This window comes from Nocardia mangyaensis (assembly GCF_001886715.1).
Lineage (GTDB): Bacteria > Actinomycetota > Actinomycetes > Mycobacteriales > Mycobacteriaceae > Nocardia > Nocardia mangyaensis.
Genome location: NZ_CP018082.1, coordinates 921,805 through 979,475, shown reverse-complemented (window position 1 = coordinate 979,475; position 57,671 = coordinate 921,805). Strand labels below are relative to the sequence as shown.

Below are 57,671 nucleotides of genomic sequence, written 5' to 3'. Positions count from 1 at the left end.
GAGGTCGAGCCGTCCGGGGAGGTCGGCGCGGTCGGATCGGAGGTCCGCGGGTCCGGTCCCGGTGCCGGCGCCTGTGAGGGTGCGGCCGGATCGGGCTCGGCGGGCTTGGGCTCGGTCGGCTTCACCGGAGGCGGCGCGGGCAACTCGGTAGCCAGTTCGGGCGCGACCTTGACCAGCTGGTCGCGGATCAGATTCCAGCGGGCGATCAGATCGTCGCGCTTGCCCGAATCGTTGACCTGGCTCGCTGTGGCCGAAGCCTTTTCCAGTCTGGCCCTTGCCTGTTCGTTGTCACCCGCGGCGATCAGGTTCTGCGCGGCGACCAGATCGTCGTCGGCATGCTGCACGACCGTCGACTGGGCCTGTTCGCTGAACACGACCTCCTTGACCCGCCACAGCGGATCGCCGGGTGCCGCGCTGTAGGAGAACGCCGTGACACCGCCGAACACCACGGCCAATGCCGCGGCGGCCCCGAGAATGGGGCGGACCAGCCGGAGACGTCCGCGCGAGGAGGCACCGACGCGCACTTGCCGGGCGCCGATCTCCTGATTGACCGCCGCGAACACGGTGTCCAGATCAGGACCCGCGGGCATCGGCTCGGCCAACAGGTCGGCTCGCCAATCCGCGAGCAGCGACGCCAGCTGGAACTCCTCGGGGCTGTCGGTACGCACCGGTCCGTTGCTCGCGATCGCGTCGATCAGCGCATCGTCACTGCGCACCGCCGCAATGTCGATCGGACCGGAGTCACCGGCATCCTCGGCGGCTGAGGGACCGCTGTCGTGCGACCCACGCCAAACCTTCCGGTCGCCTCGACCGCGCTCGCCATCCCTAGCCATACATTTCACCTGCCCTCGCCACTTGTGACTTCAGTTTTGCGAGCGCCCTGTGCTGGGCTACTCGTATCGCCCCCGCCGTGCTGCCCACGGCGACTGCGGTTTCCTCTGCTGACAGACCCATGACCAGACGCAGGATCAGGATTTCCCGATGTTTCTCGGGGAGCGTGGCCAACAGAGTGTTCATCTGCCTGCTCGTCTCCGAGTCGAGAGCTCGCTGCTCCGGTCCCTGGTCGGTGGATATGACATCTGGTACTTCGGCCATCGCCTCCGCCTTGTTACGGGCGGCGTTGCGATGGGCGTCGGCGACCTTGTGCGAAGCGATCCCGTATACGAAGGCCATGAAGGGCCGACCCTGATCCTGATATCGGGGCAGGGCGGTCATCACAGCCAGACAGACCTCTTGCGCTACGTCGTCCGCGGAGAGCTGCCCGCGCTCCGCGGCACCGATCCTGGCGCGGCAGTAGCGGACCACCAACGGCCGGATCAGTTCCAGTACCCGAGCTAAAGCAGTCCTGTCGCCCTGCGCAGCCGCAGCGACGGCGAGGTCCAACTCTTCGCCCATATGCGTCATCGTCAGAGATTTTCCTGGCGTTACGAGTGGCGCGGTCGAATGTGACCGAGCTTCCACCGAAGGGGCGGAACGCGACCAACAATAGCGACCCGCCGATCGACCGCCAGCGACCGTGCACCCTTCTGTGCGAGCTCTCAGGAAGATCACTCGCGACGAGTCATGCACGGGGGCCGACGAAATCCCCGCCCAAGGCCCGGATTCGCGCGGCATGATCAGCGGCTTCACCGCCGGCGGCCGCGGACTCGGCGGGCGTGGCGACTCCGGCGCGCAACATCGCGGTGGCCCAGCGCAGCGGAAGCAGCGCGTGCTCGCGACAGTCGGCGTCGACCTGACGGGCCAGTTCCGCCGACCTGACCGTGTCGCCGGAGGCCGCGGTGGCCGCCGCGACGAGCAGAGCCGACTTCACCTGATGACGCACCGACGGCAGGGCCGCGGCGAGGTCGACCGCGATCCGCGCGTCGCGCAGCGCCGCCGCGGCAGCGCCGCCGGCGAGCGCGGTCTCCGCGCGCACCCAGTGCCAGCGCACCTCGGCGCGGGCCGGTGCCTCGGGCAGCAATGGTTCGACCCGGCCGAGCAGACGTTGAGCCAGGGCGAGACGGCCGGTGCCGAGCGCGTCGGCGGCAAGGCCCGTTAACGCGTCGGCGAGCGCTTCGGCGCGCGCCGGGCTGGCGGCCGCGAGCGCGGTCACCGCGGCGCGACCGTCGAAGGCCGTGGCGGCGGCGTGCCCGCCGAGCTGTCGCAACAGTGATCCGCGAGTGCTCTCGACCAGCGAGCGCAGGCCGGGATCGAGCCGGGTGCGGGCGAGTATCCCCAGGTCTGCCCGTGCGGCGGCATAGCGGCCCGTTCCACCCAGGGCGACCGCGCGATGCCACCGCGACAACGGGTCGGTCGGCTCGGGCAACTCTGCAGCGGCCAGGCCGGGAGTGTCACCGAAGGCTGTCGAAGCGAGTATTTCGGAACCGATATCCGCTAGTGAGGCCGTTGTCTGCACGGCGAGACTCTAGCCGCCAGCGGCCCGCCGCGGTTCCCGTGATGTATGCCGACGACCCGGTATCAGCTATCGGCCAGCTTTTCTTTCGCGCGCCGATGTTGCCATCAGGTAAATCTCCGACCGGGGATGCGCCGACCGCAAACTCTCGAATTCACATGCGTTTCGCGCAATTAACCTTCGCGCCCCGATTCCGCCATCTCGACACAGTCCGTTCACGGGGGTCGTTGTGATCCAGCACACTGTGCGACGCGCGGGCCGAGCAGGCCGAACATGGCCGCCGATGGCGCGACCTGGGAAAATGTCGAATGCCCTGGACGGCGGAGCGAACCCGATCCATAGCCAACCAGATAGTATGAACGGATCGGGCATGGAATGTAAACAGTGCGCAGGTTAAATTTCAGCGTTGCCGATTTGCGGAACCCCTGCGTCAAACTATTGACGGAATTTCCCGCGTGCACCTAACGTATCTCATCGCCACGGTCGGCGCCGCGCGAAATTGCAGCGACCATCCGCACGGCACTGTCAGGCACCGTCGAGCCGGCCACCTCAACGAGGCGGCGCGAAGACCTGCCGCACCACGTCGCTCGACAACGCTGACGAGCTCGCACCACAAGGAGTTCACCATGCCCATGCCCACCCACCTCCCCGGTCCGAACGCCGACGTCTGGGATTGGCAGATGCGTGGCTCGTGCCGCGGCCAGGACTCCGCCGTCTTCTTCCATCCCGACGGCGAACGCGGCCGCGCCCGCACCGCGCGCGAAATGCGCGCCAAGGAGATCTGCCGGGCCTGCCCCGTGCTCATGCAGTGCCGCACCCACGCTCTCAAGGTCAGCGAGCCCTACGGCATCTGGGGCGGCATGTCCGAGACCGAACGCGAGATGCACGCCCGCCGCAACCGGCGGCGCATGGCAGTCTGACCTGCACGGCAAATCCGTTCCCATCCGCCCGGCGTGGCGCGCCGAATCTCTAGCAAACAGCTGGCACGCGAATTCAGGCACCCCCGGCGGAGGGAGGTCATAGCCGCGGGCTACATTCGTGACCGATGACACAGAATGGGTTCCGAAGCGAAGCCTTCCCACCGAGCGTGGATTCTGCGGTTACCGCACGCGCGGCCGAAGGAGCCGAACTCGCCGCACTACTCGAACGATGTGGCGAGTCCGATCAACACGCCTTTGCCGAACTGTACGACCGGACGTCGGCGCGCGTCTTCGGCCTGGTCCTGCGGGTGCTCCACGACCCCGGGTACGCGGAGGAGACCACGCAAGAGGTCTATCTCCAGATCTGGCGCACCGCAACGAGTTTCGACCCCGCCAAGGGGTCGGCGGTGACCTGGCTGATGACGTTGGCGCACCGTCGAGCGGTCGACCGGGTTCGTGCCGAACAGGCCCACACCCAGCGCGAAGTCGCCTACGGGATCCGGGTTCTCGGCAACGAGTTCGACGAGGTCACCGAGGAGGTGGAACGCAGACTCGAACAGCAGGCCGTCCAGCGCGGGCTCTCGACATTGACCGAGACCCAACGCGAGGCGATCTCGCTCGCCTACTACGGCGGGCGTACCTACGCGGAGGTAGCTCAGCACCTCGGCATCGGTTTACCGACCGTCAAGTCCCGGATTCGGGACGGACTGACACGACTGAAGAAAAGTTTGGGGGTGACGTGAGATGAACGAAGCCCAGATCGATCTCGCGCACACCGTCGCGCTCGGATTGATCGACGACGAAGACCATCACGCGATCCAGACCATCATCAATTCCGAAGACCCAACTCTGTGTACCGAGTTCCTGCGAGAACTTCGCGACACCCGCGAAGCTCTCGCAGCGCTCTCGGACGCCACCTCGACCCCACCACCCCCCTCCCTGCGCACCCGCCTGCTGGCCGCCGTGAACACCGAGGAGCCCCCGCTGGCCATCTAGAGCAGGCGCACACAGACGAAAGGCCCCCAGACCGCACCAGCGATCCGGGGGCCTTCGAGACTCACTCAGTGCGAGTGGCCGTGGTGGCCGTGGTCGTCTTCGACCTCGACCGGCTTCTCCACGATGGCGCTCTCGGTGGTGAGGATCATCCGCGCGACCGAAGCGGCGTTCACCACGGCGGAGCGGGTCACCTTGACCGGATCGACGACACCGTCGGTGAGCAGGTCACCGTAGGTGAGGGTGGCCGCGTTGAAGCCCTCCTTGCCCTCGGAGACCTTGCTGACCACGACGGCCCCGTCGAGGCCGGCGTTGGTGGCGATCCAGAACAGCGGTGCCTCGAGGCCCTTGCGAACCACCTCGACACCGACGGCCTTGTCACCGGTCAGCGAGTCACGCAGCTCGACGAGCTCGCGCGCGGCCTGCACCAGCGCCGAACCGCCACCGGGGACGATGCCCTCCTCGACCGCGGCCTTGGCCGCCGCCACCGCGTCGTCGACGCGGTACTTGCGCTCCTTGAGCGCGGTCTCGGTGGCCGCGCCGACCTTGATCACCGCGACGCCACCGGCCAGCTTCGCCAGGCGCTCCTCGAGCTTCTCGCGATCCCAGTCGGAGTCGGTGGCCTCGATCTCGCGACGCAGCTGCGCACCACGCGCGGCGATGTCGGCCTCGGTGCCCGCACCGTCGATCAGCACGGTCTCGTCCTTGGTGACGACGACGCGACGCGCCTGACCCAGCTGCTCGATGGTGGCCTCGCGCAGGGTGACGCCGAGATCGGGGTTGATCACGGTGCCACCGGTGACGACGGCGAGGTCGTCGAGGAACGCCTTGCGGCGGTCACCGAAGAACGGCGCCTTGACCGCGACGGCCTTGATCGTCTTGCGGATGGAGTTGACCACCAGGGTGGACAGCGCCTCGCCCTCGACGTCCTCGGCGATGATCAGCACGGCCTTGCCGGACTCGGCGATCTTCTCCAGCAGCGGCAGCAGATCGGGCAGCGAGCTGATCTTGTCGCGGTGCAGCAGGATGTAGGCATCCTCGAGCACCGCCTGCTGGGTCTCGGGATCGGTCACGAAATAGGGCGAGAGGTAGCCCTTGTCGAACTGCACGCCCTCGGTGATGACGAGTTCGGTCTGCGTGGTCGAGGACTCCTCGACGGTCACGACGCCGTCCTTGCCGACGGTGGTCAGCGCCTTGCCGACCATCTCGCCGATCTCGGGGTCGCGCGAGGAGACGGTGGCGACCTGGGCGATGGCCTTGTCGCCGGAGACGGGGGTGGCCGCGGCGAGCAGCACCTCCGAGACCTTCTCGGCGGCCAGCGCGATGCCCTGGCCGAGCGAGATCGGGTTGGCACCCGCCGCGACGTTCTTCAGGCCGCCGCGCACGAAGGCCTGGGCCAGCACGGTGGCGGTGGTGGTGCCGTCGCCCGCGACGTCGTTGGTCTTGGTGGCGACGCTCTTGACGAGCTGGGCGCCGAGGTTCTCGAAGGGGTCCTCGAGGTCGATGTCACGCGCGATGGTGACACCGTCGTTGGTCACGGTCGGGCCACCGAAGGCCTTGGCCAGCACCACGTGGCGGCCACGGGGGCCGAGGGTCACCTTGACGGCGTCGGCCAGCTTGTCGACACCGCGTTCCAGAGCCCGGCGAGCCTTCTCGTCGAACTCGATCTGCTTGGGCATAGAGGATTCAGCTCCTGTGTAGGGGAACGCATTCCGCCCCGGGTCGGTGAACGACGCCGGGGCGGAACGCTGGTGCGGCGTTTGGCCTTACTTGGTGACGACGGCCAGGATGTCGCGAGCCGAGAGGATGAGGTATTCCCCACCCTGGTACTTGATCTCGGTGCCGCCGTACTTGCTGTAGATGACGACGTCGCCTTCCTTGACGTCGACGGGGATGCGGTCACCCTTCTCGGTGATCCGACCCTCGCCGACGGCGATGACGGTGCCCTCCTGCGGCTTCTCCTTGGCCGTGTCCGGGATGACCAGGCCGGAGGCCGTCGTCGTCTCGGCCTCGTTGGCCTGGACGAGGATCTTGTCCTCGAGCGGCTTGATGTTCACGCTCGCCACGTTGAGCCCTCCACTTTCAGGGGAAATTCGGTCGTCCGGAACTGTTGTCCCGGACCGGGTTTCGGTCAGCTTGCGACTCTGCGCGCAGATCCCGTCGTCGCGGGTGCCGGACTCCGAGCCCAGTAGTCGACTTGGCACAAGCACAGCTTCACCGTGCCGACTAGCACTCTATACGCGAGAGTGCCAGCGCTCAAGGCCGGGCTCTGCCAATGTCGCGTTTTCGACACGCCCACACTGGCCAGTGATCTTCACATCCCTTGTCACAATCTGTAACGTTCGAATAACAGGCTGTGACACTATTTGCATATCGTTCCATTCGAGATGGTCGGCCGTCGTGGAACCATCCGCTCGAAGGGAGGTGAACATGCGAACATCCCTCGGCATCTCCGCCGGGAACGAGGTGGTGTGCTCGGCGCTGGTCACCACCGGCCCCTCCGGTGAACGGAACTTCGACTATCGGGTCGTGTCCGCCGATGCCGCCCATTCCGATCTGGGTGATCTCGTGTCGTCCTCCATCGAGTTGATGACCACCCAGCTGCCCGTCTCCCAGGCCGCGAACTTCGGCGGCGAACCCCTCGGGCGCTACTCCACCGCCCACCGCCGCGCCGAGTCGACCCGCACGCGGCCGCCGACCAGCGTCGCCGTCGCCTACCGCGACAAGGAACAGGCGCAGGCCATTCGCGCGGCCACCGCCCGTCATCGTGATCTGCAGCTGGTCTCCGAGGGAACCGCGGCCCTGGCCTACTTGCGCGAGACCGGGCTGCTCGACCGTTACGCCACCGTCGCCGTGATCGACCTCGGCGCGACCGGACTCAGCGTCACCGTGGCCGACCGCACCGACGGCACCGTGCTGCACAGCGAACGCACGCCCACCCTCAGCGGCAACGCCATCGACGAGCTGATCTACCACCATCTCGTCGACCTGCACTACGCCCGCCGCGGCACCAGGCCCAATCGCGGCACGCTGACCACTCGTGGACGCGCCGCCAAGGAGCACCTGTCCATCGCACCCGCGGTCACCATCGATCACGTGGCCGGACAGCCGCTCAAGCTCACCCGTGCCGATTTCGAGGAGCTCATCGGCGGGCTGCTGCGCAATATCGCGCTGTTCTCCTCGTCGGTGTTCACCCGGGCGCCGAAGTACCCGGAGGCGGTCGCGGTGATCGGCGGCTGCGCCAACATCCCGTGCGTCATCGACACTCTCGAGTCCCGCCTCGAGGTCGAGGTACTCACCGTGCCCGACCCGGAAGCAGTGATCGCCAAAGGCGCGGCGTTGGTCGCCGATGCCGCGGCACCGTCGGCGCTGCAGGCCGCCGCGCTGGCCGATTCGTCGAACGGCACGTTCACCAAGGTGGCGGGCACGCTGGCGGGTGCGGTCGTGGTGGTCGGCCTGGTGATCGGTTACGGCGTGCAGGCCATCTCGCCCGACACCCCGGGCGTGACTCCGGCGGGCACCAGCAGCACTGTGCGTCAGCCGTCGTTACCCGTGGTGCCGCCGCAGGCACCGTCTCCCGAGAACCGCGAGAGCAACAACCGTCCCGGCGTGACCAACGTGCCGCCGGTCACCGAGGCACCCGCCCCGAGCACGGACGACCCGACCACCACCCAGCAGCCGACCACGGCACCGCCGACGAGCCCGCCGGGCACGTCCGGTCCGACGGCCCCCTCGTTACGTCCCGACCCGAATCTGCCGGAGATCCCCTACCCGGAATCGCCCCTCGGCCCGCTCGACAGCGGCTCCTCCCGCGGCCAGCAGCAGCGCCCCTCCACCCCGAACACCACCACCCCCACCCAGCGGCCCGCACAGAGTGTCCTCCCGGTCCCGCCCGCGGCGAGTACCCCGGACCCGACGCCGCTCCCCCCGGCCGACTAGCACTTCCCACCGACCAGCGTCGGCTTTCTTGGACCGACCGCTCTCAGCGTGTTCCGGCCAAACCCGCCAGCACAATGTCCAACCCGGCCAGGAACTCCCGTTCCGGCGAGATCTCCGCCGCGCCCATCGCGGTCCGCGCGAGCAAGGGGAACGCGGCGGCGGCGAGGTCCGCGAGCGCGGCGTCGGCCAGATCGTCGGAGGTCAGCGAGCGTGGGCGCGGCACGGGTTGACAGCGTATCGGTGGCCCGCACTGGAGGTAAGCGTACGAAGTACGCCTACGCCGTCACCGAGGCCATCGCCGCGACCGAACCGCACTGCGTGGTGCAGATCGTCGGGTGTTCTTCGAGGACGCGAGTCCGCGCTAGCCGCGCAGCGCGCTCACCGACACCGGCAGCCCGGGGTCGGTGGCCACGGTCAGCTCCGCCGGTTGCGCGCCCGCCGCGATGACGTGCGCGCCGAGGGCGGCGATCATCACGCCGTTGTCGGTGCACAGTCGCGGCTTGGGCACGCGCAGGGTCAACCCCGCTGTCGCGCACCGTTCTTCGGCGAGCGAGCGGATGCGGGAGTTGGCCGTGGCGCCGCCGCCGAGGACGATCGTGTCGACGCCGATGTCGGTGGCCGCGCGGACGGCCTTCATAGTGAGCACATCGGCCACCGCCTCCTGGAAGGACGCGGCGATGTCGGGGATGGGCAGCTGGTCGGGGGTGACGCCCTGGCGCTGGGCGGCCTCGACGTGGCGGGCGACCGCGGTCTTGAGGCCGGAGAAGGAGAAGTCGTAGCGGGCGTCGCGGGGGCCGGTCATGCCGCGCGGGAACGCGATCGCGCGCGGATCGCCCTCGGTCGCCGCGGCGTCGAGGGCGGGCCCGCCGGGGTAGCCGAGGCCGAGCAGCCGGGCGACCTTGTCGAAGGCCTCGCCCGCGGCGTCGTCGACGGTGGAGCCGAGTTCGGTGATCGGTTCGCCCAGGTCGGTGACCTGCAGCAGGTGCGTGTGTCCGCCGGAGACGAGCAACGCCACCGCGGGCGGCATCGGACCGTGTTCGAGCGTGTCGACCGCGACGTGCCCGCCGAGATGGTTGAGCGCGTAGAACGGCACATCCCAGGCCGCCGCGTACGCCTTCGCCGCGGCCACACCGACCAGCAGCGCACCGGCCAGACCGGGGCCGATGGTGACGGCGAGCGCGTCGGGCTTGCTGATCCCGGCCGTGGCCAGCGCGCGGCGCATCGCGGGCACGATCGCCTCGAGATGCGCGCGCGAGGCGATCTCGGGGACCACGCCGCCGAAGCGGGCATGCTGGTCGACGCTCGAGGCCACCTCGTCGGCGAGCAACTCGACCGAACCGTCCTCGTGCCTGCGCACGATGCCGACTCCGGTTTCGTCGCAGGAGCTTTCGATGCCCATGACGATCACGACAGCACCTCGTCCTGCCTGCCGCGCGCGGCCCATTCGTCGGCCGCGACGGTGAGTTCGGGGCGACGCATGGTGTACGCGTCGGCGCCACTGGGGTGGTAGTAGTTCTTGCGCAGCCCGATGATGTGGAACCCGTGCTTGGCGTAGAGCGCGATGGCGGGCGCGTTGTCGGTGCGGACCTCGAGGAACACCGGGCCGCCGCGTTCGGCCGCGGTCGCGAGCAGTGCCTCGAGCAGCAGGGTGCCGATGCCGCCGCGATGGCAGTCCGGGTCGACGCCGATGGTGTGCACCTCGGCCTCGGGGTGGGCGGCGTCACCGAGCAGCGCGATGCCCGCGTAGCCGACCATGCCGCCGCGCTCGTCGCGCGCGGTGATGTAGCGGTTGTGCGTGCCCGCCAGCTCCGACCGGAACGACACCGCCTGCCAGGGATCGTCCTCGGGGAACAGCAGGTGCTCGAGTTCGACGCAGCGGTCGATGTCGAACGGCGTCATCGGTTCGATCCGGTAGTCGGCCACGGTGCTCACGCCCCGGTCCGGTCGAGGGTGCGGAAGCTGTTCTCGACGGCATCGGGTCGACGCAGATACAGCGGCACCAGTGCCTCGGGCACGATCCCGGCCAGCAGCGCGGGCGCGGCGACGGCCACCAGTCCAGCGGGCGACGGCGTCTCGTTGGGCAGGACCGGGAGGTCGTAGTAGTCCACGTGCGCGGCCGATCCGGCGATGGCGGCGGCATCGCCCACCGGGACATCGACCGGGGCGTTCACCTCGGGGCCGGCCACCCGCGCGCCGTTCAGGTACTTCGCCCAGTACACCTCGCGCCTGCGCGCGTCGGTGACGACCAGCAGTTCGCCGGGATCGCGCTGCTCGCTCGCGGCATCGGCGGCGATGGCGTCCAGACTGCACACCCCGTACACCGGCAGGCCGAGCGCGTCACCGAAAGCGGCGGCGGTGGCCATCCCAACGCGCAGCCCGGTGAACGGGCCTGGCCCGATCCCGACCACGACCGCGTCCAACTCACCCCGGCTCACCCCGGCTTCGGTCAGGCATTCCAGGATCTGCGGAGTGAGGACTTCGGCGTGGGCGCGGGCGTCGACCTTCACGCGGGCGGCCAGCGTCGCCACGGCGGGCCGGGTGTCCGCGTCGGCGGCAGGTGACAGGTGCACCAATCCCGCTGTAACGGCGGGTGTCGCGGTGTCGACTGCTAGTACGAGCATGATTGGCTCAACAATACCGGGTGGTATCGCCGCCCGGCGCGCAGCTGTGCACGGTCGAGGGCCGGTTATTCGATCCATTCCCAGATCGCCGTGCGCACATCGGATTCCGGTTCCCGGGCGAGTTGCACACGCAGGTGTCGCTCGGCGAGGTGTTCGACAACCCCCTTGCCCCACTCCACGACGACCACCGCGTGCTGCAGATCGGTGTCGAGGTCGAGGGAGTCGAGTTCGTCGAGATCCCCGGCGAGCCGGTAGGCGTCGACGTGCACCATCGCCACGCCCGGCGCGCCGTCCGGGCGCGTGCCCGCCCGGTGCGCCCGCGCGATGATGAACGTCGGCGAGCTGACCCGGCCGATGACTCCGAGTCCCGCCGCGATCCCCCTGGTCAGCGCGGTCTTCCCGGCACCGAGGGGTCCGTCGAGGACCACCAGGTCCCCCGGTCGGAGAGTGGCGGCCAGTTCGCGGCCGAAGGCCTCGGTGTCCTCGACGGTGTCGAGCGTGCGCTGCTGCGGGTCAGCCACCGACGGCCTCCTCGTCGCCGACGGCGGTGATGCCCGCACCGGCCAGCAGCCGGTCGAGCGCCGCGAGGGTCACCTCGGGGAACTGCAGGTGCGGCATGTGCGCGCCCGGACCCACCCGGACCAGCTCGGCGCCGGGCAGTTCCTCGGCCAGCGCGCGGGAGTTGCCGAACGGGATCACCACGTCGTGCGCACCGCCGAGCACCAGCACCGGCAGATCGGCCAGCACCGGCAGCGCGGCCGACTCGTCGTGCAGTTCAATCGCTTTGAGGAACTTCTCGATGGTCGCGACCGGAGTGCGGTCGATCATCATCGTGGTGAACCGTGACAGCGTCGGACTCACCTGGCCGTGAAACGAGGTGACATGCAGCACCGGCGTCACCAGCTGCTTGCTCGCGCTCCGGCTGAGCTGCACCAGGGCGGGCGCGGTCCGCACCGCCACCCGGAACCCGTCGATCGCCGGATGCCGAAGCAGCTGCAGTACCCCCGTCGCGGTCACCTCGGCCGCGGCGGTACACAGCAGCCCGACCGCGACCACCCTGGTGGCGAACAGTTCGGGGAACCGCGCGGCCGCCGCGAGCACCGCCATCCCGCCCAGCGAATGCCCGACCAGCACCACCGGACCGCTCGGCGCGCACTCGCGCAGCACGGCGGCCACATCGCGGCCGAGCTGGTCGACGGTGCAGCTGTCGGTACTCGGCGTACCGGAGCGGCCGTGCCCGCGCAGATCGAAGAACACCATCCGCACCCTGGTACCCCACTGCCGGGCCAGGTCGCGGCGCTGGAAGTGGAACGACTCCATGCTGTTGCAGAAGCCGTGCACGAAGAGGATGGTGACCTCGGCGGTGTCGTCGCCGAAGGTCCTGGTGGCCAGGGACACACCGTCGTCGGCGAGCACCACGCCCGGTTCGTCCTCATCGATCAAGGCGAAGTTCTCGTCACGGAACTCGTCGCGTTCGGCGGGCCACAGCACACGCGCGCCGATGCGGCGCAGCGTGTGCGCCACGGCCAGCGCGCCGAGGACCCCCGCGGTCGCCAACCCGCCGCGCCGGATCACCGTGCGCCGGGTCATCGGCCGGTGCCCACGTAGCGGCGCGAGGCCCGGCCCCGCGGCGAGCACACGATCTCGTAGTCGATCGTGTCCAGCAGCCTGGCCCAATCGAGTGCGTGCGGGTGCCCGGCGCCACCCCCGAACAGCACCGCCCGGTCACCCGCTCGCACGCCGCCCGGGTTGTCGCCGAGGTCAACCATGAACTGGTCCATGCACACCCGACCGACATTACGGTGCCGACCCCCGCCCAACCAGACATCGAAACGCCCACTCAGCGAGCGGAATACACCGTCGGCATAGCCCGCCGGGATCAACGCGACGGTGGTGTCGCGCGGGGCGATCCAGCGATGCCCATAGGACACGCCTTCCCCCGCGGCCACCCGCTTCACCAGGGTCACCTCGGCCTGCAGCGTCATCGCGGGCCGCAACCCGAAATCGCCGAGCTCGGGAATCGGCGAGAGCCCGTAGACCGCGATGCCGGGGCGGACGAGGTCGAAGTGCAGGTCGGGCCTGGTCAGCGTGGCCGCCGAGTTCGACAGATGCACCAGTTCGGGTTCGAGTCCGTGCTCCTTGGCCTGCGCGATCGCCTCGACGAAGCGCTCGCGCTGCCGGTCCAGCACCGGATGGCCCGGTTCGTCGGCATGCGCGAGATGGGAGAAGATCGCCCGGAACCGCACCACCCGCGCGTCGACCAGGGCCCGTAGAGCGGTGAGGACCTGTGGATACTCCGCGGTCGACACCCCGTTGCGATTGAGCCCGGTGTCGACCTTGAGCGTCACCGTCGCGGTACGCCCGGTGACCGCCGCCGCCCGCTCCACCGCCCGCAATTGCGCCAGCGAGGACACCCCGATCTCGACATCGGCGGCGATGGCGGCCGCGTAGTCGGCATCGAGGATGTTGAGCCAGCACAGAATCGGCGCGGTGATCCCCGCCGCCCGCAAGCTCAGCGCCTCGGCAACGGTGGTGACCCCCAACTCGGCCGCCCCCGCCCCCAGCGCGGCGCGCGCCACCTCGACCGCGCCGTGGTTGTAACCGTCGGCCTTCACCACCACCATCACGGCAGCACCCTGCGCGTACTCACGCAGCACCCGCACGTTGTGGGCGATGGCATCCAGATCGATGACAGTCTCCACTTGCGCATTCACGCTCCCGATCCTGCCAGGACTCGCACTGTTCACGGCACCGGGGGCCGTGGCCGCGACGCCCGGATCTCCCGGAGCGATCCCCCGGCCTGGCACCAGGGTCAGCCTTGGTCTCCCAGGGCACGGAGTACCCGCACGGCAGGGCGAACATGCGCCAGCAAGGGCGACGCCGAGATGGGCGCGGCGGCAGGCGCGTCCGCGTGGGCGGCCAGGTTCGCCGCCAACGCGTGCACTCTGGCAGCGGCCGCGGCCGACCACGCCGCGGGCCGACCGGCTGCGAGCAGTGCCCCGAGAATCCCGGCGAGCACATCCCCTGCCCCCGCGGTCGAGGCCCATGAGCCGCCCGCGTCGTTGACCAGGGTCGTCTGCCCCGGCGCGGCGATGATCGTCGCGCGTCCCTTGAGCAGCACCGTCACCCCCCACCGCTCGGCCAGCGCGCGCACCGAGGCCACCCGGTCGGCACCTGGTGCGGCGCCGGTGAGACGAGCGAACTCTCCAGCGTGGGGAGTCAGCACCGTCACCGCGGACCGGTCGCGCACCAGCGCCGGTTCGGCGGCCAGCAGCGTGAGCCCGTCGGCATCGACGAGCACCGGCAGATCGGTGGCCAGGAGCTGGGCCAGCCGATCCCTGGCGTCGGCGTCGGTACCGGCGCCCGGCCCGAACACCCAGGCCTGCACCCGACCGGTCTCCGAAACGGTCTGGCTGGCGATCACTTCCGGGAACTTCGCCAGGACCTCGGCATCGCTGCCGACATACCGCACCATTCCCGAGGTCGCCGCCACCGCGGCACCCGCGCTCAGCACTCCCGCCCCCGGATACTTCGCGCTGCCCGCGCACACGCCCGTCACCCCCTGGCTGTACTTGTCGTCATCCGGCCCCGGAACCGGCCAGCGCGCACCGATTCCCGCCGGATCGAGCTGCGCCAACCGCGGCTCCGGCAACGACAACCCGATCGGCACCAACACGATTCGTCCACAGTGCGGCACGGCCAGTGCGTGCACCGGCTTGTACGCACCGAAGGCCACCGTCACCGTGGCCCGCACCGCGGGGCCGTCGACGGCGCCGGTATCGGGGTCGACACCACTGGGCAGGTCGGCGGCGACGATCGGCACATCCAGCGCGGCAACGATTTCCGCCGCCGCCGGTCGCAGCGGTCCGCGGCCGGAGATACCGACGATCCCGTCGATCACCAGATCCGGGTGCTCGAACCGCTCGACCACGCGCCCACCGGCCGCGCGCAGGGCCGCGAGCCCTTCCCGGTGCGCGCGTTCGGGATTCGACAACACCGCGTGCACCGCCACCCCGCGCCGACGCAGCAACGCCCCCGCCCAGAGCGCGTCACCCCCGTTGTCACCCGACCCGACCAGCAACCCCACCGTCCGACCCGCCACCCCCCCGGTCAGCGCGCGCAATTCCTCGGCAACGATCGTGGCCAGCCCGTACGCGGCCCGCCGCATCGGCATCCCCGCAGGCACGCGGGTGAACAGTTCCGCCTCCGCCGACCGCACCTCGTCGGCGGTGAAATAGCCACGCCGATCCGACATCGTCGCCTCCCGGCCGCCCGCGCGGGCCAGGACCGGTCCGCGATCGTTCGCAGACTACGCTGCAGACCCATGTCGATGGTTCGTCACCGCGCCGCCTCCGCCCGGGTCCTCACCGGATTCGTCGTGGCCGCCACCCTGTTCACCGCCGGTTGCTCCGGCGACTCCGGCGACTCCGCGTCCACCACCCGCACGCCCCGCCCGGTCACCACCACGACCACCCAGACCCCCACCGGCCCCATCGCCCTGACGGTCGACGTCAGCAACATGAAGTACTCCCCCGCCGACGCCACCGTCAAGGTCGGCGAGACCGTCACCTGGAAGTTCTCCGACAAGGCCCCCCACAACGTCCAGGGCATCGGAGACAAGGCCATGGGCCTCAACAGCCCCATCATCGACCGGGGCGAATGGTCCTACACCTTCACCCAACCCGGCACCTACCGCTACATGTGCACCCTCCACCCCGACATGCGCGGCACCATCACTGTGTTGGATTGAGCGCTGGCGCGCTCGAGTTCGCGCCCCGGCGGTCCCGCCGATCAGGCACCGTGGCTTGCTCCTTCGTCGCGTACGCCACGGCGCCTGATCGGCGGGACGGGCGCGAACCGCCGACTGCGTCGGCGGACCCTCCTCGAGGTCGGGTCGTGCGGGGCTGGGTTGGGTGGTGAGCGTCGGGCGCGGGCCGGGGCCTGGCCGACCGGGGCGGGGGCGGGGGCGGGGGCGCTACTCGACGGTGACGGACTTGGCCAGGTTGCGGGGCTTGTCTACGTCGTAGCCTCGGGCCTGGGCGATCTCGGCGGCGAAGACCTGCAGCGGCACTGTCGACAGCAGGGGCTGGAAGAGGGTGGGGGCGGCGGGGATTTCGATGAGGTCGTCGGCGAAGGGGCGGACGGTGTCGTCGCCCTCTTCGGCGATCACGATGGTGCGGGCGCCGCGGGCCTGGATCTCGCGAATGTTGCTGAGCAGCTTGGAGTGCAGCACCGCACGCCCCTTGGGGGACGGCATCACCACGATCACCGGCAGGCCCTCTTCGATCAGCGCGATCGGGCCGTGCTTGAGCTCACCGGCGGCGAAACCCTCGGCGTGCATGTAGGCGAGTTCCTTGAGCTTGAGCGCACCCTCGAGCGCCACCGGGTAGCCGACATGGCGACCGAGGAACAGCACGGTCGGCACGTGGGCGAGTTCGCGCGCGATGGCCCGCACCTGCGGTGCGGTCTCCAGCACCTGGGCGATCAGCTTCGGCATCTGTTCGAGCTCGGCGAACTCACGCGCGACCTCGTCGGGGTACTTGGTGCCACGCGCCTGGGCCAGCGCCAGACCCACCAGGTAGTTGGCCGCGACCTGCGCCAGGAACGCCTTGGTCGAGGCGACACCGATTTCGGGACCGGTGCGGGTGTAGATGACGGCGTCGGACTCGCGCGGGATCTGCGCGCCATTGGTGTTGCAGATGGCGAGCACGCGCGCCTTCTGATCCTTGGCGTGCCGCACCGCCTCCAGCGTGTCGGCGGTCTCGCCGGACTGCGAGATCGCCACCACCAGCGTCGACCGGTCGAGCACCGGGTCGCGATAGCGGAACTCACTGGCCAGTTCGACCTCCACCGGCACCCTGGTCCAGTGCTCGATCGCGTACTTGGCCAGCAGACCCGCGTGGTAGGAACTGCCGCAGGCGACGACGAACACCTTGTCGAACTCGCGCAGTTCCTGATCGGTGAGGCGCTGCTCGTCGAGGACGATGTGCCCGCCCTTCTCGTCGACGACGAAATGCCCGATCAGCGTATCGGCGACGGCGGTCGGCTGCTCCTCGATCTCCTTGAGCATGAAGTAGTCGTGGCCGCCCTTCTCGGCGGCGGCCAGATCCCAGTCGATGGTGAACGGCCTGCTGGCCACGCCCTCGGTATTGCCCGCGAAATCGGTGACGGTGTACCCGTCGGCGGTGATCACCACGGCCTGGTTCTGCCCGAGCTCGACCGCTTCGCGGGTGTGCTCGATGAACGCGGTGACATCGGAGGCGATGAACATCTCCCCCTGGCCGACCCCGACCACCAGCGGCGTCGACTGCCGTGCCGCCACGATCGTGCCCGGATGATCGGCATGGGTGAAGACCAGCGTGAACGCGCCCTCCAGTCGCTGCAGCACCGCCAGCGCGCTCGCGGTGAAATCACCCGCGGTCGGCCCGTCGGCATACGCGCGCGCGACCAGATGCACCGCGACCTCGGTATCAGTGTCGCTGAGCAACTCGATCCCCGCGGCCTCGAGCTCATGGCGCAGCGGCGCGAAGTTCTCGATGATCCCGTTGTGGACGACGGCGAACTTGCCGGAGACATCCCGATGCGGATGCGCGTTGCGATCGGTCGGCGCACCGTGGGTCGCCCACCGGGTGTGCCCCATGCCGCTGGTCCCGGCGAAACGCTCGGCCCCCGCCTCCGCCAGCTCGGCTTCCAAATTGGCCAGTCGCCCGGCCTTGCGCTCGACCGCCACCGCCCCGTTTCCGTCGAGAATCGCCACCCCCGCGGAGTCGTAACCGCGATACTCCATGCGACGCAACGCGTCGACGACAACGCCGAGCGCATCCCGGTAGCCCACGTAGCCCACGATTCCGCACATGGTCCACCACCCTACTGATCGGATACCCTTCTCGCCGTGTCGGTGTCTCTGAAGTCGCTCCTCAGCACCCTGTCCGCGCGCGGCCCCCATCGGGTGCTGCGCGGAAACCTGGGGATCGCGGGCCAGCCGGGTGTCGTGTACACCCCGGAGTCCGGGCTGAACCTGCCCGCTGTCGCCTTCGCGCACGGCTGGCTGACCAGCGCCGAGAACTACAAGAGCCTGCTCGAGCACGTCGCCTCGTGGGGGTTCGTGGTCGCCGCGCCCGATACCGAACGCGGTCCGATTCCGTCACATCTGGACCTCGCCGCCGACCTGCTCACGACACTCGACATCGTCAGCAAGGTCCGGCTCGGTGACGGCACAATCAGCGTGCACCCCGACCGGCTGGCCCTGGCCGGACACGGTATGGGCGCCGGTGTCGCTGTCATCGCGGGCGCCCAACGCCGAGTCGGCGCCGTCGCCGCGCTCTACCCGGCACCCACCGCGCCCGCCGCGGAGAACATCGCCCCCCAGCTCGACATCCCCGCCCTGATCCTGGCCGGTACCGAACTCGACTCCGTCAACTCCAACGCCCGCGACCTCGCGACCGCCTGGGCGGGCCCGTCGATCCTGCGCCGCGTCGACGGCGCCTCCAACAACGGCATCGTCGAAGGCCGCCGCCTCTTCGCCGCTCTCGGTGCGGGCCGCTACGAGCACAAAACCGAACGCACCACCCGAGCCCTGCTCACCGGTTACCTCCTCAACACCCTCCTCGGCGAGAAGACCTACGCCCCCTTCGCCGACCCCGACGCCGAAATCCCCCACTCCACCGTCGTCGACCCCACCGCCGAGGTCGAGGTCGAAACCCCGAAGCTCTCGATCGGCACGGTCGCCAAACTGATCAAGGGCTGAGTTCAGACCAGCCAGCTCTTGCGGCGGTAGTACTCCGACTCCGGGTCGTCGTCATCGTCGTAGGCCGAGACGACGTTCTGGGCGCGTCGCGCCGCCGCGGCGCGGGCGATCGCGTCGCGCTGTTCCTGTGCCTCGGCCGCCAGACGAGCGCGTTCGGCCTGCTCCTGTTCGGCCGCCAACCGTTCGCGCTCGGCTTCCGCCTCGGCCGCCAACCGCAGTTCCGCCAGGCGCGGACCGGTCTCCTCGTCGTGTAGGCGGTCACGTTCGGCGGTGGCGCGATTGATCTCGTCGAGTTCGTAGCGCAGCATCGACGCGCGGCGATCGTGCTCGTCGAAGATCTGCTCGAGATCGCGCAGGACACTCATCGGCACAACTCCTCAACAGATGAACGGTCGATCACAACGGACCCGCTTCGGCCAGCTCGGCGCCGGTGTCGACCGGCTCCTCGGCACCGCCGGTCGGTAGCGACTGCGGTGTGTGCTCGCCGTCCTCGGCCCGCTTGCCGCCACCTGGCACGGACGGAACACCTGTCCCCCCGGTGCCTTGCGGCGGCTCGCCACCGGTGGCGGGCGCCTCGCCACCGGTACCGCCCGTGGGCGCCGCGTCGCCGGTGGCCGCGGGGGGCTCCTCAGCCTTGGCGGGCTCCTCAGGCTTATCGGTCTCCTCAGGCTTGCCGGAATCCTCGGGCTTGCCGGAATCCTCGGCGTCCTCCGGCTTGTCGGCGCCATCGGTCTGGATCACCGGCGTGCCGTCCGGGCCGATGGTCACGCGGTACTCCTGCGATTGACCGTCGGCTCCGGTGACGACCATCGCGAGGGTGCCGTCCTCACGCATCTCGAATTTGACGTTGTTGCCCGCGAGATCGAACTCCGCCGAGGCGTTCTGCACGGCCTGCAGGGCGTCGAGCTGACCGTCACCGTCGGCGTCGAGCAGCGACTGCACCCCCTCGACGGCGTTCCCGATGCCGTCGTTGACCGCGGAGGTGATCGTGTCCATGTTCTCGCCGAGCGCGCTGGCAGCGGTGGTCAGCAGTGAGGTGGCGGCGGTGGTGGCAGCGCTGATCGCCTCGCTCAGGGTGTCGTCGGTGTCGGTGGCCGGGGTTGTGGTCACTGGCGTCGTAGCGGCCGGTGTGGTGGCGGCCGGTGTGGTGGCGGCCGGCGTGGTAGCAGCAGGCGTGGTCGTAGCCGGCGTGCCCCCAGGGCCGTTGCCGTTGCCCTCGCCGTCGCCACTACCCTTGTTGTCTGTGGTCACGACACCGGCGGGCCGCGGATACGGGTCACTGTCGAGCGCGTCGGTCGCCGCCTTCAACGCCGTGTACGCCTGTCTGACGGTGGTATCGGTGGTCGAGCACATCGAGACGAAGTTCGCGAGCTTGCCGTCGAAATCCGGCTTGAACGTTTCCTTCAACCAGTTGTCGGCTTGCCACTTGTTGAACAGTAGGTAGTCGCCGTAGGCCCCGAAAGTGGCGCCGGTCAATATCGCGTTGCCGACACCACCGGTATCCGTATCCTCGATGAGCTCGTCGATGTCCGCAGGTGACTTGCCACCGACCTGCACCTGGTGGCCACTGACGAGCGCTTTGACATGATCCGCCTTCTGGCTGACCGCGTTTCGCAATCTGACCGTCGCAAAAGCGAACGCCGACACGGCGGTGTCAAGCTTGACGCAGTCCTCCGCGGCGGCGGTCAACTGCTGCCCCAGCATGGTCGAGGCAGCCTCCGCCGCCTGCCCACTGCTCCACACCGTCGCCATCTTCTGCGAAAGCCCTTGCTGGACCGCTAATTCGGCATTGCCCACCTTCAGGGCGTTGTCCAGCGCCTCGGCGGTGTTGGCAAGCTTGTCCAGGTTCATCCCGCGCTGCTCATCGTACTTGGCGCAAATGGATTCCTCGGACTCACTGCAGCTACCGAAAGCCTTGACGTATCGGGGCAGCAACTGGATGAAGTACTGCAGCCCGGTCGCACCATCATCGAGGATGGCATCGGCGTTGCGGCCGTGGATGGATTGGTTGTTCACCTTGGTGGCCATCAGCGCACCTCACCGGTCTGCGCGTCCACGTCCATCACACGTTCTCCCCGGCCTTGCTCGTATTCTTCGCGTTCTCGGTATCGGTATTGGAGTAGGCGAGCGAGGATGCCCCCACACCGTCGCCGATCGCGGTTGTCGCCGAACTCCAGTTGTTCAACCACGCGACCGCGATCTCGAGCCCCTCCGCGACGCTCTTCCCCTCCTGAGCGTATTCGCGACCCGCGTCACCCGCACCGAACGAGTTGTCGGTGATCCGCTTCACCGTGTTCGCCACCGTGGCGCCCGAGATCTTCAGGTCGTTGCCCAACTGCCCGAGCTCACCCGTCTGCACGCCCAGCGTGTTCGAGTACCCCAAGTCCGTCCCCTCCGTTCCGGATCCTGCCGCCGCCCTCCACCGCCCGGAAGACCGCCTGTCTATTTGGACGCGCGCGACGCCGAATCGGTTCCACCGGCCACACGACGAACATCGCCGCGATCGGATTCGATCACAGCGACGGTCTCGTTCGCTACTTTCCCAGCGAGCCCTGGTCGGTCCTGATCCACTCCGAGGTCCCGTCGGGATGACGGCGGTATTCCCACGCCGCGTAGTCACCGTCCTCCTCGACCACGGTCACGTGATCGGCCAGGCCGTCGTTGTCGTAGTCCGACCAGATCCGGGTGCCCTCGTCATCGCTGCTGGTGCTGGTGTCGAGGATGCCGTCGCCGTCGATGTCCTGGGAGGGATGGTGCAGTTCGACCGGGCCGAGGCCGCCGAGCGGGGTGTGGGCGTCGATGTCGGGCAGGCCGAGGCCGGGGATCTCGCCCGAGGTGACCATGGCTCCTCCTGAAAACGGAAACTCGCGGATGACGGCGGCGGTCTCCACCATCTTGTCATCCGCGAGTGGCCGTCGGGGCTCTCGGGCGCTACTTCTTGGGGATGATCAGCCACATCGCCAGGTAGATCAGGAACTGCGGGCCGGGCAGCAGGCAGGAGGCGACGAAGACCAGGCGGACGATGTTGGCGTTCCAGCCGAAGTACTCGGCCAGACCGCCACAGACGCCGGCGATCCACTTGTCGCTGGTCGAACGGGTGAGGCGGCGAGCGGGGGCAGTCATGGTTGGTGCCTTTCCTGTCGGGCGGTGATATCTCCACTGTGCCGGTCCACACCCGGTGCCCGCATCGGTCGACAGACCCATCCGCACCCTGATTTCGGCCGGGCCCGGCCTCAGGGTCGGACCCCGAGAAGGGCAGACTCTTCGAGGTGAGCACGACATTGCAAGCGACCGGTCTGTCCGCCGGGCACGCCGAACGGACCCTGTTCGCCGACCTCGACTTCACCCTCGCCCCCGGCGACGTGATCGGGCTGGTCGGGGTGAACGGCGCGGGCAAGTCGACGCTGCTGCGGATGCTGGCCGAGCGCGACCCGGGCGACGGCACGATCACGCTGAGCCCACCGGATGCCACGGTGGGCTACCTGGCGCAGGAACCCGAGCGCGTCGACGGCGAGTCGGTGCTCGAATTCCTCACCCGGCGAACGGGAGTCGCGCACGCCCAGCAGGCGATGGACGCCGCGGCGGAACGCCTCGGCGACGGAGGTGAGGACGACTACTCCCCCGCGCTCGAACACTGGCTCGCCCTCGGCGGCGCCGATCTGGACCAGCGCGCCGAGGAGGTGGCCGCCGACCTCGGGCTCATCGACGGCCTTCCCGGTGGTCTCGACACCCCGATGACCGGCCTGTCCGGCGGCCAGGCTGCCCGTGCGGGGCTGGCCTCGGTGCTGCTGTCCCGGTTCGACGTCCTGCTGCTCGACGAGCCGACCAACGATCTCGACCTCGACGGCCTCGACCGGCTCGAACGCTTCGTCACCGGGGTCAGGGTGCCGCTGATGGTGATCAGCCACGACCGGGAGTTTTTGGCGCGCACCGTGAATCGGATCCTGGAATTGGATCTGGCCCAGCAGCAGGTCGGCCTCTACGACGGCGGGTACGAGGCGTACCTGGCCGAACGCGAGATCGCCCGCAAGCACGCCCGCGAGGCCTATGACGAATTCGCCGACACCAAGGCGGGTTTGGAGGCGCGCGCGCAGATGCAGCGCAACTGGCTCGAGCACGGCGTACGCAACGCGCGTCGCAAGGGCAAAAACGATTCCGACAAGATGGGCCGCAAGACCCGCGCCGAATCCACCGAGAAGCAGGCGGCCAAGGCCCGCCAGACCCAGCGTCGTATCGAACGTCTCGACGTGGTCGAGGAACCGCGCAAGGAGTGGGAGCTGCGAATGCAGATCGCGACCGCTCCCCGCAGCGGCGCGGTGGTGGCGACGGCGGTGAACGCGACGGTGCGCCGCGGCGAGTTCACCCTCGGCCCGGTCACCACCCAGATCGACTGGGCCGACCGGATCGTGCTCACCGGCGCCAACGGTTCGGGCAAGTCCACGCTGCTCGGACTGCTGCTCGGCAAGATCGCGCCCGATTCCGGTTCGGCCGCGCTGGGGTCGGGCGTGCACATCGGCGAGGTCGATCAGGCGCGCGGGCTGTTCCGCGGTGCCGCACCGCTGGCCGAGACCTTCGGCGCGGCGATGCCCGACTGGCCCGACGCCGAAATCCGCACCCTGCTGGCCAAATTCGGCCTGCGCGGCCCACACGTGAACCGCGCCTGCGACACCCTGTCCCCCGGCGAGCGCACCCGCGCCGCGCTGGCCCTGCTGCAGGCGCGCGGGGTGAACCTGCTCGTCCTCGACGAGCCGACCAACCACCTCGACCTGCCCGCCATCGAACAGCTCGAGCAGGCGGTCGAATCCTTCACCGGCACATTGATTCTGGTTACGCATGACCGCCGGATGCTGGATTCTGTCCGAGCGACGCGCCGCTGGCACATGGCGGCCGGGTTACTCACCGAGAGCTAGGACACCATGGAATTCACCCTGGGAATCGATACGCGGATCACCCTGCTCGGCACGGGTCTGATCTTCCTGAGTGCCCTGCTGCTCGGCGCGTGGAAATACCACGGCATCCGCACCTCGCCCAGGGGCGCCGCGCACGTCTACGTCGACATCGCCCACCGCGCCGCGCTGCTGTACGCCTTCGCCGGGGTATTGCTCGCGGTGTTCACCGAGCTCAGCGCGTGGCCGACGGCGGTCAACCTGATCGCCGACCTGGTGATTCTCGCGTTCTTCGTCGGCGCGATCGCCAGCTACGTCCTGCACGGCGCGCGCCGCGACACCACCAACCAATTCCGCGGCCGGATCCCCGGCGCGCTGCGGCTGTCGATGTACGGGTTGATCGCCGGGGAGGTCGGCGGCTTCCTCGTCCTGTTCAGCGGTTTCCTCGCGGGCCAGTTCTGATCAGTAGGACCGCGCCACGACGGTCAGGGGCGCGCCGAACAAGTCGATGTCGGAGCCGAGTTTGGCCCCGACCAGCCCGGCCGCTCCGGTGACACCGAGGACGAGCAGCACCGCGACCAGCGAGCGCGTCCGCCGGGTCCGCGGCGGACGGAACGTCGAAGTCGGTTCGGCGATCGGCTCGTAGGGGTCGACCGGCTGACCATAGCCCTCGTCGCGGATCGGCACCGTGTGTGAATACCCCTGCGGCACGTCGCGGCAGCCCGGCCGACCGCAGGCTCCACCACAGCGATGCGGCGGATGCTGCTCGCCGTATTCGTACGGATACTGGTTCTGATCGCGGTAATTGTGCGCAGGCAGCGGCGACACCATGAGCGGCCCCCTTCGAATCGTGCTGCGCGCCAAATCATCCGGTGCGCCGAGCAGCACACGCGCCACGGGCACACAGGTCCTGATGGCGTATGCCGATAGTAGATGGACCCGGCCGGTCCCGCCAGACGCAGCTAGACCGCGGCGACGCGCTTGGCCAGATCGTCGGCGAGCTGACGCGCCTGCGCGGGGTCGGTGGCCTCGACCATCACCCGCACCAGCTGCTCGGTCCCGCTGGGCCGCAACAGGACCCGGCCGGTCTCGCCGAGCATCCGCTCCGCCTCGGCGACCGCCTCGCGCACCTCGGGCGCGGCGGCCACGGCGGCCTTGTCGCTCACCGCGACATTCACCAGCACCTGCGGCACCGTCGTCATCACCGCGGCCAGCTCACCCAGCGAGCGCCCCGTCTGCGCCATGCGCGCCATCAGGCGCAGGCCGGTGAGCACACCGTCACCGGTGGTGCCGAAGCGCGGGAACACCACGTGACCGGACTGTTCACCGCCGAGGCTGTAGCCACCGCGACGCAGTTCCTCGAGCACGTAGCGATCGCCGACGGCGGCGGTGAGCACGGTGATCTGGGCGGCGCGCATGGCGATGTGCAGGCCGAGATTGCTCATCACGGTGGCGACCAGAGTGTCGTCGACGAGTTCGCCCGCCGCACGCATGGCCAGCGCGAGCACCGCCATGATCGCGTCACCGTCCACGGTGTTGCCCTTGGCATCCACCGCCAGGCAGCGGTCGGCGTCGCCGTCGAGCGCGATGCCCAGGTCGGCGTGGTGGTCGAGAACGGCGCTGCGCACCGCGTCGAGATGAGTCGATCCGCACCCGTCGTTGATGTTGAGGCCGTTGGGCTCGGCGTTGATCGCGATCACCGTCGCACCCGCCTCCCGGTACACCTGCGGTGCCACTTCGGCGGCCGCGCCGTGCGCGCAGTCAACGACGACGGTCAGCCCGGACAGGTCCTGGCCGGTGGATTCGAGCAGGTGCTCGACATAGCGTTCGTGAGTGCCCTCGACCGTGTAGTCGCCGCGCACCCGGCCGATGCCCGCGCCGGTCGGGCGCGTGGTGACGCCTTCGGCGATCAGGGCTTCGATCCGCTGTTCCACGGCGTCGTCGAGCTTGTGCCCGCCCGCCGCGAAGATCTTGATGCCGTTGTCGGGCATGGGGTTGTGCGAGGCGGAGATCATCACGCCGAAGCACGCGTCGTAGAGGCCGGTCAGATACGCCACGGCCGGGGTGGGCAGCACACCCACCGAGAGCACGTCGACGCCCGCCGAGGTCAGGCCGGCGGTCACCGCGGCTTCGAGCATCTCGCCGCTGGCGCGCGGATCACGACCGAGCACCGCGACCGCGCGGGTCTTGCCGCGCGAGAGCACCTGCGCGGCCGCACCCGCCACCCGCATCGCCAGTTCCGGGCTCAGCGACTCGTTGGCGAGCCCGCGAACACCGTCTGTGCCGAACAGCCGTCCCATGAATCCCTCTACAGGTAGTAGGTCCCCGAATACAGCACGAGAGCAGGCGACCAGCCGTGCTGGAAGCCTGCTCTCGCACACGTGCTCCGTCGACCGGGTTCATCCCCGCTCGCGCAGGGAGCATACATAGCGTATGTGAAGGACCGTGGTCGACGGTGCGTAAATCAGCGCTTCGAGTACTGAGGCGCCTTACGGGCCTTCTTCAGGCCGTACTTCTTGCGCTCGGTGGCACGCGGGTCACGCGTCAGGAAGCCGGCGCGCTTGAGCGCGGGGCGATCCTCCGGGGTGACCTCGATCAGCGCGCGGGCGATGGCCAGACGCAGGGCGCCTGCCTGACCCGACGGGCCGCCACCGACCAGGCGAGCGTAGATGTCGAAGTTCTCGACGCGCTCGACGGTGACCAGCGGGGACTTCACGAGCTGCTGGTGCACCTTGTTCGGGAAGTAATCCTCGATGGTGCGGCCGTTGAGCTCGAAGTTGCCCGAACCGGGAACCAGGCGCACGCGGACGACGGCTTCCTTACGGCGGCCGACGGTCTGCACCGGGCGATCGATCACGATCGGCTCGAACGCGGCCTCTTCGACGTACTCGGCTTCGTAGCCTTCGCCGTCTTCGACGATCTCGACGACGGCCTCTTCGGTCGCCTCGAACTCTTCGGGGGTGAACTCTTCAGGAGCGGTCACTGGGCCACCTGCTTGATCTCGAACGGAACCGGCTGCTGCGCGGCGTGGGGGTGGTTCGGGCCTGCGTAGACCTTCAGCTTGCCCGCGATCGCGTTACCCAGCTTGTTCTTCGGGATCATGCCCTTGACGGCCTTCTCCACGAGACGATCGGGGCGGGTCGCCAACACCTCGCCGACAGTGCGCGACTTGAGGCCGCCCGGGTGTCCGCTGTGGTGGTGGATGAGCTTGTCCTGCTTCTTGTTGCCGGAGATGGCAACCTTGTCCGCGTTGATGATGATGACGAAGTCGCCACCATCGACGTGCGGTGCGTAGGTCGGCTTGCCCTTGCCGCGCAGCAGGCCAGCGGCCTGCACGGCGAGACGGCCGAGGACTACGTCAGTGGCGTCGATGACGTACCACTTACGGGTGACGTCACCCGCCTTGGGGCTGTACGTAGGCACAGTCGTTCCCTGTCTGTCGTCGGTGTTGCCAGCCACGGGTGTGGGTCGACACTGTCCCGGCGGCTGGTGGAGACCCGGGACTTCGAGGAGACGTCGATCCGCGAACGGTTCGACGTTCCACACGCCAGCGAGCTACGATACCAGCCGGGTATCACACGCCCGTCATCGGGCGCTAGATCACCACCGGCGGACCGGGGTCGGTCGTGCCCGCCGTTCCGGGGATGCGGTAGCGCAGGGTTTCGATGCCGGGAGTGACGCAGGTGCGGTCGTCGACGACCAGGCCGCCGCGCGCGCTGGCGATGCCCTCGGGTGGCACCGTGTTCGCGTACGGGGTGAACGCGCAGCTGCCCCGGTCCTCGGCCAGCGCGACAGCGGGCTCGGCGGACCAGGCGGTCGCGGCCAGCGCGAGCGCGCCCACCACGGCCGGTGCGCCGAAGAAGCCCTTCTTCACCTTGCCGAGCAGCTTGCCGCGGCGGTCGTCATCGTCGTCGTCATCGTCGGAGGCGAGGGCGTGGCGCGGCGATCCGCTGGACGGCGGGGGCGGGGCCGAGGACTGCGTGGCCGGACCGGCGACGAATCCGGATGGACCCGGCGGCTGCGCGCCCGGCGGAGCCTGCGGCGGCGCGCCCCAGCCGACCTGGGCGGCGTAGGCCTGGCCGGGGTGCTGGGGCTCGGCGTAGTCCTCGTCGTCGAGTCCGGGATCGGTGACCAGCAGGTGCGAGGCGCCGAGCACCAGCGCGTGCATCGGGTGGTCGGCCACGTGCAGGCGCTGACCGAGGTGGTTCTGGAAAGCCAGCCGCAGCGCGTCGTTGAAACAGACATTGCCCGCGAGCAGCACCGTCGAGGTGTCGGCGCCGATCGAGCGGGCTGCCGCCATCGCCTCGATGACCACATTGTCGGCCGAGCGGGCATCGCGCAGCGACTCGGCGCTCACCGGCACCTCGACCGACTCGGTCGGCTGCTCGTCGTCCCCGTGCACCGCCACGACCAGCAGCATCCGGCCGTCGGAGTACACGCCGGTGGCGCCGATGCCGGTGCGATGCCGCTCGCTCGGCGGTGAGACCAGCCCGAGCGCGCGCACATATCCCGAGAGCGCGACCGACTCGGGCAGCGGTTCGACCACCACGTCGAGCTGCTCGACCAGCGCCGCGTACACCTCCACCTTGTCCTCGGGCCAGCTGTCCGGATATGGCAGCGCCACCAGTCGCGGCTTGCCGCGCAGGTACTTGCCGACCGCGGCCAGCGGGTTGTAGAGCCGGGCCCGGAACACCAGTTCGGCGGGCCAGGTCGCCCCGGCGATCACGATCTGCGGGTGCCCGAGGATGTCACGCACATCGGCGATCGCCATCCCCAGGTCAGGTCGCTGCCGATCGACGCCGGCGGTGTGCAGCCTGCCCGCCGCGTCGGCGAGCAGGTAGGCGGGCGGGGTATAGGTGCCCTCGACCTGGACCGGGCGGATCGGGGTGCCATCGCCCCCCGCGGCAACGGACACCACGTCCCACCCCAGATGCAGGGCCCCAACTCGAACGGTCACAGGCTCAAGTGTGCCCGCTCGATCGGCGACACGCGCATCGTGCCCACCGACATGGCCCTGACCTGCCGATTCCTCATGCCTGCGCCTTCTTCAGACGTAGGCGGGTCCAGGTGATCACAGCCAGGATCGAGGTGATCACGATGACCATCACGATGTTGAAGATCCAGATCCCCGGGGAATGCACCCACAGCGCGTCCTCCTGCGCACCGAGGACCAGCTCCCGCAGATCCACCGTCGAGGCTCCCGCCGCGTACCCCCAGCGGGAGGGGAACAGGTAGGAGATCTGTTCGAGGCCGACGCGGTCGGTGACCGGGATCAGGCCACCCGCCATCACCAGCTGCACCATGATCATCACCACGAGCATCGGCATGACCTGCTCGTTGGACTTGGCCAGGCTCGACATCAGCAGACCGAACACCACACAGCACACCGCGGTCATCGCGATGTCGAAATACAGTTCGATGGCGCCGTTGGGAATCAGCGCGCCCTCGGCCGGTGCCTTCTTACCGAGGAAGGTGATGCCGACCAGCACCGCCGACTGCAGGAACGCGGTCACGCTGAACACGGCGATCTTGGCCAGCAGGTACGCCGAGGGCAGCAGGCCGACCGCGCGTTCGCGATGGAAGATCGAGCGCTCGCCGACCAGATCGCGCACCGTGAGCGTGGCGCCCATGAAGCAGGCGCCGAGAATGAGCACCACCAGCAACTGTTGCGCCTCACCACCGCTGGCGCGCATGAACGAGCCGTCGGGCTGGGCGATCAGCGGTCCCGCGGTGAAACCGTCGCTACCCGGCACCACCAGCGACAACGCGCCGAGGATGAACGGCAGCACCACCAGGAACGCCAGATAGCCGCGGTCGGCGAGGATCAGCCGTAGCTGCCTGCGCACCAGTGTGCTGAACTGGCGCGTCGCGTTGGATTGCGGTGGGGCGCCGCTGTTGCCGTTGCGCGGCGGCGCGGGCGGCGGTGGCGGCGGCACGAACGCCTGTCTGGACCGGTAGGCCGCGAAGGCCCGATCGGGTTCGGCCGCGACCTGGGCGAAGATCTCCGCCCAGTCCGCGGTACCCATCGCGGCACCGACCCCGCCGGGGTTTCCGGCGAAAGCGGTCTTGCCGCCGGGCGCGAGCAGCACCACCTGGTCACACATGTCCAGGCAGGCGACGGAGTGGGTCACCACGATCACCACACGACCGGCATCGGCCAGTTCGCGCAGCATCTGCATGACCTGCCGGTCCAGCGCCGGGTCCAGGCCCGAGGTCGGTTCGTCCAGGATCAGCAGCGACGGGCCGGTGAGCAGTTCCATCGCCACCGACGCGCGCTTGCGCTGCCCGCCGGAGAGCCGGTCGACTCTGGTGTCGGCGTGCGCGGTGAGCGAGAGTTCTTTCAGCACACCGTCGATCACCTGCTGGCGATCGGCCTTGGTGCTGTCGGGCGGCAGGCGCAGTTCGGCGGCGAAGCCGAGCGCCTGGCGGACGGTGAGCTGGCGGTGCAGCACGTCGTCCTGCGGGACCATGCCGATGCGGGAACGCAGCGCCTCGTACTCGGCGTGCAGGTTGTGCCCCTCGAAGGTGACCACACCGGCGGAGGGGTGGGTGCTGCCCGCGACCAGTTTCGCCAGCGTCGACTTGCCCGCGCCGGAGGGGCCGATCAGCGCGGTCAGCGTGCCGCGGCCCGCCTGCACGTTGACATCGACGAGCAGCTGCTTGTTGTTCTCGACGGTGAACCCGACCCCATGCACCGACAGGCCGAGCTCGGCGACCGGCTTCTGCCGATGCGCCAGCGTGCCCTGGGCGACGACGAAGTCGATGTTGCCGATGGTGACGATGTCACGCTCGCGCAGCACCGTGCGCTGCTGGCGGTGACCGTTGACGAAGGTGCCGTTGGCCGAGCCGAGATCCTCGACGACCAGCCCCTCCGAAGTCGCGATCAGCCGGGCGTGCTTGCGCGAAGCCAGCGGATCGTTGACCACGATCTGGTTGTCGGCGGTGCGGCCGATGCTCAGACCGCCGGGCGGAACGCGATCGCCACGAGCGACCGGTTCGGTCGAGGCCGCCTTGCGCACCGGCGGCAGCATCGAGGAATCCGCGCGGCGGGTCATGTTGATGTTGTCCTGCGGCGCCGCGGGCTGCGAGGGCAGCTGCGAGGTCGGGACGTACTGCGGCTGCTGGACGTGCGGTTGTTGCCGGGACGGCGGCGGGAACTGCGGCCGCTGCGGCGGACGGTGCTGCGGTTGTTGCGGCTGCGACGGCGGCGCGAGCATGGTGGCGGCGTGCCGAGCGGCGGGCGCGGCGGGCACCAGGTGCAGCAGCGGCCCGGTGACGGCGTCGCCGAGGCGCACCTGGGTGGGCCGGTCGATCGACACGGGCTGGCTCAGCCTGCGCGCGTCGACGAACACGCCATTGGTACTGCCGTTGTCGGCGAGTACCCAGGCGCCGCTCTGGAAGCGCAGGGTGGCGTGCACGCGCGAGACCAGCGGACTGTCCACGAACAGCGTGACCTCGGGCGCACGGCCCATGGTGATCTGCTGGCTCGCTTCGAAGACTCGTTCGGTTCCATCATGGCGCACGGTGATGGTCTGCGCCCCCGGTGAAGACATGGAGCGGATACTATGCCATCGCTCGGACATCGGCGCTGCCCCGAGATGGCTGTATTCCCGATCCGGCGACCGATCCGCACCCGGTCTCCACCTCGCGCGAACCCATCGCCCACCCACGCGACCAGGGGCGGAACCGGCGTCACGGCCACGACCGAGGGGGACTCACGTGACAATGCCAGCCAACGACCGCTCCGCGCGCGCGAAAACGGCTCGGGCGCTTCTCATCGCAGTCGCGGTCGTGCTGTCGATCGCGGGGTGCGCGCGGGCGATCGACGGCCACGGGGTCTCGATCTACGACGACCCGTTCCAGGTGGCCGGCCTGCCGACCACCGGTGGGCCGAACGGGCCGCGGCCGGGGGTGGCCGATTCGGAGCTGACCGCGACCAACGGCGACGGCGGTGAGGTCGACGCGCTGGCGCTCAACGCGATCGCGGACATCCAGGCCTACTGGCAGAGCGCCTTCCCCGCCGAATTCCCCGGTGAGGAGTTCGACCCGGTGGTGAAGCTGATCTCGTGGAACGCGCGCGCCTCGCGCAGCCAGGCGGTCGAGTTCTGCTCGGAGAGCACTTATCACCTGGTCAACGCCGCGTACTGCCGCACCGACAACTCCATCGGCTGGGACCGGGCGATGTTGTTGCCGACCATGAGCGAGACGTTCGGCAAGATGTCGGTGGTGATGGTGCTCGCCCACGAATACGGCCACGCCATCCAGACCAACGCCAAGATCGCCACCAGGAAGACCCCGGTCCTGGTCAAGGAGCAACAAGCCGACTGCTTCGCGGGAGCGTTCATCCGCCATGTCGCCGAGGGCAAGTCGAAACACTTCACCATCAACACCTCGGACGGCCTGAATTCCGTGCTGGCGGCGACTGTCGCGATTCGAGATTCCGATCCCGACCACCCCGAGAGCGTGCACGGTTCGGCCTTCGAACGCGTCACCGCGGTGCAGATCGGCTTCACCGACGGCCCTCGTGCCTGCAAGGTCATCGACGAGGCCGAGATCGAACAGCGTCGCGGCAATCTGCCGCAGAGCTTCTCCGGCGATCAGGGACGTGGCGAGCACCCCATCACGAAGAACACTCTCGTCGAATTGAGCAAGGCGCTGCGGGCGATCCTCCCCGTCGAGCAGGCCCCCACCTACGACTACTCGGGTTCGCGCATCGACTGCGCGGACGGCGCGGTCACCGAGCCGGTCACCTACTGCCCCGACAAGAACCTAATCGCCACCGACGTGCCCGGCCTGGCCGAACGCGGCGCTGTCGACACCGAGGACGACGGCCCGCTGCCGGTGAAGGTCAGCGGCGACTACAACGGCTACGTCGTGTTCATCTCCCGCTACACCCTCGCCGTGCAGCGCAGCCACGGCCAGGAACTGACCGGCGCCAAGACCGGCCTGCGCGCCGCCTGCCTGGCCGGGGTGGTCACCGGCAAGCTCGCCGAATCCGGCCGCCCGGTCGAACAGGGCGACATCCAGCTGTCCGCGGGCGATCTCGACGAGGCGGTCTCCGGCCTGCTCACCGACGGCCTGGCCGCCAGCGACGCCGAGGGCAACACCGTGCCCAGCGGCTTCTCCCGTGTCGACGCCTTCCGAGCCGGCGTCCTCAACGGCGAAACCACCTGCCTCTCCCGGTATTCCTAGCCGAACGGCGGCGGGGCGGCGGGTTCGTAGCGCAGAACCCGGTTGCCGATCATCACCTCGGTGCCGGGGACCAGCACCATCGGCTGATTAGGGGTGAGCCGGATCCAGTCGCGGTAGCCGGGCAGACGGCTGCGGGTGCCGTTGGTGGAGCCGCGGTCGACGAGCTGAACGTCCCAATTCACCAGGTGCACTTCGGCATGCGCGCGTGACATGCCGCCGGAGGTGTCGTCGACGCGCAACGGGACGAGTCCGCGCTGGGCCGCCTCGGAGTGCTCGGGATCGCGGCCGATCACCGCGTCGGCCGCCAGCAGATAGGTCATCCCGTCATCGAGGACGAGCATCCCCAGCGGCGGACGGACGACCTCGGCGAGCGCCTGGGTCTGGTCGACCGGCATGCCGCAGACCGTGCAGAACGCCGCGCGCGGATCGCTGGGATGCGCACGCGCGCACTTGAATCCCATCACCTTCACGGTGAGCACCGTCGCCTTGGCGGTCGATTCGAGCCTGCGCTGCAGGTCGGGATCGGGCTCGGGCGCCGGATTGGTTCCGGCGAGGCGGGTTTCGGCATGGTGCGGATCGGCGGTGTAGGGATCGACCGCGGCATGCGCTGGACCGGTGGCGCTGGTGACGGCGTCCATCAACGAAGTGGCGGGCTGCATTCCGGTCGCGGGCGGCTCGGCCGGGCGGGAATCCGGCTGCGCGGGAGACGGTTCCCGATCGATCCGCGCGGTGGGCACCGGTGGCCTGCGGCCCTGCCCGGCCGGGTCGGCGGTGCGGACCCGGCTGCGGACGTCGTTGGACCACATCACGGCGCCGCCCGCCTGCGCGATACCCTCGACCAGCCAACCGATTCCGCGTTCCGACGGCAGATCGGGGATGCGGCCCTTGGCGTCGTCGGCGAACAGCGCGACCGCCTTCGCCGGTTCCGAGGCCACCCGGTCGACGGTGAACGCCGCGTCACTGCCCCGGTAGTACTCCACGGTGCCGTCACCGGCGAGCACCGCGGTCACCGCGCCGTGCAGGAAGATCGCGACACCGCCGTTGTCGGCCGCCGAGAGCACCCCGAAGTCGATCGGTGTCCCCGGCGAGATCTGTTCGGCGTATTTCATCAGCCAGCGCGTGGCCTCCCGCGCCACCAGCGCACCCGGCCCGTTCGGTTGTTCCTCGGCGGCGCCGCGCACCAACGCGGCCAGCGACTCGAGCGCGATCGCCGCGGTGCCGTCGGGAGCGAGCCTGCCGGGCCCACGATGGGCCACCACGATGACCGCGCCCGCGACGCGGGCCACCGCATGGGTTCCGAGCACAACTTCGACCTGCCGATCCTTCACCGGTATCGGCCTCCACCGGAACTGCGCAGCAGGGTCGTCGCCATGTCATCCAGACTATGGCAAACCCGTCAACTCAGGTCCCCCTGGCTGCCGTCGGTCCGGTAACTTCAGTACTACAGCGGAGGAACACCGAGGGGCACTGATGATCTCGTCGACCAAGATCCGGATCGTATCCGCACTCTGTTGCGCCATCGCGCTGGCCGCCGTCACCGGGTGCGCGGTCAGCGGGACGCCCGTCGCCGCCGAACCCGATGTGCGTGGCCTGGCGACAGGTGCCTACGCCACCGACCACCATCGCTACGACGAACCCGCGGGCGACAAGGGTTCTCTCGTCGAGGGCACCCGGATGGCGGCGGCCGTGGTCCCGGCGATGCGAATCGACCCGTCCCTGTCGCACGGCCGCGGCGGCACGGTGATCGCCGACGTGAGCAGGGCGCTGGACTTCGTCGCCAATGTCTCCCGGCCGGTGTTGGAGAACCGCGGGTTCGTCGTCGGGTATGCCGCGCTCGGCGCCGACCGTCCCGATCCCGAGGGCCAGACCAGGCCCTCCGCCGAGACGACGGCCGTCACCACGGTCCTGCTCCGTTTCCCCGACGCCACCGCGGCCACGCTCGCCGCCCGCGAACTCGAAGACGTCGACCTGGCCGTCTCGCCCGAGAACCGCAAGCTCGCCTCGACCGAATACCCACAGGCCTACCTGCACTGGCGGCCCGGCGTGCCAACGATCGGCGCGTTCCTGGCACACGAGGACTTCGTGATCTCGCTGTTCATTCAGCGTCCGCGCGCCGATTCCGCCGACCTCATCGCCTGGGTGGAACAGGCGCTCGACGCCGAACTTCCCGTGCTCGACGCCTTCACTCCCACCCCGTACGACCAGCTCGCCGACCTGCCGGTCGACCCCGACCGCCTACTCGCGCGGGCCGTGGTGCGCAACCGCGACGTCCTCGGCCCCGACCAGCACTCCTTCGCCGTGTACTCCACCGCGCACCTGGTCAACAACACCGCCGACCAGACCACCCGCCAGGAACTCATCGAGGCCACCGGTGCCGAGCGAATCGCCATGGTCGACGGCGGCTCCATCACTCTGGTGCGCGACCAGGCCGCCGCCGAGGCCCTGCTGACCGGCCTCGTCGACAGCGCGGGCACCTACGACACCCTGCCCGCGCCCACCGACGTCCCCGGCGCGAAATGCCTGCAACTCAACGATCAGGGTGACGCCGACCAGGAATACAAGTACCGCTGCTACATCCCGTACAAGCGCTACCTCGGCATCGTCAGCTCCGATCAGGAACCCGATGTCCGCCAGAAGATCTCCGCCCAATACGCCCTGCTGGCCAACAGTTTGTGAGCCTCGCCGGGCCGATTCGGTAGGTCGACAGGCCTACACCGGAATCGTTCGATGACGTAAGCTTCGCCCGATCATGATCGGCCGGGGAGGGTCGCGAGTCGTTTCCGGGAGGGACATCGCCGTGAAAGCTTCAACGAGGGTGACCGGTGCGCTGCTGTCGGCGGTGCTGCTGTCGACGGCGGCCTGCGGGTCCGACGATCCACCGACCGTCGTCGAGATACCGGTGGACCTGGCCTCGCTCGATATCGGCAACTACCCGACACAACCGCGTGAGGTGGGTGTGGTCGCCACTATGGATCAGGCGCGGTTCATCGAGGCCGAACGACTCGGCGATGTGGTGCCGACGCCCGCCGACATCGATCCGCGATTCATCCACACCAACCCCTCGATGGCTTCGGTGTTCCTCGATCCCGAGGCGTCACTGGGCAAGATCATGGCCGTCGACCGGTTCGCCGAGACCGCGCCCGATTTCCTCGGCGGCTTCGTCAGCTCGGCGCAGACCGAACCGAACAATCGCGGTATCGACCTGGTCAACGCCGTGATGATCTTCCCCGATGCGGACAAGGCCACCGCTGCCGCCGAAGCGCTGGAACGCACCGATTTCGAGTACGTCGACCGCAACGAACCGATCGAGATCCCCGGCTACCCCGACGCGATCGCGCACTGGCAGCCCCAGGAACAGTCGATCGGCTCCTGGTACGCCACCGGGCACCTCGTCATCTACACCTGGATCTACGACTACCTCAATATCTGGCTGGAGACCGTCGATCGGCAGGCTCTGCTCGACCTGACCCGCAAGAGCCTCGACACCATCGTCCCCGCGCTGCAGAAGTTCACCCCGACTCCCGTCGACCAGCTGATGACCTTGCAGCGCGACCGCGAGGGGATGCTGGGCCGCACCCTGCCGCGCCCGCGTGAAGATTCTTGGATCAACCCGCCCGGCGTGTACAGCGCAGGCACTGCCCGCCACTTCACCTCCGACCCGGTGAGCACCGCGGAGTTCATCGAGGCGGCGGGCGCCGATCTGTACGCCAATGACGGCGCCGAGGTCTACCGTGCTCGCGACATCGCCGGTGCCCAGCTGATCCGCGACGAACTCGGCGGCCTGACCCGCAAATTCACCGCCTCCGAAGCACCGAAGAATCTGCCGAGTGCCCAGTGCAAGGAGTACATCGGCCGCCAGCGCCTGGCGATCCGCTTCTACTGCGCCGCCGCCTTCGACCGCTACGCCGCCTATGTGTGGTCACACCAGCTTCTGGACGCCCAACAACGCGTCTCCGCCCAATACGCCCTGTTGGTGAACGCCCGATGAGATTCACGACGCGCATCCTGCTCGCAGCCACCCTGACCACCGTCCTGACCGCCTGCGGCTCGACACTCTCCGGCGCCCCGCTCCCCGGCGAGACCGACATCAGCACCCTCGACGTGGGCTCCTACCCCACCGAACCACTCAACGCCCACGACGACGATCCCGTCCCGCCCTTCTACAAGATGTACGAGGTCGCGGCGATGCGCCTGGCCGACTTCGTGATCAACTCCGGTGAGATCGATCCAGCGATGAAGTACGGCAAGCGAGCACGAAGCGTGTCCGCCGGAGTGATGCCGTGGGCACTCGGCGACGACGGCGTGATGTCGCCGATCGCCAAGACGCACAAACTGCTCTACGGCTTCGAATCCAGCGGCGCGTCCAGGGACACCAGTGTCAATACTCTCGGCGGCTGGCCGAGCAAGCGTGACGACAACGAACTCACCGCCTCCACGATGGTGTTCCAGTTCCCCACCGCCGAACAGGCCGCCGCCGCGGCACAGGAATTCCACGACGCCGACCTGGCGGCGCAGGAGGACCGCAACCAGCCGGTCGATCTGCCCGATTATCCTGCGGCCAAATCACATTGGCGCCCCGACTCCCCCTTCCTGCGCACCCTGCTCCCACACGGCCCCTACGTGATCGCCTTCCTGCTCTCGGTGGAAAGCCCCGATCAGCAAGCGCTCGTCACCCTGGCCCAGACCGCCTATGCCAAGCAGATCGAGGCGCTGGACAAGACGACGCCGCTGTCGGACAAGGAGGTGATGACCCTGCCCTGGGACCCCGATCACCTGGCGATGCGCACCCTGAATCCGGAAGAACTGACCTCGCCCGACGGCTCCGGCTTCTACCTGGTGACCGGCCGGCACGGCATCCTGCACTACTCCGGCGACCCCCTGCCCAGCGACCGCGGCTACATCGCCGAACAGCTCACCAAGATGGACGCCCAGCAGGTCGCGCTGTCCTGGGGCTCGATCGGCATCCGCACCCCCGACGCCGCGACCGCCCGCCGCGCGGTCACCGAGCAACTGTTCCCCTGGCAGGTAGAAGCCGACGCCGACGCCGCACCGAATCTCCCGGATTCCGCGTGCGTGGAGAACAGAAGCCTGGCCGCACCGAAGCGCTTCAGCTGCATCCTCGCCTACAACGAGTACGTCGGAATCGTCAGCGGCAACCAGCTTCTCGACGCCCAGCAACGCGCGGCGGCCCAGTACGCACTCTTCGCCAACACCCGATGACCAGAGCTGGCAGCGGCCATATCGAACCCACCGCTCGCGCCGACCACAGCTGCCATCGCGGTCCGGGCACCGCCTGTGCACGAGTGCTATCTTCTCTGAAGCACTTGGCTGGCGGGGTGGCGAGAACCCCGAGGTGCCGCGACCGGTGGGTAGAGGTTTCTGGTCGCTCATGACGGAGGGGAACGAATGAGGAGAACTGGTTCGGCGCTGTTCACGGCCGGGTTGGCAGTCACGATCGTCACGACTGCAGGATGCGGTTCTTCCTCCGAAGCAACCGAAACTGCGCCTCCGGCACCAGCCGATCTGGCCGCGCTGGACGTCGGCAATCTCCGTACCGACCCCAAGGTGTATGGCAAGGTCACCAGTCTCGAGCAGGCCAAAGCAGTCGAAGCCATGCGGATGGGGAACTACGTCGCCCTACCGATGGAGATCGATCCCGAAGTGACCGTGGCACCGCCCGCCATGTCTGGGGCCATTCGTCTGTTCACCGACTTCGGTTCGACCGTCATCAAAGGTCGGATGCGGGCTGATCCCAGTCGGCTGAGTGAACTCACCACCGGATTCATCTCGGGATTCGTCAGCACCGGGCAATCCAACGTCAAGGGTGGCCTGTCCTACGAGCTCGACAATGTCGTCATGCTGTTCGATACCGAACTGGACGCTCGTACGGCCGCAAATGTCTTCGCCGACGAGGAGTTCGGTGCAGATTCGGAGAACCAGCCGGTCGAGCTCGAGAAGTACCCATCGGCTCGAGCACAGGTAAATCCTGGTTCACCAGGAATGTTCCAGTCATGGTATGCGGTCGGCCGATTCGTCATTGCCACGTACATCTACGACAATGTCATGTCCGCACTCGAGACCGCAGACAGCGCCAAGCTCATCAGCAGAGCCGAGACCAGCATCGACAAGATCTCCGACAGCTTGGCGGAATACGCGCCGCTGCGCCTCGACGAACTGATGGACTCCGAGATCGATATGGACGGCGTGTTGGGGCTGGTCTTGCCAACCGTGACAGATGACGGCGCACAGCGAGGCATTCCAGGCGTGTACAACCGTCACGGTGGCCTCCACCTCTCGGGCAGCCCTGCCGAAGACGCCGTCCTCTTCGAGGAAACGGGTGTCGACCGGATCGCATGGCAGGGAAACTTCGTGTACCGCGCGCGTGACGAGGAGGCGGCACAGCGGATCGCGGAGGAACACGGCAAGGTGTCCAAGTTCTTGCGGCGAGCGGAGTCTCCGCAGGGACTTCCGAACGCGCAGTGCACAGAGTATGTGGGCCCAGCGGTACACGCGATCAAGTACTACTGCACCGTTTCGTTCGGTAGGTATGCCGCAGAGGTCGCCGCATCCCAGCTGACCGATGTGCACCAGCGGATCTCGGCGCAGTACGCCATCCTGGCGAAGAGCAAGTAAAGGATCAGGGAAAACCGATGCCTTCACCGAGCACACGCATTTTGGCGTGCGCGGCGACCATCATCGCCACCGCACTGACAGTCGCCGGTTGCGGCTCCGCTGTACCAGGCTCATCGGCGCCTGCCGAACTAGACGTACGCAAACTGGATGTCGGCTCATACGCCACCGAGCCGCTGGAAATGCGATACACGTACCAAAACGACCTCGGCGGCGGCTTGAAGCTCGCCGTCACGCGGTTGGCGAACTCCGTCGTCACCGGGCTGGACATCGATCCTCGTTTCAAGTACAGCACCGGATCGATCCCGATCCTCGATGCCGAAAAGGCAACGACGGTGCTTGCCAATGCCACCAAACCTGCGCTAGAGCGAAACAAGATGATGTTCGGGTACGCCGTCGGCAGCGCAGACAAGAAGCCGGAGAATCCCGGAGAAGAAGTCGACGACCAGTCGTTCACGGCGGTCACGGTCTTGCAGTTCCCGGACGAAACCTCCGCGAAGCAGGCCGCTTTCGAGATCGAGGAAGCTGATTTCGCGGTCGCTGCCGACATGAACGAGAAAGTGTCCCTCGCCAAGTATCCGGAGGCGCACTCCCACTGGCGCCCGGGTGTGGCCAGTATCGGCTCGGTCATGGCGAAGGGACACTACGTCGTCAGCATGTACCTCGGAACCACCAGCCCCGATCGCGCAGCGCTCGAGGAATTGGCCGAGAAGACCTACGCTGCGCAGCTTCCGCTGCTCGATGCCCTCGAGCCGCTCACTGCCGAGCAGGCGCTCTTCTTGGACAACGACCCCGACGGGATGCTGCGGCGCACATTCAATCCGAGTGGAATCGGGTTGCCCGATCCGAGTGACCAAGCCTCGTACACGCTGCAGGGCTTCCTCCATCAGGTCGCCGACATCTACTACTGGAAACCGATCCTCTCCGATGCCGGTGTCGACCGATTCTCGCTGAGCGACGCCGGATCATTCGCGGTGTCGATGCTGTTCCGCACTCGCGATGCCGAGGCCGCACTGAGCTTGTCGCCAAAGGTTCTCGAACGCTCCCATCCCAGCCCCGCGGACGCACCCGCCGAGATTCCGGAGGCAAAGTGTGGAGAAGGTCCGGGCGATGACATCAAGAAGAAGCGATTCCGGTGTGCTGTCACCTATCGCCACTACGTAGCCACCGTCGAAGGCGATCAGCTGCGAGACGTACATCAACGTGCCGCGGCACAATACGCACTCTTGGCAAACAGTCAATAGACAGCAGTCACCGAACCAGTAGAGAGAACGCCTCACTGATTCAGGACAGGAGACGATCAGTATGGCGATGAGTCCCGGCACCATAGTCGGCGGGTATCGGGTCGAAAGAGTGCTCGGCGCAGGCGGTATGGGCACGGTTTACCTGGCCAAGCACCCCAGCTTGCCGCGCATGGACGCACTCAAGGTTCTCAGCCCCGAGCTTTCCCGAGACCACGAGTTCCGAGCGCGGTTCGAGCGCGAAGCCAATCTGGCGGCCGGTCTCGATCACCCCAATATCGTTTCCGTATACAACCGCGGCGAAGAGCACGGCCAACTGTGGATCGCCATGCAGTACGTCGACGGTACGGACGCGGCAGCTGAGCTTGCCCGTGATCGTCATGCGATGACGCCGTTGCGAGCACTTCGAATCATCACCGAAGTTGGTAAGGGTCTCGACTACGCTCACCGGAAGAGCTTGCTGCACAGGGACATAAAACCCGCGAACTTCCTGCTGTCGACCACCGACGGTGACGAGGACGAGCGAGTCTTTCTCACAGACTTCGGCGTCGCCAAGTCGAGTGACGACGCCAACGAGCTGACGCAGACCGGCAGCTTCCTCGCCACCATCGCCTACGCGCCGCCGGAGCAGTTGTCAGGTGCGGTTCTCGATCACCGCGCCGACATCTACAGCCTCGCATGCTCGTTGTTCAAACTCCTCACCGGCCAGAACCCATACCCTGCGGCCCAGCCCGCCATGGTCATGATGGGTCACCTGCACGAGCCACCGCCTCGGATCACCTCGGTGCACCCGGGCATGCCACCCGCACTCGACCATGTCTTCGCACGCGCGATGGCGAAGAATTCCGCCGAGCGATTCGGTACCTGCCGTGAATTCACCGACGCCGCGGCAAGTGCGCTGACACCGGGTCACACCCCGGCGCCGACCAACACCTCCCCGACCTATCCGATCCAGACCTATCATCCGGCCACACAGTCTGGCTATTACTCCGCGCAGAATGCACCTGCGCCACCTCCGCAGTCCCCCTCGAAGCCGAACAGACGCGGCAAATGGATCGCGGTGGTCGCCCTGAGTGCGGCAGTGGCGGTTGCCGCAGCCATCGGGATCATCGCGACGCCGAGCGAAGGGGACGATCCGCCGGTCACCGCGGCATCCACCCTCACCTCAACCCCCGAGACGAAAGCACTCACGCCCTTGGAGCAAACCCGTGAGGACAACCCTTCGTTCGAAGGGAAGGTGATGATCGTTGTCGACGTCACTGATCCGGGCGCGAGTACGACCAGCCCCGACATGGCGATCCATCTGTCGCCGACACCACAAACCACGTTCCTGAGCGATCTCGGCTTTGTCTACAACGCGAGCTACCGCAAAGAGGGCGACGAGGAATCTCCTCGCATCGTCGGCAACGCGGACCGCTACTCGGCGTTGTCCACAATGACAACCGGATACATTCTCGCTGTCCGAAGCGACGCGAAAGCGGGCGGAGGCGGTCTACTCGGGCTCCCGCCAGCGATCACCAGCTCGCGCGCCACGGTGATCGTGATCGATGATCCTGCAACGGTTTCCGCGATCCGCGACTGGTCGACCAGATCGGAACAGACCCTCATCGACAAGCTGGTACCGATCCTGCAGGCTCAGGTCACATAGGCCGAGTCACCAGCAACTCGACGTTCTCGGCGTCCAGCGCTACGCCGCCTTCGGGCCACGGCGTTACCCGCGGACTCGCGGTGGACGAACGCTCCGGCGCGCTGTTCAGGCGTAGTCGGGGCGCCAACCGGTCGTCACCACCATCGATGCGAGCACCCAGTAGCCTCGGCGGTGACGGGCAAGTAAAGTGTCGTGAGACGCGCGGCTACGACATGCGAGCAGGGGAAGGGGGGAAGATCCGCAGTCCTACGTGCGCCCAGCGATCAATCGGGGGACCGACGTACCCTTCGCATCCACTGGGATGGGGAGGTTGTTCCACGGGGATGGCGCTAGGCGCACGATGGCAACGAGGTAGCTCGCTCAGCACCACAGTGGCGGCGAGAGATTCGTCAGGATTCGACGGAACCGAAGACGACCGCATCGCGTCTAACAATGTGTACGGACCTAGATCCGGCCAAACCACGATCCAGCGACTCAAGCGATAGGAGCTTCGATGTCAGGTCAGTTCAATGCAAGCCCAGAGGCAATGGCGACGTTCGCCAAGGAGGTCGAGAAGAAGCACGGCGACCTCGTCGGCGCGATCGTCAAGCTGAAGGGGCAGGAAGATTTCCTGACTGCGACGTGGCAGGGTACCGCCCGCAACGCCTTCGATACCTTCATGGAGACGTACTACCGCCAGGCCGACAGGATGAACGACCAGCTCGCCCAAACGGCCGAAAGCCTCATCAAGGTTGGATCGGACTACGAAGCTCAGGACGTCGAATACTCGTCACGAATCAGTAATCAGGTGTCAAGCCTCGACCTCCCCCCTATGAGCTGATCCCGTCTTACTAACGAACGAATATAGGAGACTCCTGTGACCGGTGTAATTTCATCGAACTTCGGTAGCGTTGAAGAAGGTGCCCAGCAGGTCCTCGCTACTGCCCGGCAGGTCAACGCCCAGCTGGAGGACTTCCACAAGTTTGTGACGAACTTCGTCGCCGAGAACTGGACAGGTGACGCGGAAGCCGCCTTTACTCAGATGCAAGCGCAGTGGAACACCAACTCCCAGCAGCTGTCGGCCACTCTCGAAAAAGCAGCGCAGACCGTGAGTGCCGGCAACGACGAGTTGCGGGCAACAGATATCGGTGCCGCCGCCAAATTCGGCTGACAAACCGACGTACCTCGGGCCTCAGCGCATGCGCTGAGGCCCGAGTTGGTTCAAGGCCTGACCGGAGCCCTTCGAGCAGGTCCAGTTGCCCGTCGCCCGGGCCCAGTCAGTTTTCACCACTGCCGCAACCCGGGTTCCGGGTCGGTGCCCGCTGGTCGACTGGTGGACGGCGCTGGATACTGCGATGCTGCCCGGTCGCCCAGCACGCAGCGCGTTGCCTCACCCCGAGCAGTCGTTGCAGGTGAGCCTCCCCCGCGCGCCGACGTTCCGGGCCCATCACTTTGTTCGTGGTGGCGGCGACTCTCTACGCCATGCGATTCATCGACAAACTCACCTAACCGCACGTCCGTCGCCAGATCTGATCTCCGCGCGCTCGGAAGTGGCCCTATTACCGACCCACCTGGACCGCACCCACAACCTGTTCGCAGGTCGGGGTGAGGGCGGGCCAGCCGTTGTCGAGGTACTGGCAGCCGATGCTGACCTGGACTCCGCGTTCGACGAGGACCTGCCAGCGGACGGTGGAGCCGTCGGCGGGGTGTTCTTCGTAGGCGAGGCCGGGGCGGCCCGCGAAGACCACGTCGCGACGGACCTCGGTGACGGTTCCGGCGGGCTTCTCGGCGATCTGGGCGGCGAGGTCGGCGGCGACGTCGTCGTAGCCCGCGCCGGGGGTCACCGGTTTCTGGGTGATGGTGATGCGGTGGCGGGTGGCGTCGTCGGGGACGAGGTCGGCGCGGGTGGTGGGGTCGGCGGTGGACGAGCGGTGCCAGCCCACGGGGACCTCCACGACGACTCGGCCGATTGCCTCGGTGCTGGGGCGCGGCGCGGGTTTCGAGGTCGGCGGTGCGGTGGCCGAAGCGCTGGTGGCCGTGCTGGTCTCGACCGTGGCCGCGGCCTGCTGATCGCCCGAGCTGCCGAGGAAGAAGAACCCACCGACAGCCGCGGCCGCGATGACGGCGGCCAGCGCGGCGGCGCCGACGTAGAGCGGGCGATGATCGACCGGCTTGGTCGCCGCCGCGCGCTCGCGCAGCGGTTGCATCCACTCGGCGGCAGGCGGCGGGATGGACGGAGTGTAGGCGGAGGTGGGCGCGGCAGGGCGCGCCAAGTCCGTTCCGGTCAGCGGGCTCACCGGAACCGTTGCGCCACAGACGTTCTCCACCGCGGAGGTGACGGCCTCCAACACCTTCGGATCAGTGGTGCCGAAGACCTGCACGACATCGGCGGGCCGATCGGCGAGCAATCGAGCGAGCAGCTCGTCGAACAGCCGCCAGCCTTCGGCACCGTCGAGTTCGGCTGCGGCGAGAGTGGGTTCGACCTCGACCGCCTCGACATGGGTGCCCTCGGCGTCGTAGCCGACCGAGGACACCGTGGTCGAGAGCATGCCGAACTCGACCACGGCGGTGCGGCGGCTGCGGCGGGTGGCCTCGTCGACATCGGAGGCGCGCACCGCGCACGTCTCGAACACGATCTCGTGCGCGAATCGCGCTGCGGCGGTGGCGAAGAGGTCCAGCGCGCGGGGACCCCACGCGGTCGGGTGGACCACGACGAGCCGCTCACACGGCACCGCGACCCGGAGGGTGTCCATGATCGCGCCGAGCACCGCGGACAGCGCCTGGTCCAGCGTCGGCATGCGCGGCGGCAACGCGATCCGGTCGCCGGCGAGGTACTGGACCGCCGACACCACCTGGGTGGGTGGGGTCAGCGGTTCGCCCACGACGAGATCGGAACCGTTGCTGCCGAGCACGATCGACGGCGGAACGTCCCAGTGCGTGGTGGTGCCGCGCGCCCAGATCTTGGCTTCGCTGACAACCAGCTCGACGACGGTCATTCCGGCTGCGGCATCCAGGCGGTCTGGATGAGGCCCTCGGTGTTACGGGTGACGTAGGTGCCCCGGCCCGGGGGCTTGGGGCCGGGCCGGGTGGTGCCGACCAACACGCCCTCGTCCTTGCTGCAGCTCATCACCAGCGCGGCGGTACCGAGATCCTTCATCCGCGCCAGCGTCGCCTCGTACATGGCGCGGCTGGCGCCACCGGAGCGGCGGGCGATGATGAGGTGGAAGCCGAGATCGCGGGCGTGCGGCAGGTGTTCGACGAGCGCGGAGACCGGGTTGCCCGACGAGGTGGCGACCAGGTCGTAATCGTCGACGATCACATACAGTTCCGGACCCGTCCACCACGACCGTTCACGCAGTTGCTGCGGCGTCACGTCCGGCCCCGGGGTCCGCTTGGCGACATAGGCCGCGAGGTCGGTCATGTTCTGGGTGAATTGCGGTGCGGTGGAACCGTATCCGGCCTGGTACCCCTCAGGAATGAGGCCGAGCATGGTGCGCCGGTAGTCGCCGACGATGAACCTTGCCTGGTTCGGTGTGTTCGACGCCGCGATGCCGTCGATGATCGAGCGCAGCAGCGTCGTCTTACCGGACTCGGCGTCGCCGATGATGATGAAGTGCGGGCTCTCCGCGAAATCGATGTAGACCGGCGCGAGTTCGGCCTCGTTGATACCGATCGGGATCCGCGTGCACCGGGCAGCCGGGTCGAGCCGGGACGGCCAGTTCCCCGCCAGATACAGCAGCTGCTCACGCGGCAGCTGATCGGGCAGCATCCGGACCTGCGGCGCCGGACGGCCCGGGGTCGCCTGAGCGATCGCCTCGACCGCCGCCGACACCGCCTGACCGAGGTTCGACGGATCCGAGGAACCGTCGACACGGGGCAGGCCGGTGAGCATGTGCAGGCACTCGGGCGTCATGCCGCGACCAGGGCGGCCCTGCGGCACCAACGTGGCGAACTTGCGGCCGAGGTCGGAGTCCATCGGGTCACCGAGACGCAGCTCGATACGGGTGCCGATCTGGTCCTTGAGCGCGGGCCTGGCCTCGGCCCAGCGGTTGAGCGCGATCACCACGTGGACTCCATAGGACAGACCCTGCACGGCCAGGTTCATGATGGTCTGCTCGAGCGCGTCGAAATCCTGGCGGATCGAGCCGAAGCCGTCGATCACCAGGAACACGTCGCCGAAGGGATCTTCGTGCGCGCCCGCGGCGGCGGGGCTCGACGCCGGATCTGTCGACCGCAACCGCCGGAACTCGGTCATCGACTCGATACCCAGCTGACGGAACCGGGCTTCACGCGTGCGCACGATCGTGGTCATCTCGGAGATGGTGCGGCGCACCTGATCCTCGTCGAGGCGGCTGGCCACCGAACCGACATGCGGCAGACCCTGCAGACCGGTCAGCGTGCCGCCACCGAAGTCGAGGCAGTAGAACTGCACCTGCTCGGCGGTGTGGCTCAGCGCCATCGCCATGATCATGGTGCGCAACGCGGTCGACTTGCCCGACTGCGGACCACCGACCACGGCCACGTTGCCGCGCGAGCCCGACAGGTCGACGACGAACGGGTCGCGGCGCTGGTCGTAGGGACGGTCGACGATGCCCATCGGCGCGCGCAGGGTGGCGACGGCGGAGTACTCGCCGGTGAGGATCGAACGCGGCACCAGCTGATCCAGGGTCGGCGCCTCGTCGAGCGGCGGCAGCCAGATCTCGTGCGCGGGGCGGCCGTGCCCGGCGATCCGGGAGACCAGCATGTCGAGGTTCGATGTCTGTTCGCCGTCGCCCTCGCTGGTCGGCTCGGGCTCGAAGGTGGGCTCGGCGGCCACCGGAACCCGGTCGGAGGTGCGGAAGCCGATGTGGGTGGCGTTGAACGGGCGGGCGTTGACGTCGATCTCGCCGCCGACGATGCCCGCGCTGGTGACCTCGCGCGCCGACCCACCACCGACATACGGGCCCGACACATACGAGGCCTGGAAGCGCTGGATCTCGCCCGAGTCGGACTTCAGGTAGCCGCCACCAGGAGTGCTCGGCAGGTTGTAGGCGTCCGGGACACCAAGCACCTGGCGGGATTCGTTGGCGGAGAAGGTTTTCAGGCCGATTCGGTACGACAGGTGCGATTCCAGGCCCTTGAGTTTGCCTTCTTCCAGTCGCTGCGAGGCGAGCAGGAGGTGGACCTGCAGCGAGCGGCCGAGGCGGCCGATCATCACGAACAGTTCCGCGAAATCGGGGTGCTGGGTGAGCAGTTCGGAGAACTCGTCGAGCACGACGAACAGCGCGGGCAGCGGATCGAGGTCGGCGCCTGCCGCACGGGCCTTTTCGTATTCGGAGACGTTGGCGAAGTTGCCCGCCTGGCGCAGGACCTCCTGGCGGCGGTTCATCTCACCGGCCAGCGCGTCCTTCATACGGTCGACGAGGTCGGCTTCGTCCTCGAGGTTGGTGATGACCGCGGCGACATGCGGGACACCGTCGAGACCGAGGAAGGTCGCACCGCCCTTGAAGTCGACCAGGACCAGGTTGAGCTGGTCGGGCGAGTGAGTGGCCAGCAGGCTGAGCACCAGGGTGCGCAGGAACTCCGATTTACCGGAACCGGTCGCGCCGATGCACAGGCCGTGCGGGCCCATCCCGTTCTCGGCGGCTTCCTTGATGTCGAGTTCCACCGGGGCACCGTCGGCGCCGACGCCGAACGGCACGCGCAGGCGTTCGCGGCCGTAGCGGGGACGCCAGGCGCTGGCCGGGTTGAAGTTGCCGATGTCGCCCAGGCTCATCAGCTGTGACCAGGTGGAGATCGTCTCGGTCTCGTCGGTCTCCACGTCGCTGCTGCGCTGGGTCGCCGCGCGGTAGGGCGCGAGCCTGCGCGCGGCCTGCTGGGCCTGCTCGACGCTGACCCGGTCGATGGTGGCGAAGCGTTCCTGGTTGCCGGTGGCGCCGCGACCGAGGCACTCGCCGTCCTCGACGACCATCTTGATGCCACGCGAAATAGCAAGGCGCGGGGCGTAATTGCACAGGTCGATGATGGTGACGCCCTCGAAGCCGGACTCCCGCAGCTGATCGTCCTCGGCCTCGAGCAGGCCGCCGTCGACCACGATCACCACGTGCACCATGTTCGGGTTGTTCGGCTGGTTACGCGAGTAGCGCACCCGGTTGCCGAGCAGCGGGTGCAGGCCGGTCATCGCCTCGCGAATCGAGCCGTAGAACATGCGCTGGGTGCCGATGCCGTCCTGGGAATCGGGGTGCTGGGTGTGTGGCAGCCACTTGGTCCACTCCCATTCGCGGGCGGTGTCCGGGCCACAGACCACGGCGACGAGCACCTGGTCGGGCGCCTGGAACATGCACAGCTGCAACAGCATCGCGCGGGTCATGTCGCGGGCCTGGGCGCGGTCGCCGTCGAGGGCGACGGTGCCGAAGCCCTTCACCGCGATCGCGGTCGGCAGATCCGGCACCGTGGAATGCGCGCGGACGAAGCGGCGCAGCGAGACCGCGGCGATCGGCTCGAGCTCCTCGACCGGACCGGTCTCCGGGGCGACCAGCCTGGTCGCCAGCCGCTGACCGCCGAGGCCGATGCGAGCGTGGCAGAAGTCCTTGTCGCCGGAGCGGCGCTCCCACATGCGGCTGGTGCCGGCGAGCATCCAGATCAGGCCGGGCTCGGGGTGGCTCCACTCGACGGCGGCACGCTGCTGGGTCGCGGTCTCGTCGACGTCCTTGCGCACCTGGTCGAGGTAGCGCAGGTAGTCTTTGCGGTCCTCGTTGGCCTCGGCGGCCTTCGCGCCCTTACCCCCGCCCTGACCCGCGAACATCATGACCATCGACATGATCATCATCATCGGGAACATCATCATCATCGGGTTCGACGCGATGTTGCGCCCGCCCGTCGTGAACATCAGCGCCATCATGCCGACCATGCCGACCACCATCACGACGGGCATCAGCTTCATCAGCAGACTGCCCGGGGTGATCCGCGGGATCTCGGGCGGCGGCTGCAGAGTGACCTCGCCACCGGGGGTACGCGGCATCTCGCGCCGGGCACGGCGCTGGAACCGTACTGTGCTCATGGTCGAAGACTCCCCCTGCTTGACTACCCGCTGTCTGCCCTCGCGACGGGCTCAGTGTAGAGGTCGCGGCCGACATGTCGTATGGTTCGTCGAGCATTCTGCTGTCCGAACGGTGAGTTCCGCAAACTGTCGATCGCCCGCGCGGTCGAGCGGAAACACGAGGTAGAGACGGAGTTGGGGGAGTTTTGACGCACGCGCGACTCGATCATCTCGAGGAGGATTCCGCGCGCGGCATTGTTCGCGCACCGGATCTCGCCCGGGTGACGATCCTGGCCAAGCACACGCAGGTGGACATGGCGATCCCGGTCGATGTGCCGGTGGCGCTGGTCATTCCGAGTGTGGTCGACATGGTCGCACAGCACAGTCGGTCCAATGAATTCGACAACGACGGGGAACGGTACGAGCCCGCCGAATGGGTGCTCGCACGCATCGGTCACCCGCCCCTGTCGAACTCGCTGAGCCTGGGTGAGCACGGTGTCCGCGACGGCGAGCTGCTGATGCTCGAGAGTGCCTCGCACACCGCGCCGACCCCGCTGTTCGACGACATCATGTACAACGTCGCGATCGCCGACGCCGAGCACTACCGCAGCTGGACACCGAAGACCGCGCGGATCACCGGTTCGGTCCTCGCCGCGCTCACCATGCTGGTCGGCTGCTTCGGCCTGCTCACCGCACCGGACGCGCTGCCGTTCTGGGCGACCGGTTCGCTCGCGTTGTTCGTCGCGATCCTGTGTGTGGTCGCGGGCACGGTGCTGAGCCGGATGTACGGCGACACCTCCGCCGCGCTCGTCCTCGGCGGCTGCGCGCTGCCCGCCGCCTTCACCGGCGGCATGTTGATCGTCCCCGATCACTACGGTTGGGCCCACCTGCTGCTCGGCTCGGCGCTGTTCGGCGCGACCGCGGTGCTCGCCTGGCGCGTCACCGGCGTGGGTCTCGCCCTGTTCATCGGCGCGGCGACGATCTCGGTGTTCACCGTTCCCGCCACCCTGATCGGGTTGCTCACCGAGCAGCCGGTCAAGGCGATCGGCGCGATCGCCGCGGCGGCCGGGCTCGCGGGTCTCTCACTCTCGCCGCGGATCTCGATGCTGCTGGCCAAGCTGCCGCTGCCGCCGGTCCCCTCCCCTGGCACCCCGATCGATCCCACCGAGGACGATCCCGACGACCATCGCGCGCTGCCCACCCTCGACGCGCTGCGCGCCAGGTCGGAACGGGCCCGCAACTACCTCGCCGGTCTGGTCAGCGCGACCACGCTGGTCACCGTCGTCGGCGCGCTGCTGTCGGTGAACCCGACCGCGGAGGACGCCTACTGGCCCGGCATCGCGCTGGCGCTGGTGTGCGCCGCGGTGCTGATGTTCCGCAGCCGCACCTATGCCGGCGCCGAACAGGCCATCGTGCTCATCGCCGGTGGCGCGGCGATCGTGCTGATCATGCTGGTCGGCGTCGCGGTCGAGCTGCGCCAGCCGCTGGTGGTTTTCGGCGCCGCGCTGGTGATTCTGATCTCCGCGCTGGTCCTCGGCCTGATCGTGCCGAACCAGTCGGCCACCCCGCCGATGCGCCGGGCGGTCGAGCTGCTCGAGTACGCCTTCGTGGCCGCGGTGCTGCCGCTGGTGTTCTGGGTCGCTGATCTCTACTCGCTGGTCCGTGGGCTGTGAGGCGCAGCTTTCGGGTGGCTGCTGTGATGGTGGCCGTCAGCATGACAGCTGGTTTCGGTCTCTGCGGCACCGCAAACGCTGACCGACCACCACCGATAGACCCGGGGGCGCTCCCCGCAGGAGATCCGGCAGTGCCTCCGGACAAGACCGAGCGTGGCAGCGGGGTCAACGGCCTGTGCTACCGGACGGAACCAGTGACGAACACGGCAACGGTTCCGACCAGTCAACGTTCGCTCGATCTGGAGCGGGCCTGGGGGTTCTCCCGCGGGGCGGGCCAGCTCGTCGCGGTCATCGATACCGGTGTCGCACCGCATCCTCGGCTCCCCGGTCTGATGCCCGGTGGCGACTATGTAGAGGCAGGCGGCGATGGTACCGATGACTGCGATGTGCACGGCACCGTCGTAGCCGGAATCATCGGGGCCACCGAAGTCGACGGCGAAGGATTCGCCGGGGTCGCCCCCGAGGCGCGGATCTTGAGCATTCGACAGACCAGCGCACTATTTCAAACCGAGGGCGCCGGTCGCGAGAAGTCTGCGGAAGACCGGCCAGACGGCTACGGGAAGGTTTCCTCGCTCGCTGCTGCGATCCGCCGGGCCGCGGACTTCGGAGCCAACGTCATCAATATCTCGCTGGTTTCCTGCAACAACGGCTCCCCGGCCGCTGAAGCCGCGTTCGCCGCACTCGGAGCAGCCGTCCAGTATGCGACGCTGGAGAAGGACGCCGTCATAGTTTCTTCCGCAGGCAACGCCGACAACAATTGCCAGTCCGGGAACCCCGAACCCGACCCGCTGAAGCCGGAACAAGACCTCTGGGACAGCATCCGCACCTACGTGAGCCCCGCGTGGTACGACGAGTACGTGCTTTCGGTTGGATCGATCGGTGCCACCGGGGCCCCGTCCGCGTTCACGGTGCCCGGTCCATGGGTGGGTGTCGCCGCACCGGGCGAGGGCATTACCTCGTTGGACGCACGGACCGCCGGAATTTCCGACGGGAAGTACGACGGCCAGGGGAAGCACTCCCCTTATAGCGGAACCAGTTTCGCAGCTCCCTATGTCGCGGGAGTCGCTGCGCTGGTCCGCGCCAGGTTTCCCGAGCTCTCGGCTATGCAGGTGATCAAACGCTTGCAGGCCACTGCCCACTCGCCAGCCGAAGGCTGGAACCCTTACGTCGGTTATGGGGCAGTGAACCCGGTCGCGGCATTGACCCACGAAGTTCCCGACGAGCTTCCGCCCAAGAGGGTGCATCCGCCGCGCAGCGAACAGCTCGCGCTACCTCCCGCGCAGACGCCGCCGGACAATCTCGCACGGAACGTGGCTTTGATAGGCTCGGGAATCATCGCCGTGACTCTCGTACTCGGCGTCCTTGCGTCCTTTCCGATCCGCCGCAAGTTCGGCATGTCCTCCGACGACCTCTAGCTGACTGAACAGATGAAGGGGCTGTATCCACAGCAGATACAGCCCCTTCATCTCGAATCGATCAGACGTTCCCCGTCTTGGTCGTTACCTTGTACAGCTGTCGGCCCTGCCGGTCCTTGCCATCCTGGACACACACGAAAACGGTGTACGTAGCGTGGGTGCCGAGCGGATCCCTGTTCCTCTCGGCGACCCGGTTCCTGTTCTCAGCGTCTGCGACGCAGTCGCTGTGGGACAACATTCCGCTCGGCAATGCCTGCGCCACACCAGCTCCGGCAGTGACAATCCCACACCCCGCCACTGCGCTGACGAACGCCATGCCGATCGACTTCTTTGCGATACCCATTCGGGTCCCCTCCTCAAGACGGCGAAATCTCCTCGCCGTCGTATTACGACTGTGCCAGTTGCGATTTCGTCGAACACGCTCACCAAATGAGCAACTGGAGTCTACCTCATTACGTCAATTGGCTGTCGCGACGAGTTGCTTCGCCGGCGACGGGTCCGGCGCGACACCGTCATGAGCAACCATCGCGTCTTCCCGACCGAGACTCGGACCGCCCGCGAGTAGACCGACTATCGGCCAAGGCGCAGGCTCAGCCGAAATACCCTCCAGACCGAGCGCTTTCACTGCTTCTGCGTTCCTTATGCCAAACCGCACACCAGTGTCGGCGACATAGAACATGCTGTCTTTACGACGACTATCGGGCTCGATCCCTGTCGCCTGCACAAACGCGCCGGTCGCAGGTGGGATATAGGCAGAATCGACATTGGGGCCCGACTGATCAGCCTGGGCGAGCTGCACCAGCTTCGCATCGTCCGGAAGGGGAAGACTGATGCCGGTGAGCAGCGACAGCTCGGCGCGGGCGGTCCCATCCGCATCATTATCGGTCGCGCCCTCGATCGGGCGCCAGGTCAAGCAACTGACCGGCTGGTCCTTGGCGGTGACCAGCTTCGGCGCTTGCTGCGGGTAGCTGTGCACCCGCAGCGTATTCGAGACTCCGCCGTGAACACGCTCGGTGGCCTGAATCGTGGTGCCCTGCATGGTGGTGTCGTTGGAGTTGCGGACGATCTGGGCGGTCAGCGGCGAGACCGACTGCAGGCCGTCCTGCAGCACCACGTAGTTCTGGTTGGGCTCGTTGAACACCTGGACGATGTCACCGATGCGATGACCGCTGACCTTGTAGGACGGCTCACCACCCGGGTTCGCGATCACCGGCGAGATGATCGGCAGCACTTCGGGAATCGCGTTGAGCAGCCCCTCGCTGATCGGTCGCGGGGTCTCGCCGATGATGCCGAGTGCCTGGGTCACCGCGGGGTCGTCCATGTTGACCCTGGCACGCTTGTTGTCGTAGACGAGGTACGCGGAGTCCTTGCCCTGTACCAGCAGCGCCTGGTCACCCTCGAGCTTCGTTGCCTTGGTGCCGAGTTCGGGCGAGCCGGCCAGTACCGAGGTGGTGTGGTCGGTGCTGCCGTCGGACTTGAGCTGGTCGCACACCGACCATGGTCTGCCCTTGCCGTCCTTGTCGTAGAGCAGCGAGGACGGGGCGCCGGGGATGCCGATGAGCTGGCCGCGTGGCTTCTTGCTCAGCTCGGATTCCTTGACAATGGCGGCCTTCGACGCTTCACCGGCCGCGAGCCGGGCCGAGGCGAGGTTGAGCGCGGGGTGCACGACATTGTCGAGTACCACGTAGACGCCGCCGGATTCCTTGGCGATCAGGATCTTGCTGTCGCCGATCTTGTCCTGCGGCTTGAGCAGCGCGAGGACACCACAACCGGCCAGTACGACGATGCCGAGCACGAGACCGACCACGTAGGCGCGGCTCTGGGCGCGCATCGGGTCGTGCAACATGCGCACGTCCCGGCGCACCAGGGCGTGCTCCATCCGCCGCACCAGGAAGCGGTAGCCGCTGACCTGCCAGCGTGTAGTGGGTTTTGAAGGCATGGTTCCTCCCCCGAACAGTGCTCTCGTCCGGGCAACACAGTACAGTTCCCCGCAACACTTGCTCGCATTCGGCCACCGGTCGATCGACAAACGGGTACTTGGGGGAGGAACGAATGGCCGACTTCACCGGTGCGGGGCCGCGCCCGCTGTTCGGTCGGATTTCGCTGCCGCAGCTGCTCATCGCGCAGGTCACGGGCCTGCTCGCTGGGGTCGTCGCGCTGGTGTGCGGGCTCGGTCCGTTGCCGTCGCTCGGTATCGCCGTCGGGGTGGCGCTGCTGCCGCTGATCCCGATCGGCAAGCGCACGCTGCTCGACTGGATCGTCACCATCCGCCGGTATTTCGGCAAGCGCGAGTACACCCTCGGCGACACCGTCGACTTCCGGGACACCGACGGCCGTTCGCTCGGGCTGTACTGGGACGGCAGTCGCGTGGTCACCGTCGTCGAGGTGCTGCCGCCCAAGGGTGGGCTGACCAGGATCGCGCGCACCACCGTGCACGCCTCGCATCTGCTCCCGCTGCCCGAGCTGGCCGCCTGCCTCAACCAGCACGACATCCTGCTCAGCGGCATCGACATCATCAGCCACGGCCACCGCAGCCGCTCCGGCACGCCGGCGGGTGCGATCTACGAATCCCTGCTCGGCCCGCTGCCCGCGACCGCGCACCGCACGGTCTGGCTGGCGATCAGCTTCGACGCGGTCCGCTGCCCGGATGCCACGGCCCGTCGCGGCGGCGGCGTCGACGGCGCGTCGCGCTCGGTCACCATCGCCACCCAGCGGATCATGCGCACGCTCGAGGACGCCGACTGCAACGCCCGCATCCTGACCGCACCCGAGATCCGCAAGGCCGTCCAGCAGATCACCACCGGGCTCGATCCCCGTACGCTCAGCCAGCGGTGGAAGTACGCCGAGATCGGCAACGCGGTGAACATCGGCAGCGCGGTCGATCCCAAGCAGCTCGGCTCCGATCTGCTCGCCCAGCTGTGGGTCGCGCCGTCGCGTGGGACCACGGTCGCGGTGCGGCTGCGTCCCGGCAGCGATGCCGAGTCGGTGAGCGTCGGCGCCGCGTGGCGCCTGACCGCCCGTGAGCTGCCGGAGAAGGCCAAGACCAAGGGCATGGTGTCGATGAACGGACGCCATCGCGACGCCCTGCTGGCGCACCTGCCGATCGCGGTGCCCGGCGTGGACGACACCGTGCCGACCACCGAGTACCCGATCGATGTCATCGGGGCGCTGCACCTGCCCTCGGCCGGATGCGGGCAGTTGCTCGGCTCCGACGACGAGGGTAACGGCGTCGCCACCAGGATCATCGGTTCCGGTATCTCCTCGGTCTATGTGGCCGGTGAGCTGTATCTGGCCCAGCAGTTGGTGTTCCGGGCGCTGGCCGTCGGTGAGCGCGTGCTCGTGCGCACCGACCGGGCACATGCCTGGGAGCAGCTGGTGACCACGGTCGGCAACCCCGAGCGGTTGACCATCGCCGTCGAAACCCACCAGTCCGACGCGGCTTTCACCGCCACCGTCGTCGACGGCGTGCTCGCCCCTGCCCCGCACGCCGGTGTCACCACGATCTATCTCACCGGCGACCCGAACGGCTGGCCCGCCTCGCGCCCCGATCTGGAGATCTTCCAGCCGGGCGCGATCGGCAACCGCGTCGTGCTCCGCACCGGGACGACCAGGGTGAACCTGACCCTGGTGTCCATCCCGCGTGAGTCGACCTATATCGGCCAGCCGCGCGGACAGCGCCAGATGGCCAACGCCTGACCGGTCAGCCCGGATAGGGGTCGGCGGCGCGAGCGGCGCGCAAAGTCCGGCCCCACCAGGCCAACTGATCGATCATCCGCGCCGACGCATCGATCGCGGCGCGATCATCGGTCGCGCCCGTCGCGTCGAAGCGGCGCTTGGCCTGGGCGAAACTCACCGATTCGCGCACCGAGACCATGTGCAGCTCGGCGACCACCTGCCGCAGTTGCTCGACCGCGCGCAACCCGCCCGACAGCCCCCCGTAGGACACGAATCCGATAGGTTTGGCCCGCCATTCGCGCTTGGCGCTGTCCAACGCGGTCTTCAGCGACGCCGGGTAGCCGTGGTTGTATTCCGAGGTGACCGCCACGAACGCGTCGGCATCACCGATCCGCGCGCGGAATTCGTCGACCTCCGGCGCCTCGGTGAGTTCGACCGGTAGGGCGAGTTCGCGCAGATCCAGGACGCCCACCGCGAATTCCGGCCGCTGGGCCACCGCCGCGAGAAACCAGTCCGCCACCACGGCCGCGAACCGCTCGGGGCGGGGGCTGGCGACGATGACCTCCAACCGCAACGGTCTGTCCATCCGCCGAGCCTATCCCCCGGTGACCGGTGCCGTCGCGGGCATCCGAGCTCCCCGGCACCGGCCCGGCGGAACTGATCAGGCACGATGATCGGCATCGTGTTCGTCGGTGTCGGGGTGAAGGGGGTACCACTTGATCATCGGGCGATGGCAGCTGGTGGAGACGCTCGGCACACCGGAAACGTGGTCGATGCTGACCGCGGGGACGAGCCCGCGGGAATGGGCGTCGTACCGGCGGGCGATCCCGACCCGACTGCAACCGATGATCGCGGCCGCCCATGAGACCGGCGAACCGGTCGACCTGATGCTGCCGAAATCACGGAATCCGTGGTCGCAACTGCGGTTCCGGGCGGTACCCGTGGTCTGGCCCGGCATCAGAACGCACGGGGTGAAGGTGTGGGTGGGTGGCGATCCCGACGATGAGCCCGGCGTGGCGCCGTTCGAGGTCGACGGGCGGACTCGGGCGGTACGCACCATGCCCGCAGGTCTCGGACCACAGTTCGGTTCGGCCCCAGCACAATACGTGGGCGCCGAGATATTCCGGCGGATCGAGCGGTTCGACCGGGCCCTCGAGATCGTCGCCGCGCTGACCCGTTCGGAACCCGGCAGCCGCTGGTCCGGCGTGGCGACCGTCCATTCGGCGATCGGCCCGCGGTCGCTGCTCGTCGCCGCGCGCAACGGACCGCACCCCCGACGGTTCGCCTGGCACGGCCTCACCGTCGATGTCACCGACAGCGTTGCCCCGCAACCCAAATCGTTCGAGGCGACCACGCTCGACCTGCTGCGCGACTCCCAGCCCGGCCTCTACCTGGTCATCCTCGACACCGCGCAGGTACGCGCGGTGCGCTGGGTGACCGAGCCGGTACCGGGGCTGCGCTGGCGCGGCGTGGACGACCGCACCATCCCACATCCCGAGGACCGGGCCAGGATCGTCGCGGCGCGCGGACAGATTCTGGGCGGTGCCGCCCGCGTCGGACTGACCGGGCTGCGGCTGGCCGCCGAGCCGGGTGGCTGGCTGCGCGCCGACGTCGAGGTGTCACCGCTGCCAGGTGGCGCCGATACCGGCGCGGCGCCCGCGTTCGTCCTGGCCCAATTACAGGTCACCGCACCGGTTTCCGA

General features: G+C 68.2%; 52 protein-coding genes (2 of these 52 only partly in view). 21 read left to right on the top strand and 31 right to left on the bottom strand.

What is annotated here, in order from left to right; genetic code table 11:
* The 3 genes from BOX37_RS04430 to BOX37_RS04420 all read right to left on the bottom strand — a co-directional run.
* Positions 1-716 carry the 5' portion of an anti-sigma-D factor RsdA gene (locus tag BOX37_RS04430; RefSeq protein WP_084759417.1) on the bottom strand. The gene continues 277 nt to the left of window position 1, outside the view, so 716 of the gene's 993 nt are visible here — the first part of the coding sequence; its start codon is at positions 714-716; its stop codon lies beyond the left edge, outside the window.
* 109 nt (positions 717-825) lie between these two features.
* Positions 826-1,404 carry a sigma-70 family RNA polymerase sigma factor gene (locus BOX37_RS04425; protein WP_071926515.1) on the bottom strand — a complete coding sequence of 193 codons (579 nt, stop codon included), beginning with the start codon at positions 1,402-1,404 and terminating at the stop codon, positions 826-828.
* A 157-nt stretch (positions 1,405-1,561) separates the two neighbouring features.
* Positions 1,562-2,395 carry a hypothetical protein gene (locus BOX37_RS04420; RefSeq protein WP_156910262.1) on the bottom strand — a complete coding sequence of 278 codons (834 nt, stop codon included), beginning with the start codon at positions 2,393-2,395 and terminating at the stop codon, positions 1,562-1,564.
* Between the two features lie 623 nt (positions 2,396-3,018).
* On the opposite strand from BOX37_RS04420, the gene BOX37_RS04415 reads away from it, so the two are divergent.
* From BOX37_RS04415 to BOX37_RS04405, 3 genes are all read left to right on the top strand, one after another.
* Positions 3,019-3,312 carry a WhiB family transcriptional regulator gene (locus BOX37_RS04415; RefSeq protein WP_022567299.1) on the top strand — a complete coding sequence of 98 codons (294 nt, stop codon included), beginning with the start codon at positions 3,019-3,021 and terminating at the stop codon, positions 3,310-3,312.
* A 125-nt stretch (positions 3,313-3,437) separates the two neighbouring features.
* The gene (locus BOX37_RS04410) at positions 3,438-4,055 is read left to right on the top strand and encodes a sigma-70 family RNA polymerase sigma factor (RefSeq protein ID WP_420811578.1); all 618 of its coding nucleotides are present in this window, start codon (positions 3,438-3,440) and stop codon (positions 4,053-4,055) included.
* 1 nt (position 4,056) lies between these two features.
* A complete protein-coding gene (locus BOX37_RS04405; protein ID WP_071926513.1) occupies positions 4,057-4,308 on the top strand; it encodes an RskA family anti-sigma factor in 252 nt (83 codons plus the stop codon).
* Between the two features lie 65 nt (positions 4,309-4,373).
* On the opposite strand, the gene groL is transcribed toward BOX37_RS04405, so the two are convergent.
* Positions 4,374-5,984 (bottom strand): chaperonin GroEL, encoded by a 1,611-nt coding sequence (gene groL, locus BOX37_RS04400; protein ID WP_071926512.1) that lies wholly within the window; start codon positions 5,982-5,984, stop codon positions 4,374-4,376.
* A gap of 87 nt (positions 5,985-6,071) precedes the next feature.
* Positions 6,072-6,371, bottom strand: coding sequence for a co-chaperone GroES (gene groES, locus BOX37_RS04395; RefSeq protein WP_019045169.1), 300 nt, complete (start codon positions 6,369-6,371; stop codon positions 6,072-6,074).
* Positions 6,372-6,735: 364 nt separating this feature from the next.
* Between groES and BOX37_RS04390 the strand changes: the two genes are divergently transcribed.
* Entirely contained in the window at positions 6,736-8,244 is a 1,509-nt protein-coding gene (locus BOX37_RS04390; protein ID WP_071926511.1) for an Hsp70 family protein, read from the top strand.
* A gap of 43 nt (positions 8,245-8,287) precedes the next feature.
* Here the strand turns inward: BOX37_RS04390 and BOX37_RS04385 are convergent, their stop codons facing one another.
* The 8 genes from BOX37_RS04385 to BOX37_RS04350 form a co-directional block, all read right to left on the bottom strand.
* A complete protein-coding gene (locus tag BOX37_RS04385; protein ID WP_071926510.1) occupies positions 8,288-8,467 on the bottom strand; it encodes a hypothetical protein in 180 nt (59 codons plus the stop codon).
* A gap of 138 nt (positions 8,468-8,605) precedes the next feature.
* Positions 8,606-9,652, bottom strand: coding sequence for a tRNA (adenosine(37)-N6)-threonylcarbamoyltransferase complex transferase subunit TsaD (gene tsaD / locus BOX37_RS04380; protein ID WP_084760627.1), 1,047 nt, complete (start codon positions 9,650-9,652; stop codon positions 8,606-8,608).
* Positions 9,649-10,143, bottom strand: a complete 495-nt coding sequence (gene rimI, locus BOX37_RS04375) for a ribosomal protein S18-alanine N-acetyltransferase (protein ID WP_071931178.1) — start codon at positions 10,141-10,143, stop codon at positions 9,649-9,651. The genes tsaD and rimI overlap by 4 nt, the downstream gene beginning before the upstream one ends.
* A 29-nt stretch (positions 10,144-10,172) precedes the next feature.
* The gene (tsaB, locus tag BOX37_RS04370; RefSeq protein ID WP_071926508.1) at positions 10,173-10,865 is read right to left on the bottom strand and encodes a tRNA (adenosine(37)-N6)-threonylcarbamoyltransferase complex dimerization subunit type 1 TsaB; all 693 of its coding nucleotides are present in this window, start codon (positions 10,863-10,865) and stop codon (positions 10,173-10,175) included.
* A 65-nt stretch (positions 10,866-10,930) separates the two neighbouring features.
* Entirely contained in the window at positions 10,931-11,386 is a 456-nt protein-coding gene (gene tsaE, locus BOX37_RS04365; protein ID WP_071926507.1) for a tRNA (adenosine(37)-N6)-threonylcarbamoyltransferase complex ATPase subunit type 1 TsaE, read from the bottom strand.
* Positions 11,379-12,455 (bottom strand): alpha/beta fold hydrolase, encoded by a 1,077-nt coding sequence (locus BOX37_RS04360; protein WP_071931176.1) that lies wholly within the window; start codon positions 12,453-12,455, stop codon positions 11,379-11,381. The genes tsaE and BOX37_RS04360 overlap by 8 nt, the downstream gene beginning before the upstream one ends.
* Positions 12,452-13,588 carry an alanine racemase gene (alr, locus tag BOX37_RS04355; RefSeq protein WP_420811609.1) on the bottom strand — a complete coding sequence of 379 codons (1,137 nt, stop codon included), beginning with the start codon at positions 13,586-13,588 and terminating at the stop codon, positions 12,452-12,454. Before alr ends, BOX37_RS04360 begins: the two co-directional genes overlap by 4 nt.
* An 89-nt stretch (positions 13,589-13,677) precedes the next feature.
* Positions 13,678-15,120 (bottom strand): NAD(P)H-hydrate dehydratase, encoded by a 1,443-nt coding sequence (locus tag BOX37_RS04350; protein ID WP_071926506.1) that lies wholly within the window; start codon positions 15,118-15,120, stop codon positions 13,678-13,680.
* A 69-nt stretch (positions 15,121-15,189) separates the two neighbouring features.
* Between BOX37_RS04350 and BOX37_RS04345 the strand changes: the two genes are divergently transcribed.
* The gene (locus tag BOX37_RS04345) at positions 15,190-15,615 is read left to right on the top strand and encodes a cupredoxin domain-containing protein (protein WP_084759416.1); all 426 of its coding nucleotides are present in this window, start codon (positions 15,190-15,192) and stop codon (positions 15,613-15,615) included.
* Between the two features lie 225 nt (positions 15,616-15,840).
* Here BOX37_RS04345 and glmS read toward each other — a convergent pair whose 3' ends face one another.
* The gene (gene glmS / locus BOX37_RS04340; RefSeq protein WP_071926505.1) at positions 15,841-17,721 is read right to left on the bottom strand and encodes a glutamine--fructose-6-phosphate transaminase (isomerizing); all 1,881 of its coding nucleotides are present in this window, start codon (positions 17,719-17,721) and stop codon (positions 15,841-15,843) included.
* Positions 17,722-17,757: 36 nt separating this feature from the next.
* Here glmS and BOX37_RS04335 point away from each other — a divergent pair, with 36 nt between their 5' ends.
* Positions 17,758-18,612, top strand: a complete 855-nt coding sequence (locus BOX37_RS04335) for a dienelactone hydrolase family protein (protein WP_071926504.1) — start codon at positions 17,758-17,760, stop codon at positions 18,610-18,612.
* 2 nt (positions 18,613-18,614) lie between these two features.
* On the opposite strand, the gene BOX37_RS04330 is transcribed toward BOX37_RS04335, so the two are convergent.
* From BOX37_RS04330 to BOX37_RS04310, 5 genes are all read right to left on the bottom strand, one after another.
* On the bottom strand, positions 18,615-18,977 hold the full coding sequence (locus BOX37_RS04330) for a hypothetical protein (protein ID WP_071926503.1): 363 nt from the start codon (positions 18,975-18,977) through the stop codon (positions 18,615-18,617).
* Between the two features lie 31 nt (positions 18,978-19,008).
* Positions 19,009-20,640 (bottom strand): ICP22 family protein, encoded by a 1,632-nt coding sequence (locus tag BOX37_RS04325; protein ID WP_071926502.1) that lies wholly within the window; start codon positions 20,638-20,640, stop codon positions 19,009-19,011.
* A gap of 34 nt (positions 20,641-20,674) precedes the next feature.
* Positions 20,675-20,995 carry a hypothetical protein gene (locus BOX37_RS04320; RefSeq protein WP_156910261.1) on the bottom strand — a complete coding sequence of 107 codons (321 nt, stop codon included), beginning with the start codon at positions 20,993-20,995 and terminating at the stop codon, positions 20,675-20,677.
* A 151-nt stretch (positions 20,996-21,146) separates the two neighbouring features.
* Positions 21,147-21,455: a DUF6802 family protein gene (locus BOX37_RS04315; protein WP_071926500.1), complete on the bottom strand. Its 309-nt coding sequence runs from the start codon at positions 21,453-21,455 to the stop codon at positions 21,147-21,149.
* An 88-nt stretch (positions 21,456-21,543) separates the two neighbouring features.
* Positions 21,544-21,735: a PspC domain-containing protein gene (locus BOX37_RS04310; protein WP_071926499.1), complete on the bottom strand. Its 192-nt coding sequence runs from the start codon at positions 21,733-21,735 to the stop codon at positions 21,544-21,546.
* 200 nt (positions 21,736-21,935) lie between these two features.
* Here BOX37_RS04310 and BOX37_RS04305 point away from each other — a divergent pair, with 200 nt between their 5' ends.
* Positions 21,936-23,522, top strand: coding sequence for an ABC-F family ATP-binding cassette domain-containing protein (locus BOX37_RS04305; protein WP_420811608.1), 1,587 nt, complete (start codon positions 21,936-21,938; stop codon positions 23,520-23,522).
* A 6-nt stretch (positions 23,523-23,528) separates the two neighbouring features.
* Positions 23,529-23,960: a hypothetical protein gene (locus BOX37_RS04300; protein WP_071926497.1), complete on the top strand. Its 432-nt coding sequence runs from the start codon at positions 23,529-23,531 to the stop codon at positions 23,958-23,960.
* Here BOX37_RS04300 and BOX37_RS04295 read toward each other — a convergent pair whose 3' ends face one another.
* The 6 genes from BOX37_RS04295 to BOX37_RS04270 form a co-directional block, all read right to left on the bottom strand.
* On the bottom strand, positions 23,961-24,329 hold the full coding sequence (locus BOX37_RS04295) for a hypothetical protein (protein ID WP_071926496.1): 369 nt from the start codon (positions 24,327-24,329) through the stop codon (positions 23,961-23,963).
* 131 nt (positions 24,330-24,460) lie between these two features.
* Complete coding sequence (gene glmM, locus BOX37_RS04290) at positions 24,461-25,798, bottom strand: phosphoglucosamine mutase (RefSeq protein WP_071926495.1); 1,338 nt, start codon at positions 25,796-25,798, stop codon at positions 24,461-24,463.
* 164 nt (positions 25,799-25,962) lie between these two features.
* Positions 25,963-26,481, bottom strand: a complete 519-nt coding sequence (gene rpsI / locus BOX37_RS04285; protein ID WP_071926494.1) for a 30S ribosomal protein S9 — start codon at positions 26,479-26,481, stop codon at positions 25,963-25,965.
* Positions 26,478-26,921 carry a 50S ribosomal protein L13 gene (gene rplM, locus BOX37_RS04280; RefSeq protein ID WP_022567307.1) on the bottom strand — a complete coding sequence of 148 codons (444 nt, stop codon included), beginning with the start codon at positions 26,919-26,921 and terminating at the stop codon, positions 26,478-26,480. The genes rpsI and rplM overlap by 4 nt, the downstream gene beginning before the upstream one ends.
* A gap of 172 nt (positions 26,922-27,093) precedes the next feature.
* The gene (locus tag BOX37_RS04275; RefSeq protein WP_071926493.1) at positions 27,094-28,455 is read right to left on the bottom strand and encodes a hypothetical protein; all 1,362 of its coding nucleotides are present in this window, start codon (positions 28,453-28,455) and stop codon (positions 27,094-27,096) included.
* A 73-nt stretch (positions 28,456-28,528) separates the two neighbouring features.
* A complete protein-coding gene (locus tag BOX37_RS04270) occupies positions 28,529-31,051 on the bottom strand; it encodes an FHA domain-containing protein (protein ID WP_071926492.1) in 2,523 nt (840 codons plus the stop codon).
* Positions 31,052-31,223: 172 nt separating this feature from the next.
* Between BOX37_RS04270 and BOX37_RS04265 the strand changes: the two genes are divergently transcribed.
* Entirely contained in the window at positions 31,224-32,690 is a 1,467-nt protein-coding gene (locus tag BOX37_RS04265) for a neutral zinc metallopeptidase (RefSeq protein WP_071926491.1), read from the top strand.
* Here the strand turns inward: BOX37_RS04265 and BOX37_RS04260 are convergent.
* Entirely contained in the window at positions 32,687-34,018 is a 1,332-nt protein-coding gene (locus BOX37_RS04260; protein WP_071926490.1) for an FHA domain-containing protein, read from the bottom strand. The two genes, BOX37_RS04265 and BOX37_RS04260, sit on opposite strands and share 4 nt — an antisense overlap.
* A 142-nt stretch (positions 34,019-34,160) precedes the next feature.
* On the opposite strand from BOX37_RS04260, the gene BOX37_RS04255 reads away from it, so the two are divergent.
* The 8 genes from BOX37_RS04255 to BOX37_RS04220 all read left to right on the top strand — a co-directional run bounded on the left by BOX37_RS04255 (position 34,161) and on the right by BOX37_RS04220 (position 43,359).
* Positions 34,161-35,366 carry a DUF7373 family lipoprotein gene (locus BOX37_RS04255; RefSeq protein WP_071926489.1) on the top strand — a complete coding sequence of 402 codons (1,206 nt, stop codon included), beginning with the start codon at positions 34,161-34,163 and terminating at the stop codon, positions 35,364-35,366.
* Between the two features lie 121 nt (positions 35,367-35,487).
* Positions 35,488-36,678 carry a DUF7373 family lipoprotein gene (locus BOX37_RS04250; protein WP_240505205.1) on the top strand — a complete coding sequence of 397 codons (1,191 nt, stop codon included), beginning with the start codon at positions 35,488-35,490 and terminating at the stop codon, positions 36,676-36,678.
* The gene (locus BOX37_RS04245; RefSeq protein WP_071926487.1) at positions 36,675-37,910 is read left to right on the top strand and encodes a DUF7373 family lipoprotein; all 1,236 of its coding nucleotides are present in this window, start codon (positions 36,675-36,677) and stop codon (positions 37,908-37,910) included. Before BOX37_RS04250 ends, BOX37_RS04245 begins: the two co-directional genes overlap by 4 nt.
* A 186-nt stretch (positions 37,911-38,096) precedes the next feature.
* The gene (locus BOX37_RS04240) at positions 38,097-39,323 is read left to right on the top strand and encodes a DUF7373 family lipoprotein (protein ID WP_156910260.1); all 1,227 of its coding nucleotides are present in this window, start codon (positions 38,097-38,099) and stop codon (positions 39,321-39,323) included.
* A 17-nt stretch (positions 39,324-39,340) separates the two neighbouring features.
* Positions 39,341-40,564 (top strand): DUF7373 family lipoprotein, encoded by a 1,224-nt coding sequence (locus BOX37_RS04235; protein WP_156910259.1) that lies wholly within the window; start codon positions 39,341-39,343, stop codon positions 40,562-40,564.
* Between the two features lie 61 nt (positions 40,565-40,625).
* Complete coding sequence (locus BOX37_RS04230; RefSeq protein ID WP_071926484.1) at positions 40,626-42,209, top strand: serine/threonine-protein kinase; 1,584 nt, start codon at positions 40,626-40,628, stop codon at positions 42,207-42,209.
* 493 nt (positions 42,210-42,702) lie between these two features.
* Entirely contained in the window at positions 42,703-43,029 is a 327-nt protein-coding gene (locus tag BOX37_RS04225; RefSeq protein WP_084759413.1) for a WXG100 family type VII secretion target, read from the top strand.
* Positions 43,030-43,065: 36 nt separating this feature from the next.
* Entirely contained in the window at positions 43,066-43,359 is a 294-nt protein-coding gene (locus BOX37_RS04220) for a WXG100 family type VII secretion target (RefSeq protein ID WP_071926482.1), read from the top strand.
* Positions 43,360-43,747: 388 nt separating this feature from the next.
* Here the strand turns inward: BOX37_RS04220 and BOX37_RS04215 are convergent, their stop codons facing one another.
* Both BOX37_RS04215 and eccCa read right to left on the bottom strand, forming a co-directional pair.
* Entirely contained in the window at positions 43,748-45,184 is a 1,437-nt protein-coding gene (locus tag BOX37_RS04215) for a type VII secretion-associated protein (protein ID WP_071926481.1), read from the bottom strand.
* Entirely contained in the window at positions 45,181-49,227 is a 4,047-nt protein-coding gene (eccCa, locus tag BOX37_RS04210; protein WP_071926480.1) for a type VII secretion protein EccCa, read from the bottom strand. Before eccCa ends, BOX37_RS04215 begins: the two co-directional genes overlap by 4 nt.
* A gap of 185 nt (positions 49,228-49,412) precedes the next feature.
* Here eccCa and eccD point away from each other — a divergent pair, with 185 nt between their 5' ends.
* Positions 49,413-50,879, top strand: coding sequence for a type VII secretion integral membrane protein EccD (eccD, locus tag BOX37_RS04205; protein ID WP_071926479.1), 1,467 nt, complete (start codon positions 49,413-49,415; stop codon positions 50,877-50,879).
* A gap of 41 nt (positions 50,880-50,920) precedes the next feature.
* The gene (gene mycP / locus BOX37_RS04200; protein ID WP_084760624.1) at positions 50,921-52,294 is read left to right on the top strand and encodes a type VII secretion-associated serine protease mycosin; all 1,374 of its coding nucleotides are present in this window, start codon (positions 50,921-50,923) and stop codon (positions 52,292-52,294) included.
* Between the two features lie 61 nt (positions 52,295-52,355).
* Here the strand turns inward: mycP and BOX37_RS04195 are convergent, their stop codons facing one another.
* Positions 52,356-52,637 carry a hypothetical protein gene (locus BOX37_RS04195; RefSeq protein ID WP_156910258.1) on the bottom strand — a complete coding sequence of 94 codons (282 nt, stop codon included), beginning with the start codon at positions 52,635-52,637 and terminating at the stop codon, positions 52,356-52,358.
* Positions 52,638-52,751: 114 nt separating this feature from the next.
* Complete coding sequence (gene eccB, locus BOX37_RS04190; RefSeq protein WP_338039843.1) at positions 52,752-54,323, bottom strand: type VII secretion protein EccB; 1,572 nt, start codon at positions 54,321-54,323, stop codon at positions 52,752-52,754.
* A gap of 23 nt (positions 54,324-54,346) precedes the next feature.
* Here eccB and eccE point away from each other — a divergent pair, with 23 nt between their 5' ends.
* On the top strand, positions 54,347-55,990 hold the full coding sequence (eccE, locus tag BOX37_RS04185; protein ID WP_071926475.1) for a type VII secretion protein EccE: 1,644 nt from the start codon (positions 54,347-54,349) through the stop codon (positions 55,988-55,990).
* A 4-nt stretch (positions 55,991-55,994) separates the two neighbouring features.
* Here the strand turns inward: eccE and BOX37_RS04180 are convergent, their stop codons facing one another.
* Positions 55,995-56,555, bottom strand: a complete 561-nt coding sequence (locus BOX37_RS04180; protein WP_071926474.1) for an NADPH-dependent FMN reductase — start codon at positions 56,553-56,555, stop codon at positions 55,995-55,997.
* 130 nt (positions 56,556-56,685) lie between these two features.
* Between BOX37_RS04180 and BOX37_RS04175 the strand changes: the two genes are divergently transcribed.
* Positions 56,686-57,671, top strand: partial view of a GAF domain-containing protein gene (locus BOX37_RS04175; protein WP_071926473.1) — the 5' portion only. It continues 19 nt past the right edge of the window; the window shows 986 of its 1,005 coding nt (coding positions 1-986); it begins with the start codon at positions 56,686-56,688; its stop codon lies off the right edge, out of view.

What these genes read in the sequence shown, in the direction of transcription:
- BOX37_RS04425 (WP_071926515.1), bottom strand. Translation starts at nt 1,404, where the DNA reads ATGACGCATATGGGCGAAGAGTTGGACCTCGCCGTCGCTGCGGCTGCG.
- BOX37_RS04415 (WP_022567299.1), top strand. Translation starts at nt 3,019, where the DNA reads ATGCCCATGCCCACCCACCTCCCCGGTCCGAACGCCGACGTCTGGGAT.
- BOX37_RS04410 (WP_420811578.1), top strand. Translation starts at nt 3,438, where the DNA reads ATGACACAGAATGGGTTCCGAAGCGAAGCCTTCCCACCGAGCGTGGAT.
- BOX37_RS04405 (WP_071926513.1), top strand. Translation starts at nt 4,057, where the DNA reads ATGAACGAAGCCCAGATCGATCTCGCGCACACCGTCGCGCTCGGATTG.
- groL (WP_071926512.1), bottom strand. Translation starts at nt 5,984, where the DNA reads ATGCCCAAGCAGATCGAGTTCGACGAGAAGGCTCGCCGGGCTCTGGAA.
- BOX37_RS04390 (WP_071926511.1), top strand. Translation starts at nt 6,736, where the DNA reads ATGCGAACATCCCTCGGCATCTCCGCCGGGAACGAGGTGGTGTGCTCG.
- rimI (WP_071931178.1), bottom strand. Translation starts at nt 10,143, where the DNA reads ATGACGCCGTTCGACATCGACCGCTGCGTCGAACTCGAGCACCTGCTG.
- tsaB (WP_071926508.1), bottom strand. Translation starts at nt 10,865, where the DNA reads ATGCTCGTACTAGCAGTCGACACCGCGACACCCGCCGTTACAGCGGGA.
- BOX37_RS04360 (WP_071931176.1), bottom strand. Translation starts at nt 12,455, where the DNA reads ATGACCCGGCGCACGGTGATCCGGCGCGGCGGGTTGGCGACCGCGGGG.
- BOX37_RS04350 (WP_071926506.1), bottom strand. Translation starts at nt 15,120, where the DNA reads ATGTCGGATCGGCGTGGCTATTTCACCGCCGACGAGGTGCGGTCGGCG.
- BOX37_RS04345 (WP_084759416.1), top strand. Translation starts at nt 15,190, where the DNA reads ATGTCGATGGTTCGTCACCGCGCCGCCTCCGCCCGGGTCCTCACCGGA.
- glmS (WP_071926505.1), bottom strand. Translation starts at nt 17,721, where the DNA reads ATGTGCGGAATCGTGGGCTACGTGGGCTACCGGGATGCGCTCGGCGTT.
- BOX37_RS04330 (WP_071926503.1), bottom strand. Translation starts at nt 18,977, where the DNA reads ATGAGTGTCCTGCGCGATCTCGAGCAGATCTTCGACGAGCACGATCGC.
- BOX37_RS04325 (WP_071926502.1), bottom strand. Translation starts at nt 20,640, where the DNA reads ATGGCCACCAAGGTGAACAACCAATCCATCCACGGCCGCAACGCCGAT.
- BOX37_RS04315 (WP_071926500.1), bottom strand. Translation starts at nt 21,455, where the DNA reads ATGGTCACCTCGGGCGAGATCCCCGGCCTCGGCCTGCCCGACATCGAC.
- BOX37_RS04310 (WP_071926499.1), bottom strand. Translation starts at nt 21,735, where the DNA reads ATGACTGCCCCCGCTCGCCGCCTCACCCGTTCGACCAGCGACAAGTGG.
- BOX37_RS04300 (WP_071926497.1), top strand. Translation starts at nt 23,529, where the DNA reads ATGGAATTCACCCTGGGAATCGATACGCGGATCACCCTGCTCGGCACG.
- BOX37_RS04295 (WP_071926496.1), bottom strand. Translation starts at nt 24,329, where the DNA reads ATGGTGTCGCCGCTGCCTGCGCACAATTACCGCGATCAGAACCAGTAT.
- glmM (WP_071926495.1), bottom strand. Translation starts at nt 25,798, where the DNA reads ATGGGACGGCTGTTCGGCACAGACGGTGTTCGCGGGCTCGCCAACGAG.
- BOX37_RS04270 (WP_071926492.1), bottom strand. Translation starts at nt 31,051, where the DNA reads ATGTCTTCACCGGGGGCGCAGACCATCACCGTGCGCCATGATGGAACC.
- BOX37_RS04265 (WP_071926491.1), top strand. Translation starts at nt 31,224, where the DNA reads ATGCCAGCCAACGACCGCTCCGCGCGCGCGAAAACGGCTCGGGCGCTT.
- BOX37_RS04255 (WP_071926489.1), top strand. Translation starts at nt 34,161, where the DNA reads ATGATCTCGTCGACCAAGATCCGGATCGTATCCGCACTCTGTTGCGCC.
- BOX37_RS04245 (WP_071926487.1), top strand. Translation starts at nt 36,675, where the DNA reads ATGAGATTCACGACGCGCATCCTGCTCGCAGCCACCCTGACCACCGTC.
- BOX37_RS04240 (WP_156910260.1), top strand. Translation starts at nt 38,097, where the DNA reads ATGAGGAGAACTGGTTCGGCGCTGTTCACGGCCGGGTTGGCAGTCACG.
- BOX37_RS04235 (WP_156910259.1), top strand. Translation starts at nt 39,341, where the DNA reads ATGCCTTCACCGAGCACACGCATTTTGGCGTGCGCGGCGACCATCATC.
- BOX37_RS04230 (WP_071926484.1), top strand. Translation starts at nt 40,626, where the DNA reads ATGGCGATGAGTCCCGGCACCATAGTCGGCGGGTATCGGGTCGAAAGA.
- BOX37_RS04225 (WP_084759413.1), top strand. Translation starts at nt 42,703, where the DNA reads ATGTCAGGTCAGTTCAATGCAAGCCCAGAGGCAATGGCGACGTTCGCC.
- BOX37_RS04215 (WP_071926481.1), bottom strand. Translation starts at nt 45,184, where the DNA reads ATGACCGTCGTCGAGCTGGTTGTCAGCGAAGCCAAGATCTGGGCGCGC.
- eccCa (WP_071926480.1), bottom strand. Translation starts at nt 49,227, where the DNA reads ATGAGCACAGTACGGTTCCAGCGCCGTGCCCGGCGCGAGATGCCGCGT.
- mycP (WP_084760624.1), top strand. Translation starts at nt 50,921, where the DNA reads ATGACAGCTGGTTTCGGTCTCTGCGGCACCGCAAACGCTGACCGACCA.
- BOX37_RS04195 (WP_156910258.1), bottom strand. Translation starts at nt 52,637, where the DNA reads ATGGGTATCGCAAAGAAGTCGATCGGCATGGCGTTCGTCAGCGCAGTG.
- eccE (WP_071926475.1), top strand. Translation starts at nt 54,347, where the DNA reads ATGGCCGACTTCACCGGTGCGGGGCCGCGCCCGCTGTTCGGTCGGATT.
- BOX37_RS04180 (WP_071926474.1), bottom strand. Translation starts at nt 56,555, where the DNA reads ATGGACAGACCGTTGCGGTTGGAGGTCATCGTCGCCAGCCCCCGCCCC.